Annotated in this window: 40 protein-coding genes, 1 tRNA gene and 1 pseudogene; 11 read left to right on the plus strand and 31 right to left on the minus strand. The window is 64.3% G+C overall.

What is annotated here, in order from left to right; translation table 11 throughout:
* Positions 1 to 212: 212 nt before the first annotated feature.
* The 25 genes from SO180_RS32300 to SO180_RS32420 form a co-directional block, all read right to left on the minus strand.
* A complete protein-coding gene (locus SO180_RS32300; protein WP_449382871.1) occupies positions 213 to 1,205 on the minus strand; it encodes an ABC transporter substrate-binding protein in 993 nt (330 codons plus the stop codon).
* 171 nt (positions 1,206 to 1,376) lie between these two features.
* Positions 1,377 to 1,652: a DUF1467 family protein gene (locus SO180_RS32305; protein ID WP_449382872.1), complete on the minus strand. Its 276-nt coding sequence runs from the start codon at positions 1,650 to 1,652 to the stop codon at positions 1,377 to 1,379.
* 9 nt (positions 1,653 to 1,661) lie between these two features.
* Positions 1,662 to 2,066, minus strand: coding sequence for a methylmalonyl-CoA epimerase (gene mce, locus SO180_RS32310; RefSeq protein ID WP_449382873.1), 405 nt, complete (start codon positions 2,064 to 2,066; stop codon positions 1,662 to 1,664).
* A gap of 94 nt (positions 2,067 to 2,160) precedes the next feature.
* Positions 2,161 to 3,831 carry a ribonuclease J gene (locus SO180_RS32315; RefSeq protein WP_449382874.1) on the minus strand — a complete coding sequence of 557 codons (1,671 nt, stop codon included), beginning with the start codon at positions 3,829 to 3,831 and terminating at the stop codon, positions 2,161 to 2,163.
* On the minus strand, positions 3,831 to 4,637 hold the full coding sequence (locus tag SO180_RS32320; protein WP_449382875.1) for a biotin--[acetyl-CoA-carboxylase] ligase: 807 nt from the start codon (positions 4,635 to 4,637) through the stop codon (positions 3,831 to 3,833). The genes SO180_RS32315 and SO180_RS32320 overlap by 1 nt, the downstream gene beginning before the upstream one ends.
* Before the next feature lie 2 nt (positions 4,638 to 4,639).
* Positions 4,640 to 6,076: an NADH-quinone oxidoreductase subunit NuoN gene (gene nuoN, locus SO180_RS32325; RefSeq protein ID WP_449382876.1), complete on the minus strand. Its 1,437-nt coding sequence runs from the start codon at positions 6,074 to 6,076 to the stop codon at positions 4,640 to 4,642.
* Positions 6,077 to 6,099: 23 nt separating this feature from the next.
* The gene (locus SO180_RS32330) at positions 6,100 to 7,608 is read right to left on the minus strand and encodes an NADH-quinone oxidoreductase subunit M (RefSeq protein ID WP_449382877.1); all 1,509 of its coding nucleotides are present in this window, start codon (positions 7,606 to 7,608) and stop codon (positions 6,100 to 6,102) included.
* Positions 7,609 to 9,684: an NADH-quinone oxidoreductase subunit L gene (nuoL, locus tag SO180_RS32335; protein WP_449382878.1), complete on the minus strand. Its 2,076-nt coding sequence runs from the start codon at positions 9,682 to 9,684 to the stop codon at positions 7,609 to 7,611.
* Positions 9,685 to 9,691: 7 nt separating this feature from the next.
* Positions 9,692 to 10,000 (minus strand): NADH-quinone oxidoreductase subunit NuoK, encoded by a 309-nt coding sequence (nuoK, locus tag SO180_RS32340; RefSeq protein ID WP_126257332.1) that lies wholly within the window; start codon positions 9,998 to 10,000, stop codon positions 9,692 to 9,694.
* A complete protein-coding gene (locus SO180_RS32345) occupies positions 9,997 to 10,635 on the minus strand; it encodes an NADH-quinone oxidoreductase subunit J (RefSeq protein ID WP_449382879.1) in 639 nt (212 codons plus the stop codon). Before SO180_RS32345 ends, nuoK begins: the two co-directional genes overlap by 4 nt.
* A gap of 9 nt (positions 10,636 to 10,644) precedes the next feature.
* Positions 10,645 to 11,133, minus strand: a complete 489-nt coding sequence (nuoI, locus tag SO180_RS32350) for an NADH-quinone oxidoreductase subunit NuoI (protein WP_449382906.1) — start codon at positions 11,131 to 11,133, stop codon at positions 10,645 to 10,647.
* 14 nt (positions 11,134 to 11,147) lie between these two features.
* The gene (gene nuoH / locus SO180_RS32355) at positions 11,148 to 12,215 is read right to left on the minus strand and encodes an NADH-quinone oxidoreductase subunit NuoH (protein WP_449382880.1); all 1,068 of its coding nucleotides are present in this window, start codon (positions 12,213 to 12,215) and stop codon (positions 11,148 to 11,150) included.
* A 10-nt stretch (positions 12,216 to 12,225) separates the two neighbouring features.
* On the minus strand, positions 12,226 to 14,301 hold the full coding sequence (gene nuoG, locus SO180_RS32360) for an NADH-quinone oxidoreductase subunit NuoG (RefSeq protein WP_449382881.1): 2,076 nt from the start codon (positions 14,299 to 14,301) through the stop codon (positions 12,226 to 12,228).
* Between the two features lie 5 nt (positions 14,302 to 14,306).
* Positions 14,307 to 15,632 carry an NADH-quinone oxidoreductase subunit NuoF gene (gene nuoF, locus SO180_RS32365; RefSeq protein WP_449382882.1) on the minus strand — a complete coding sequence of 442 codons (1,326 nt, stop codon included), beginning with the start codon at positions 15,630 to 15,632 and terminating at the stop codon, positions 14,307 to 14,309.
* A gap of 15 nt (positions 15,633 to 15,647) precedes the next feature.
* Entirely contained in the window at positions 15,648 to 15,854 is a 207-nt protein-coding gene (locus SO180_RS32370) for a hypothetical protein (RefSeq protein WP_449382883.1), read from the minus strand.
* Entirely contained in the window at positions 15,854 to 16,465 is a 612-nt protein-coding gene (nuoE, locus tag SO180_RS32375; protein WP_449382884.1) for an NADH-quinone oxidoreductase subunit NuoE, read from the minus strand. The genes SO180_RS32370 and nuoE overlap by 1 nt, the downstream gene beginning before the upstream one ends.
* 12 nt (positions 16,466 to 16,477) lie before the next feature.
* On the minus strand, positions 16,478 to 17,443 hold the full coding sequence (locus SO180_RS32380) for an FkbM family methyltransferase (protein WP_449382885.1): 966 nt from the start codon (positions 17,441 to 17,443) through the stop codon (positions 16,478 to 16,480).
* Positions 17,443 to 18,639, minus strand: a complete 1,197-nt coding sequence (locus SO180_RS32385) for an NADH-quinone oxidoreductase subunit D (protein WP_449382886.1) — start codon at positions 18,637 to 18,639, stop codon at positions 17,443 to 17,445. The genes SO180_RS32380 and SO180_RS32385 overlap by 1 nt, the downstream gene beginning before the upstream one ends.
* Positions 18,640 to 18,641: 2 nt before the next feature.
* Positions 18,642 to 19,253, minus strand: a complete 612-nt coding sequence (locus tag SO180_RS32390) for an NADH-quinone oxidoreductase subunit C (protein WP_449382887.1) — start codon at positions 19,251 to 19,253, stop codon at positions 18,642 to 18,644.
* A gap of 11 nt (positions 19,254 to 19,264) precedes the next feature.
* A complete protein-coding gene (locus tag SO180_RS32395; protein ID WP_283042884.1) occupies positions 19,265 to 19,849 on the minus strand; it encodes a NuoB/complex I 20 kDa subunit family protein in 585 nt (194 codons plus the stop codon).
* Positions 19,846 to 20,211 (minus strand): NADH-quinone oxidoreductase subunit A, encoded by a 366-nt coding sequence (locus SO180_RS32400; RefSeq protein WP_008136158.1) that lies wholly within the window; start codon positions 20,209 to 20,211, stop codon positions 19,846 to 19,848. The genes SO180_RS32395 and SO180_RS32400 overlap by 4 nt, the downstream gene beginning before the upstream one ends.
* A gap of 264 nt (positions 20,212 to 20,475) precedes the next feature.
* On the minus strand, positions 20,476 to 20,685 hold the full coding sequence (locus SO180_RS32405; protein ID WP_449382888.1) for a hypothetical protein: 210 nt from the start codon (positions 20,683 to 20,685) through the stop codon (positions 20,476 to 20,478).
* Positions 20,682 to 21,818 carry a PepSY-associated TM helix domain-containing protein gene (locus SO180_RS32410; protein ID WP_449382889.1) on the minus strand — a complete coding sequence of 379 codons (1,137 nt, stop codon included), beginning with the start codon at positions 21,816 to 21,818 and terminating at the stop codon, positions 20,682 to 20,684. The genes SO180_RS32405 and SO180_RS32410 overlap by 4 nt, the downstream gene beginning before the upstream one ends.
* A gap of 22 nt (positions 21,819 to 21,840) precedes the next feature.
* Positions 21,841 to 24,099 (minus strand): TonB-dependent siderophore receptor, encoded by a 2,259-nt coding sequence (locus tag SO180_RS32415; protein WP_449382907.1) that lies wholly within the window; start codon positions 24,097 to 24,099, stop codon positions 21,841 to 21,843.
* 190 nt (positions 24,100 to 24,289) lie between these two features.
* Entirely contained in the window at positions 24,290 to 24,799 is a 510-nt protein-coding gene (locus SO180_RS32420) for a MarR family winged helix-turn-helix transcriptional regulator (protein WP_449382890.1), read from the minus strand.
* A 50-nt stretch (positions 24,800 to 24,849) separates the two neighbouring features.
* Here SO180_RS32420 and SO180_RS32425 point away from each other — a divergent pair.
* Both SO180_RS32425 and SO180_RS32430 read left to right on the plus strand, forming a co-directional pair.
* Positions 24,850 to 25,149: pseudogene (locus tag SO180_RS32425) on the plus strand (spinster family MFS transporter); the annotation flags it as partial.
* Positions 25,150 to 25,279: 130 nt separating this feature from the next.
* Positions 25,280 to 25,483 carry a hypothetical protein gene (locus tag SO180_RS32430; protein ID WP_449382891.1) on the plus strand — a complete coding sequence of 68 codons (204 nt, stop codon included), beginning with the start codon at positions 25,280 to 25,282 and terminating at the stop codon, positions 25,481 to 25,483.
* A gap of 99 nt (positions 25,484 to 25,582) precedes the next feature.
* Here SO180_RS32430 and SO180_RS32435 read toward each other — a convergent pair.
* A tRNA-Asp gene (locus SO180_RS32435) sits at positions 25,583 to 25,659 on the minus strand.
* A gap of 346 nt (positions 25,660 to 26,005) precedes the next feature.
* On the opposite strand from SO180_RS32435, the gene pepT reads away from it, so the two are divergent.
* Complete coding sequence (gene pepT, locus SO180_RS32440; protein WP_449382892.1) at positions 26,006 to 27,253, plus strand: peptidase T; 1,248 nt, start codon at positions 26,006 to 26,008, stop codon at positions 27,251 to 27,253.
* 50 nt (positions 27,254 to 27,303) lie between these two features.
* Here pepT and SO180_RS32445 read toward each other — a convergent pair whose 3' ends face one another.
* Positions 27,304 to 28,197 (minus strand): hypothetical protein, encoded by an 894-nt coding sequence (locus SO180_RS32445; RefSeq protein WP_449382893.1) that lies wholly within the window; start codon positions 28,195 to 28,197, stop codon positions 27,304 to 27,306.
* A 360-nt stretch (positions 28,198 to 28,557) separates the two neighbouring features.
* Between SO180_RS32445 and SO180_RS32450 the strand changes: the two genes are divergently transcribed.
* The 6 genes from SO180_RS32450 (at position 28,558) to SO180_RS32475 (ending at position 35,793) form a co-directional block, all read left to right on the plus strand.
* Positions 28,558 to 28,860 (plus strand): hypothetical protein, encoded by a 303-nt coding sequence (locus tag SO180_RS32450; protein ID WP_449382894.1) that lies wholly within the window; start codon positions 28,558 to 28,560, stop codon positions 28,858 to 28,860.
* Positions 28,861 to 28,930: 70 nt separating this feature from the next.
* Complete coding sequence (locus SO180_RS32455; RefSeq protein WP_449382895.1) at positions 28,931 to 29,293, plus strand: hypothetical protein; 363 nt, start codon at positions 28,931 to 28,933, stop codon at positions 29,291 to 29,293.
* 57 nt (positions 29,294 to 29,350) lie between these two features.
* On the plus strand, positions 29,351 to 30,625 hold the full coding sequence (gene ihpA, locus SO180_RS32460) for a divalent metal ion exporter subunit IhpA (RefSeq protein ID WP_449382896.1): 1,275 nt from the start codon (positions 29,351 to 29,353) through the stop codon (positions 30,623 to 30,625).
* On the plus strand, positions 30,622 to 31,602 hold the full coding sequence (gene ihpB, locus SO180_RS32465) for a divalent metal ion exporter adaptor subunit IhpB (protein ID WP_449382897.1): 981 nt from the start codon (positions 30,622 to 30,624) through the stop codon (positions 31,600 to 31,602). The genes ihpA and ihpB overlap by 4 nt, the downstream gene beginning before the upstream one ends.
* Positions 31,595 to 34,825 carry an efflux RND transporter permease subunit gene (locus SO180_RS32470; protein WP_449382898.1) on the plus strand — a complete coding sequence of 1,077 codons (3,231 nt, stop codon included), beginning with the start codon at positions 31,595 to 31,597 and terminating at the stop codon, positions 34,823 to 34,825. The genes ihpB and SO180_RS32470 overlap by 8 nt, the downstream gene beginning before the upstream one ends.
* 2 nt (positions 34,826 to 34,827) lie before the next feature.
* Entirely contained in the window at positions 34,828 to 35,793 is a 966-nt protein-coding gene (locus SO180_RS32475) for a cation diffusion facilitator family transporter (protein ID WP_449382899.1), read from the plus strand.
* 6 nt (positions 35,794 to 35,799) lie between these two features.
* Here the strand turns inward: SO180_RS32475 and SO180_RS32480 are convergent, their stop codons facing one another.
* From SO180_RS32480 to SO180_RS32495, 4 genes are all read right to left on the minus strand, one after another.
* Complete coding sequence (locus SO180_RS32480) at positions 35,800 to 36,660, minus strand: class I SAM-dependent methyltransferase (RefSeq protein WP_449382900.1); 861 nt, start codon at positions 36,658 to 36,660, stop codon at positions 35,800 to 35,802.
* Positions 36,660 to 38,024, minus strand: coding sequence for a cytochrome P450 (locus SO180_RS32485; protein ID WP_449382901.1), 1,365 nt, complete (start codon positions 38,022 to 38,024; stop codon positions 36,660 to 36,662). Before SO180_RS32485 ends, SO180_RS32480 begins: the two co-directional genes overlap by 1 nt.
* A 257-nt stretch (positions 38,025 to 38,281) precedes the next feature.
* Positions 38,282 to 38,779 (minus strand): hypothetical protein, encoded by a 498-nt coding sequence (locus tag SO180_RS32490; RefSeq protein WP_449382902.1) that lies wholly within the window; start codon positions 38,777 to 38,779, stop codon positions 38,282 to 38,284.
* A gap of 290 nt (positions 38,780 to 39,069) precedes the next feature.
* The gene (locus SO180_RS32495; protein ID WP_449382903.1) at positions 39,070 to 39,261 is read right to left on the minus strand and encodes a hypothetical protein; all 192 of its coding nucleotides are present in this window, start codon (positions 39,259 to 39,261) and stop codon (positions 39,070 to 39,072) included.
* Positions 39,262 to 39,679: 418 nt separating this feature from the next.
* Between SO180_RS32495 and SO180_RS32500 the strand changes: the two genes are divergently transcribed.
* On the plus strand, positions 39,680 to 41,545 hold the full coding sequence (locus tag SO180_RS32500) for a caspase family protein (protein WP_449382904.1): 1,866 nt from the start codon (positions 39,680 to 39,682) through the stop codon (positions 41,543 to 41,545).
* Positions 41,546 to 41,750: 205 nt separating this feature from the next.
* Positions 41,751 to 43,601: a caspase family protein gene (locus SO180_RS32505; RefSeq protein WP_449382905.1), complete on the plus strand. Its 1,851-nt coding sequence runs from the start codon at positions 41,751 to 41,753 to the stop codon at positions 43,599 to 43,601.
* Positions 43,602 to 43,778 lie beyond the last annotated feature (177 nt).

Below are 43,778 nucleotides of genomic sequence, written 5' to 3' on the forward strand. Positions count from 1 at the left end.
TCAACGGTGTCCACACTGCCGAAAACGACTCCTTGAAAAACACTGGCGCAGACCGATTCTGCCAAAGTAGTGCTAGGCCGCGCACCCATAAAGCCGGCCGACGATGCGACGAGGGCCACGTCTGCTTTGCCCCTTTAGCGATCAAGTTCGTGCGGCGGCGCGATATGTCGCGATGGGCCATTTCCGGAGTCATGCACCGCAACAAGAAGGTTCTATTGGATCACTCCGGCGGCGCGAGCGAGCAGCTCAGGAGCTGGTGCAATGCCGAGCGCTTTCGCAGTCTTGAGATTGATGACTAACTCGTATTTCGTCGGCGCCTGCACTGGAAGGTCGGCCGGTCTTTCACCTCTGAGGACACGATCGACGTAGCCAGCCGAGCGTCGGACTATGTCGGCAGTATTCGGTCCATAGGAGATCAGTGCCCCTTCCGCAGCGAACTGCCGGAAGCCGTATATCGCAGGAAGCCGCTGTCGTTCCGTCAATGCAATGACCGCGCGGCGGTGATTATTGATGAATGCGTCCGGTGCGACGATCAGAGCACCGCCAGGCTCGCGTGCGAGCGCCGTGATGGCTGCCTCGACCTCCGCCTCGTCGCGCACGGGAGATGCGGAGAGCTCGAGGGCGAGCGATGTGCGGGCCGCTTCGAGTTCGCGCAGGAATGCCGGGTAAAAAGGCGTCGTGTCGGGATTGAAGATGAGCGCTACACGTCTGACCCCGGGAGCAATCTCCTTAATCATCTCCATCCATTTTCCGATCAATAGGAAATCGATGAAGGTGAAGCCGGTGATGTTGCCGCCCGGCCGCGACAGGCTGGCCACGAAACCCTGTCCGACCGGATCGTTAACGAGGTTGAATACGATCGGAATGGTGCTGGTCGCCTCTTTCAACGCTGCGGTGATTGGCGTCCCGCTTCCGACGATGAGGTCCGGCGCCGAATGCACCAACTCCGTCGCGTAGGCTCGGATTCGGCCCAGATCTCCGCCGGTATATCGATGTTCAATTCGAATATTGCGATTCTCGATCCACCCGAGCGCCTCGAGCCCCTCCCGAAACGCAATGACGCGGGTCAGCACTTCATTATCGTTCTCGAGGTATGGATGGAGGAACGCAACACGACGCATGCTCGTCGCCTGCTGCGTGCACGAGGCCAATGGCCAGCCAACGGCCGCGCCTAATGAAAGTGCAATGAACTTGCGTCGTCGCATTCCGTCGCCCTTCAGGCCGAGCGACGCGGTCTAGCATATGCGTCAAGTTCCAAGTGTAATGTGCATCACAGCAAATATCCGCGCTGATGTTGCAGATGGGTCATTCGCGACCGAGTCCGCTGATGTTGCCCACCATTTGACGTCCGCTCTCGCCCCAAAGCAGCGTTCGTCCTAGAACGGCATTCCCATCAATTTGGACAAGCGTTCGATCGAGAGATAGCCGGCATGATAGGCAGTCATGCCGATCGCAAAAACGATTCCCGAGATCAGCGTGGTCCAGATCAGCTTGGGGCCCATCTTGGTCAGGATCGGCGCGCCGGGATCGGTGCCGGGTGCTCCGACGCCGTCCTCATGCTGGCTGCGTACGCCGAACGGCAGGGTCACGAACAGCGTGACCCACCAGAGCACGAAGTAGATCGCGAGTGCGGTGGATATCTGGTAGGCCATGGTTCGGACTTACGCCTGCTCGATTTCGACCAGCGCGCCGGAAAAGTCCTTCGGGTGCAGGAACAGCACCGGCTTGCCGTGCGCGCCGATCTTCGGCACGCCGTCGCCGAGCACCCGCGCGCCCTCCTTCACCAGCACGTCGCGCGAAGTGATGATGTCGGCGACCTCGTAGCAGACGTGGTGGATACCGCCGTCGGCATTGCGCTCCAGGAATTTTGCGATCGGCGAGGCGTCGCCCAGGGGCTCGATGAACTCGATCTTGGTATTGGGGAGCGTCACGAACACGGTGGTCACGCCGTGCTCGGGCAGCGCCACGGCCTTCGAGATCTGCGCCCCGAACGCCGCGCCATAGATCTTCGCCGCCCTGGCGGCATCCTTGGTCGCGATCGCGACATGGTTGAGCCGACCCAGCATGGTTCTCTCCCTTCTTAGAGCATGATCCGGATCCGAAGGGCCGCGTTAGCGCAAAATGTGACGCGGCATTCCGGAGAGATGATGCTCAAAAGATTCAGACCGTCAGTACGTGTACCAGACAGGGGGGCTTTTTGCCCCAGTGTTCGTTGATCACGGCGCGCACGGCGCGTCGCACCGACTCGCCCAGCGCATCCGGATCGCGGCGGCGCGGTTTTGGCAGGCCTTCAATGGTCGAGACGACGGCGTCGAAGACCAGGTCGTCAAACGCCTCGCCCGCCTTGTTCTTCTCGGGGATACCGACGAGATCGACCTCGGGCTCGTCGGCAAGCTCTCCCTGCGCGGTCATGGCGATGGCGACGAAAGCACAACCGGAGAAGGCCATCCGCCGCCGCTCGACCACCGCGCGCGATTTGGAGTCCTCCAGGATCGTGCCGTCCTTGTAGAGACGTCCGGAAGGCACCTCGCCAACGATACCGGGATCGCCTGGGCCGAGCTTCACCAGATCGCCATTCCGGCACACCAGCACTCGCGGCACACCGGCGGCGCGCGCGAGCTTGGCGTGCTCGTGCAGATGCAGGGCCTCGCCATGCACGGGGATCAGGAGCTGCGGCCTGGTCCAGGCGATCATGTCGCGCAATTCGTCACGCCGGGGATGGCCGGAGACGTGGACCAAATGGTCGCGGTCAGTGATGACCTCGACGCCCTGGAGGACCAGATTGTTGATGATCGAACCGACGGCCTTCTCGTTGCCGGGGATGGTGCGCGAGGAGAAGATCACGCAGTCGCCGCGGTTGAGCGTGATCTCGGGATGGTCGTCATTGGCGATGCGCGCAAGCGCCGCGCGCGGCTCGCCCTGGCTGCCGGTGCACAGCGCCAGCACCTTGTTCTGCGGAAGATGGCCGTAGACCTCGGGCGAGCGGAAATTCTGCACGCCGTCGAGGTAGCCGGTCTCGCGCGCGACCTGCACGACCCGATCCATGGCGCGGCCGACGACGACGACCTCGCGGTCGGCGGCGCGAGCCGCGTCCGCCACCGCCTTGATGCGCGCGACGTTGGAGGCAAAGGTCGTCACCGCGACGCGGCCCTTGGCCTCCTTGACGAGCTCGATGATGGTCCGGGCGACCTCGGCTTCCGAGGGCGAGCGGCCCTCGCGCACCGCGTTGGTGGAATCGCCGATCAGGGCGAGCACACCCTCCTCGCCGAGCTGACGCAACCGCCGCTCGTCGGTGGGACGGCCGATAATGGGGGTCGGATCGATCTTCCAGTCGCCGGTGTGCAGCACCGTGCCGACCTCGGTGTGGATCGCCAGTGCATGGGATTCCGGAATCGAATGCGCGACCGGGATGAACTCGACGTTGAACGGCCCGATGTCGACGCGGCCGCCGGAGGGGATCACGGTGACCGGGATCTTTGGCGGATTGCGCTCGGCCGCGCATTTGGCCTCGAACAGCGCCGCGCTGAACTGCGTCGCATAGATCGGACATTGCAGCTTCGGCCAGAGATCGATGATCGCGCCGAAATGATCCTCATGGGCGTGCGTGAGCACGAGGCCCATCAGATTCCTGCGTTCCTTCTCCAGGAAGTTGATGTCGGGCATGATCAGGTCGATGCCCGGCAGGTGCTCCTCGTCGCCGAAGGAGACGCCGAGATCGATTGCGAGCCAGGCACGCTGGTGGCGGTTGCCGAGGCCATAGATCGACAGGTTCATGCCGATCTCGCCGACACCGCCGAGCGGAGCAAACACCAGTTCGTCGGGCCTTGCCATCATGCCGCTCCCACGGATGCGGCCGCGCCGAAGAAGACCTCGCCAGCGGCCACCGGCACGCGCCGGCCGTCGGCGGTGCGGACGATCAGGCAGCCGGCCTCGTCGATGGTGTCGAAGATGCCCTCGAGCGTTGCGTTCCCGGTCCGGATCGCGACCTTCTCGCCGAGGCCGGCGGCGCGCTCCAGCCAGAGGCGGCGGATCTCCGCAAAGCCGCGGCCATCGTCCCAGATGCCCTGGAATTCGACCCAGGCATCCGACAGCGCCGTGAACAGCTCCTCCGCGCTGATATGGACGCCCAGGGCGGCCAGCGACACCGCGGGCGTCGGCGTGCCCTCGGGGGCCGCGACGACGTTGGTGCCGATGCCAACCACGACGGCCAGGCGGTCGCCGATGGCCTCGGCTTCGAGGCCGATGCCGACGAGCTTCTTGCCGCCGGCAAGCACGTCATTCGGCCATTTCAGGGTGTATCGGGGCCGGTCGGGACCGAGGCGAAGCGCAGCCTCCACGCTGACCCGCTCCAGCGCCGCCTCCTCGGCCAGCCCCGCCGCAAAGCCGAGCGTGGCGGCGACGGCCGGCGCGACGTCCATCACCTCGAGGATGCTGGCCGCCAGATTGCCCCGCGGCGCGATCCAGGCACGCTGGCGGCGGCCGCGCCCCGCCGTCTGCTCCGATGTCACGAACCAGATCGGGCCGCGCTCGCCTTGGCGGGCGCGCTCCAGGCCTTCCGCATTCGTCGAGCCGATCTGGTCGAAGGCTGCGAGGCGGTAGCCCGCGCTGAGAGCTCGATGACCGAGCGCGAAGCCCATCCCTAGAACAGCGACTTTGCCGCTGCGCTGGCGACACTCACGACGGGTCCCGCAAACAGCGCAAACAGGATGGTGAACAGGCCTGCAACCGCCAGCACAGCCCGCACCTCGACGCGCACCGGATCGATCTGCCCGGCAGGCTCGTCGAAGTACATCGTCTTGACGATGGCGAGATAGTAGTAGGCGCCCACCACGCTCGTCAGCACGCCGATGACGGCGAGCGTGAACAGGTTGGCCTTGATCGCGGCGACGAAGACGTACCATTTGGCGAAGAAGCCGGCGAGCGGCGGAACGCCGGCAAGCGAGAACAGCAGCATCGCGAAGAAGAAGGCGAGCAGCGGGTTGGTGCGCGAGAGGCCTGCGAAATCGCTGATCTGCTCGACGGCCTGGCCGTTGCGCTTCATGGCGAGAATGACGGCGAATGAGCCGAGCGTCATCGCAATGTAGATCACGAGGTACATCAGCACGCCCTGCGCGCCCTCGACCGTGCCGGAGGCAAGGCCGACCAGCGCAAAGCCCATGTGGCCGATCGAGGAATAGGCCATCAGGCGCTTGATGTTGGTCTGGCCGATCGCGGCAAAGGAGCCGAGCGCCATCGAGGCGATCGCCACGAACACCAGGATCTGCTGCCATTGCGAGACGATGCCGGGGAATGCGGTCAGCGTCGCGCGCGTGAACACCGCCATGGCTGCCACCTTCGGCGCCGAGGCGAAGAAGGCGGTCACCGGCGTCGGCGCGCCCTCATAAACGTCGGGCGTCCACATGTGGAACGGCACCGCTGAGACCTTGAAGCAGAGGCCGGCGAGCAGGAAGACGAGACCGAAGACCAGGCCGACGCTGGCGGTCGTGGCAGAAGCCGCGATGCCGGCGAAGCTGACCGTGCCGGTGAAGCCATAGATCAGCGAGGCGCCGTAGAGCAGCATGCCGGACGACAGCGCGCCGAGCACGAAGTACTTCAGACCCGCTTCGTTGGACTTGGCGTTGTCCCGGTTTGATGCCGCCACGACGTAGAGCGCGAGCGACATCAACTCGAGGCCGAGATAGAGCGAGATCAGGTCGCCCGCCGAGATCAACACCATCATGCCGAGGGTGGAGAGCAGGACGAGGATCGAATACTCGAAGATGCGTCGCGACGGATCGGACAAGAATTCCGTCGACAGGAGCAGCGTGACCGCCGAGCCGATCAGGGCCAGAATCTTCAGGAAGCGCGCGAAGTCGTCGACGATGAAGCTGCCGCCGAACGTGACCTGCTTGCCCGCTGGCAGCAGCAACACCAATACGCCGGTCACGACGAGGAGAAGGATTGCGAGCGTAGTCACCGCCCTCGTCGTCCCCTGCCCGCGATACGCACCCAGCATCAGCAGCGCCATGCTGCCAACCGCGAGGACGAGCTCGGGCACCACCGGTGCCAATTGATAACCTGCAGTCTCAAAGCTCATGGCGATACCCTCACCTGCCGCAATTATTGCAGCAGTGCGGCGGCCTTCACGGCCGTCACTGCGGTGTTGTAATTGTTGACGAGTTGCTGGACCGAGGCCGCCGACATGTCGAGCACCGGCTTCGGATAAACGCCGAACAGGATGGTCAGCGCGACCAGCGGGAACAGCGTGATGCACTCGCGCAAGGTCATGTCCTTGATCGACATCAGCGTCGGCTTCACCAGAGCGCCGAACACGATCTTTCGATACAGCCACAGCGCATAACACGCCGAAAGGATCACGCCCGTGGTGGCGAGGAACGCCGTCGGGAGCGAGACCTTAAACGTGCCGAGCAGCGTCATGAACTCGCCGATGAACCCGGACGTGCCCGGCAGCCCGACATTCGCCATGGTGAAGACCATGAACACCAGCGCATAGAGCGGCATCCGGTTGACGAGGCCGCCATAGGCCGCGATCTCGCGGGTGTGCATGCGGTCGTAGACGATGCCGACGCAGAGGAACAGCGCGCCTGACACGATGCCGTGCGAGATCATCTGGAAAACGCCGCCGGCGACGCCCTGGATGGTGCCGGCGAAAATGCCCATGGTGACGAAGCCCATATGCGCCACCGAGGAATAGGCGATCAGCTTCTTCATGTCCTCCTGCATCATCGCCACCAGCGAGGTGTAGATGATGGCAATGACCGAGAGCGTGAAGATCAGCGGCGCGAAGTCGTGCGAAGCCAGCGGGAACATCGGCAGCGAGAAGCGCAGGAAGCCGTAGCCGCCCATCTTCAGCAGGATCGCGGCCAGGATCACCGAGCCCGCGGTCGGCGCCTCGACGTGCGCATCCGGCAGCCAGGTGTGCACCGGCCACATCGGCATCTTCACCGCGAAGGAGGCAAAGAAGGCCAGCCACGCCCAGGTCTGCAATGACCGCGGCACGGCAGTGTGCATCAAAGTCGGGATGTCGGTCGTGTTGCCGTTCCAGTACAGCGCCATGATGGCGAGCAGCATCAGCACCGAGCCGAGCAGCGTGTAGAGGAAGAACTTGAACGAGGCATAGACCCGGCGCGGGCCGCCCCAGACGCCGATGATCAGGAACATCGGGATCAGGCCGCCCTCGAAGAACAAATAGAACAGCACGAGATCGAGCGCCGAGAAGGTGCCGATCATCAGCGTTTCCAGGATCAGGAATGCCATCATGTATTCGCGCACGCGGCTCTGGATCGCCTTCCAGCTCGCGATGATGCAGAACGGCATCAACGCGGTGGTCAGGATCACGAAGGGCAGCGAGATGCCATCCACACCCATGTGATAGGTGATGCCGGCGGCGAGCCAGTTGGCCTTCTCGACGAACTGGAAGTCGGCGATCGAGGAATCGAAGCGCGCGACCAGGAGCAACGAGACCGCAAAGGTGATCAGCGTGGTCCAGAGCGCTATCCAGCGCGCATTGCGCCGCGCCGCCTCGTCGTCGCCGCGAACGGCGTAGACGAGCAGCGCTCCGACGAGCGGCAGGAAGGTGGTGACGGAGAGGATGGGCCAGGTTGTCATTTACTGGCCTCCAAAGCCGAACATGAACCAGGTGATCAGGCCGGCGACACCGATCAGCATGGCGAATGCATAGTGGTAGAGATAGCCGGTCTGGATCTTCACGACGTTGCGGGTGATGTCCAGCACACGCGCCGAGACGCCGTCCGGCCCCAAGCCGTCGATGATGAAGCCGTCGCCCTTCTTCCAGAGCTGGTAGCCGACCCACTTCGCCGGACGGACGAAGATGATGTCATAGAGCTCGTCGAAGTACCACTTGTTGAGCAGGAACTGATACAGCATCGGCTGGGTGTTCGCGAGCTCGACCGGCAGGTACGGCCGGCGGATGTAGAACAGGTACGAGATCAGGAAGCCCACGATCATCATCACGGTCGGCAGGAAGCCGATGGTCTCCGGGATGTGGTGCATCTCCTCGATGATGTGCGGGTTCATCTTCACGGACTCGCGGAAGAACTCCTCGATGCCATGACCGGCGAACAACTCCTTGAACGGGAAGCCGGCCAGGATCGAGCCAGCGGCAAGAACCCCGATCGGGACTAGCATCCACATCGGGCTCTCATGCGCAGCCGCGTAATGATGCTCGTCATGCGGCTCGCCGTGGAAGGTCTTGAAGATCAGGCGCCACGAATAGAATGAGGTCAGGCCGGCGGCGACGACCGTCATCAGGAAGCCGTACACCGCGAACGGGTTGTGCGAGGCGTAGGCTGACTCGATGATCGCGTCCTTGGAGAAGTAGCCGGCGGTGAGCGGGAAGCCGGTCAGCGCGAGCGTGCCGACCACCATCACCGCATAGGTGTAGGGGATCTTGCGCCACAGGCCGCCCATGTTGCGGATGTCCTGCTCGTGATGCATCGCGTAGATCACCGAGCCGCTCCCCAAGAACAACAGCGCCTTGAAGAAGGCGTGCGTGAACAGGTGGAACATGCCGACCGAATAGGCTCCCGCCCCCATCGCCACGAACATGTAGCCGAGCTGCGAACAGGTCGAGTAGGCGACGATGCGCTTGATGTCGTTCTGCACGAGGCCAACGGTCGCGGCGAAGAACGCCGTGGTCGCGCCGAAGAACATCACGACGGCCTGCGCGTTCGGCGCGAGCTCGAACAGCGGCGACAGCCGCGCCACCATGAAGACGCCCGCCGTCACCATGGTCGCGGCGTGGATCAGCGCCGAGACCGGGGTCGGGCCTTCCATCGCGTCCGGCAACCAGGTGTGCAGCAGGAACTGGGCCGACTTGCCCATCGCGCCCATGAACAGCAGGCAGCAGGTCAGCGTCAGCGCGTCCACCTGCCAGCCGAAGAAGTTGATGGTCTTGCCGGTGAGGCCGGGAGCCGCATGGAAGATCGTCTCGAAATCGGTCGAACCGACCAGCGCGAAAACCGCAAAGATGCCGAGCGCAAAGCCGAAGTCGCCGACGCGGTTGACGACGAAGGCCTTGATTGCGGCCGCGTTCGCCGACGGCTTCTGGTACCAGAAACCGATCAGCAGATAGCTCGCCAGACCCACGCCTTCCCAGCCGAAGAACAGCTGCACGAGGTTATCGGCCGTCACCAGCATCAGCATGGCGAACGTGAACAGCGAGAGATAGCCGAAGAAGCGCGGCCGGTACGGATCCTCGTCCATGTAACCGATGGAATAGAGGTGCACGAGCGAGGACACGGTGTTGACCACCACCAGCATGACGGCGGTGAGCGTGTCCACCCGAAGCGCCCAGTAGACCTGGAGGTCGCCCGAGAGGATCCACGGCAGAATCGGAATCCGCGCGTCGTGGTGCAGGAAGCCGACGTCGACCAGCGTGAACCACGACAGGGCCGCCGAGACGAACAGCAGCCCGGTCGTGATCAGCTCGGCCGCGCGCGAGCCCTGAGCCGGCGGTTCGGAGACGTGGTGGTCGTCGTGGCCGTGATCGTCGTGGGCATGGTCATCATGAGCTGCCGACGCATGACCATGGGCATCGCCATGCGCGTCGTCGTGATGCTCGACCGTATCGCCGCTGGGGTTGCGGGCATGCGCGCCGAAAATGGCGATCAGGCCGGCGAGAATGGCGCCCAGCAGAGGCAGAAAGACAATTGCCTGGACCATAGCTGGGTTAACCCTTCATCAGATTGACGTCCTCAACCGCGATCGAGCCGCGGTTGCGGAAATAGACCACCAGGATGGCGAGACCGATCGCGGCTTCCGCAGCCGCGACCGTCAGCACCAGCAGCGCGAAGACCTGGCCGACGATATCGCCGAGGAAGGTCGAGAACGCCACCAGGTTGATGTTGACTGAGAGCAGGATCAGCTCGATCGACATCAGAATGATGATGATATTCTTGCGGTTCAGGAAGATGCCGAGGATGCCGAGCGTGAACAGGATCGCGCCGACGGCAAGATAGTGTCCGAGCCCGACCGTCATTTCACCCACTCCGCCGCATCGGCATCCTGGAGCCCCTGCCCCGACGCCACCTTGCGCAGCGCCATCGCCATGTCGGGCGTTCGCGCGTTCTGAACGTTGATGTCCTGCCGCTTGACGCTGGCCTTGTGGCGCAGCGTCAGCACGATGGCGCCGATCATCGCGACCAGCAGCACCATGCCGGCGAGCTGGAAGTAATGGATGTACTTCGTATAGAGCACGAGCCCGAGCGCCTCGGTGTTGGAGACGTTGGCCGGGATCGCCGCCGTGATCGTCTTGGACACGGTCGGGTTGATCACCCAGGCGCCGACGACCAGCAACAGCTCGAACATGAAGATGCCACCGATCACGAGGCCAACCGGCAGGTATTCGATGAAGCCCTCCCGCAACTCGAGGAAGTCGACGTCGAGCATCATGATCACGAACAGGAACAACACCGCGACCGCGCCGACATAGACGACGATCAGGATCATCGCCAGGAACTCGGCGCCCATCAGCACGAACAGGCCGGAGGCGTTGACGAAGGCCAGGATCAGATACAGCACCGAGTGCACGGGATTGCGCGAGACAATCACCATCACCGCCGAGGCGACGCAGATGCCGGCGAACAGATAGAAGAACAGCGCGGGAAGGATCATGCCCTCACCTCACCGGTACGGCGCGTCGAGCTCGATCGCTTGCGCGATCTCGCGTTCCCAGCGATCGCCGTTGGCGAGCAGCTTGGCCTTGTCATAGAACAGTTCCTCGCGGGTCTCGGTCGCGAACTCGAAGTTTGGACCTTCGACGATGGCGTCAACCGGGCAGGCCTCCTGGCAGAGGCCGCAATAGATGCACTTCACCATGTCGATGTCGTAGCGCACGGTGCGGCGCGTGCCGTCGTTGCGGCGCGGCCCGGCCTCGATGGTGATGGCCTGCGCCGGGCAGACCGCCTCGCACAGCTTGCAGGCGATGCAGCGCTCTTCACCGTTCGGATAGCGGCGCAGCGCATGCTCGCCGCGGAAGCGCGGCGAGATCGGCCCCTTCTCGAAGGGATAGTTCAGCGTCGGCTTCGGCTGGAAGAAGTAGCGCATGGCGAGGAAGAACGCCGAGACGAATTCCGACAGCAGAAGCGAGCGCGCGGTAGCGTTGATGTTGATACCCATGGCGGACCTCACTTCGGCGCGATGCCGGCGAAATGCAGCACGCCAGCCACCACGATCACCATCGCCAGCGACAGCGGCAGGAAGACCTTCCAGCCGAGACGCATCAGTTGATCGTAGCGGTAGCGCGGCACGATCGCCTTCGCCATCGCGAACAGGAAGAACATGAAGAACAGTTTGAGCGAGAACCAGATGATCCCCGGCACCCAGTTGAACGGCGGCAGATCGACCGGCGGCAGCCAGCCCCCCAGGAACAGGATCGTCGCCAACGCGCACATGGTGACGATGGCGACATACTCGCCGAGCATGAACAACAGATACGGCGTCGAGCCGTATTCGACCATGAATCCGGCCACGAGCTCGGACTCGGCCTCGACGAGGTCGAACGGCGGACGATTGGTTTCCGCCAGTGCAGAGACGTAGAACACCACGAACATCGGGAACAGCGGCCACACATACCAGTTCAGGATGGTGAGCTGCGGCAGGCCGATCAGGCTGGCAAGGCCACGCGCATGCTGCGCCTCGACGACCGCCGACAGGTTCAGCGTGCCGGCGCAGAGCAGCACGGTGATGATGACGAAGCCGATCGAGACCTCATAGGACACCATCTGCGCGGCCGAGCGCAAGGCGGCCAGGAACGGGTACTTCGAGTTCGACGACCAGCCGGCCATGATGATGCCGTAGATCGACAGCGACGAGATCGCGAAGATAAAGAGAACGCCGACATTGATGTCGGAGATCACCCAGCCGAGATTGGTCGGGATCACCGCCCAGGCCGCGAGTGCGAGCACGCACGACACCAGCGGAGCAAGCAGGAAGACGCCCTTGTTGGCGCCGGAGGGAATGATCGGCTCCTTCAGCACGAACTTCAGGAGGTCGGCGAACGACTGGAATAGGCCCCAGGGACCGACCACGTTCGGGCCGCGGCGGATCTGCACCGCCGCCCAGATCTTGCGGTCGGCGAGCAGGATGTAGGCGATCGCGACCAGCAGCACGACGAGCAGCAGGACGCTCTCCGCGACCATGATGATCAGCGGCCAGAGGAATCCGGTCCAGAATGCGCTTTCAAAGAATTCCATCAGATCACGCTTACTCCGCTGCGGTCAGCATCTGCCCGGAGGCAAGCCGCGAGCATTCCGCCATCACGGCGGACGCACGCGAGATTGGGTTGGTCAGGTAGAAGTCCTCAATCAGGGCCTTGAACGGCGCCTTCTCCGGCGTGCCGCCCTTGCCCGCAAGTGTCTTGACCTGGTCCGCGGTGCCCGCCTCGATCTGGTCCAGGCGGATCAGATGCGGCACCGCCTTGAAAATCGCCTGGCGCAGGGCCGCGAGCGAGTCGTAGCCGAGCTTCTTGCCGAGCGCTTCCGACAGCGCGCGGACGATCGCCCAGTCCTCGCGGGCCTCGCCCGGCGGGAACGCGGCGCGGCCCGTCATCTGCGCGCGGCCCTCGGTGTTGACGTAGATCGCCGACTTCTCGGTGTAGGCCGCCGCTGGCAGGATGACGTCGGCGCGGTGCGCGCCGCGGTCACCATGGGTGCCGATATAGACGACGAAGGTGCCGTCCGGCGCCTTGATCTCGTCGGCCCCGAGCAGGAACAAGACGTCCAGCGTGCCGAAGGTCGTCATCTGCGCGGCGTTCAGGCCGCCGGCGCCTGCCGCAAAGCCGATATCCAGCGCGCCGACGCGCGAGGCGGTCTCGTGCAGCACGCCAAAGCCGTTCCAGCCGTCCTTCACCGCGCCGATATCGAGCGCCAGCTTGGCCGCCTGCGCGAGGATCGCCGCGCCGTCGTGACGCGAGGTCGCGCCCGCGCCGACCAGGATGACCGGGTGCTTGGCGTTCTTCAGGACGTCAGCGAAGGAGTGCTTGCCGGCCACGAGGTCGGCGAGCGTCTCCGTACCCGCGCCGAGATGATCGTAGTCGTAGGTCAGATCAGCCTTGGCACCGACCGAGCCGATCTTGAGGCCGCCCGCGCGCCAGCGCTTGCGGATACGGGCATTGAACACTGCCGCGTCCTTGCGCGGATTGGCGCCGATGATCAGCAGCGCATCGGCCTGTTCGATGCCGACCAGCGACGGATTGAAGATGTAGGAGCCGCGGCCCAGCGCGGGATCGAAGGCGTCGCCGCCCTGCACTGCCAGATTGGCCGAGCCGAACTTGGCGAGCAGATCCTTCAGCGCAAACATCTCCTCGACGCCGGCGAGATCACCGGCAATCGCGCCGATCCGCTTGCCGTCGCTACGGCCCGCCTTGGTGGCGATCGCGGCGAAGGCTTCGGTCCACGAAGCTGCACGCAGCTTGCCGGCCTCGCGGATATAGGGCCGGTCGAGCCGTTGGGTGCGCAGGCCGTCGACGACGTGACGAGTCTTGTCCGAAATCCACTCCTCGTTCACGGCCTCGTTGACGCGCGGCAGGATGCGCATCACCTCGCGACCACGGGTGTCGACCCGGATCGCCGAGCCGATGCCGTCCATGACGTCGACCGACTGGGTCTTGCCGAGCTCCCAGGGGCGCGCGGCGAAGGCGTATGGCTTCGAGGTCAGCGCACCGACCGGGCAGATGTCGACGAGGTTGCCCTGAAGCTCGGACGTCAGCGCGTGCTCGAGATAGGTCGTGATCTCCATGTCCTCGCCGCGGCCCGTCGCGCCCATCTCGGGCGCGCCGGCGACTTCCGCCGAAAAGCGGACGCAGCGCGTGCACTGGATGCAGCGATTCATCGAGGTCTTGACCAGCGCGCCGAGATACTTGTCCTCGACGGCGCGCTTGTTCTCGGCGAAGCGGCTGGTGTCGACGCCATAGCCCATCGCCTGGTCCTGGAGATCGCACTCGCCGCCCTGGTCGCAGATCGGGCAGTCCAGCGGATGGTTGATCAGAAGGAACTCCATCACGCCTTCGCGGGCCTTCTTCACCATCGGCGACCGCGTCGAGATCTCCGGCGGCTCGCCCTTCGGACCCGGACGGCAATCGCGCACACCCCAGGCGCAACTCGCGACCGGCTTCGGGCCGCCCTTCACTTCGACGAGGCACATCCGGCAATTTCCGGCGATCGACAGCCGCTCGTGATAGCAGAAGCGCGGAATCTCGGCGCCGGCGGCCTCGCACGCCTGGAGTAGCGTGTACTCCGGCGGGACATCGATCTCTTTGCCGTCGATGATGAGCTTTGTCATTCTTCCTACTCCGCCGCGACCATGTTCACGGGATCGCGGACGCCGGCATCGTCGATGTCGGCCTTGTGCGAATACTGGTCGATCCGCGCTTCGATCTCATGACGGAAGTGCGCGATCAGGCCCTGGATCGGCCAGGCGGCTGCGTCGCCGAGCGCGCAGATGGTGTGGCCTTCGACCTGCTTGGTGACCTCGAGCAGCATGTCGATCTCGCGCTTGTGGGCGCGGCCCTCCGCCATGCGGGTCAAGACGCGCCACATCCAGCCGGTGCCCTCGCGGCACGGCGTGCACTGGCCGCAGCTCTCGTGCTTGTAGAAATAGGAAATGCGGGCGATCGCACGGATCAGGTCGGTCGACTTGTCCATCACGATCACGGCCGCGGTGCCGAGGCCCGAGCGCAGCTTGCTCAGGCTGTCGAAATCCATCGGAGTATCGATGATCTGCTCTGCCGGCACCATGCGCACCGAGGAGCCACCGGGGATCACGGCCTTGAGGTTGTCCCAGCCGCCGCGGATGCCGCCGCAATGCTTCTCGATCAGCTCACGGAACGGAATGCCCATGGCTTCTTCGACGTTGCACGGCCGCTCGACATGGCCGGAGATGCAGAACAGTTTCGTGCCGACGTTGTTCGGACGGCCGATGCCGGCGAACCACGCCGCGCCGCGGCGCAGGATGTCGGGCGCAACCGCGATCGACTCGACGTTGTTGACGGTGGTCGGGCAGCCGAACAGGCCGACGTTGGCCGGGAACGGCGGCTTCAGGCGCGGCTGGCCCTTCTTGCCCTCGAGGCTCTCGAGCAGCGCGGTCTCCTCGCCGCAGATATAGGCGCCGGCGCCGTGCGCGACGTAGAGATCGAACGGCCAGCCGTTGACATTGTCCTTGCCGATCAGCTTGGCCTCGTAGGCCTGGTCGATCGCGGCCTGGAGGTGCTCGCGCTCGCGGATGAACTCGCCACGGACATAGATGTAGCAGGCGTGCGCATTCATCGCGCAGCTCGCGATCAGGCAGCCCTCGATCAGGAGATGCGGATCATGACGCATGATCTCGCGGTCCTTGCAGGTGCCGGGCTCGGACTCGTCGGCGTTGACGACGAGATAGCTCGGCCGGCCGTCGGTCGATTCCTTCGGCATGAACGACCATTTCAGGCCGGTCGGGAAGCCGGCGCCGCCACGGCCGCGCAGGCCTGACGCCTTCATCTCGTTGATGATCCAGTCGCGGCCCCTGTCGATGATGGCCTTGGTGCCATCCCAAGCGCCGCGGCGCCGCGCGCCCTCGAGCCCCCAATCGTGGAGGCCGTAGAGGTTTTTGAAGATGCGGTCCTTGTCCTCGAGCATTTCAGTGCTTTCCGATCAACGGTTGGCTTGCTTGTAGGCAAGCCCGGCGGCGCAGACGGCAAAGGTCAGCGCCCAGAGCAGACTGGTTTCCAGCGACGCATTCAGGGTGAAGCGCTGCAGCATGAAGATGAAGGCAGCCGCCACCGCGGCATGCATGGCGATGAAGCCCCATTTCTTCACGGCGCCGCCCCTTCCCGCTGCTGATATCGCGAGATCACGCATCAGGTGATCTCCTTCAGCGTGGTCGGTCCGGTGACGGGAGCCGAGAACTGACGGCCGTTCTGCGGGCCGGGCTTGGGCGGATTGCCGGAGGCAAAGCCGTCGAGCACCTTGCCGAAGCTTTCCTTGGTCAGATCCTCATAGGTGTCCTTGCCGATCAACACCATCGGCGCGTTCACGCAGGCGCCCAGGCACTCCACCTCTTCCCAGCTGAAATTGCCGTCCTTGGAGAGGTGGAAGGGCTCGTGATGGATCCGGCTCTCGCAGACGTGGATCAGGTCTTCGGCGCCGCGCAGCCGGCACGGCGTGGTGCCGCAGACCTGGACGTGGGCCTTCTTGCCGACGGGAGCGAGCTGGAACATCGTGTAGAAGGTCGCGACTTCGAGCACGCGGATGTAGGGCATATCGAGCAGGTCGGCGATGACGCGGATCGCGGCTTCCGACACCCAGCCATCGTTCTGCTCCTGCGCCCGCCACATGATCGCGATCACGGCCGAGGCCTGGCGACCGGCCGGATATTTGGCGATCTGCTGCTTCGCAAACGCGAGGTTCTCCTCCGTGAACGTAAAGCTCGCGGGCTGGACTTCCTTGGGCGCTAGGCGGCGAACGGACATCTCTTCAATCTCTCACTGGATACGGCGCCGCGCAGCCTTCGCATTCAGGGCATCAATCCTGTCCTGCCAGAATGCGCTTGCGGTGCCGAAAACATTGTAGCCAACGTGGGTGGAGACCTTGATGCGATCGAGGATCGAGAGCTCGGTCACCGTCTCCATGCGACTGGTGGTGGGATCGTAGACGATCAGCTTCAGCGGGGTTTGTTCGAGGATATAGCGCGACACCGCGTGGCTGCGGTCGCTGCCGTGCTCCTCGCACATGATCACGCTGTCGCCTTCAAGAAGCCGCTTGCCACCCTTGATGGCGTCGATCTCGACGCCTTCGACGTCGAGCTTGATCAAATACTTGCCGTTTGCTTCGACCTTGCCGTCATCGAGCAGATTGTCGAGTGCAATCACAGGCACGTCCTCACCGCCCGCCGAGGGAGCGCCCGCGATGCTGAAAGCCTCGTGCTTGGTGCCGGAGAGCCGTGCGGTGCCGCGCTCGGCACCGATCGCACATTTCATGGTCTCGAAGCGGTTACCATTGATACGCGCGTTGTTCGCAAGCTTCGGGTGGTTCTGTCCCGACGGCTCGATCGCGATCGCCCTGTGCGAGCCGAACGGCTTGCTCGACACCAGCACCGACCAGTAGCCATAGTTCGCGCCGCAATCGAGCAGCGTGTAATCGACGTCGACGGAGTCAGCGAACAACAGTTCCAACTCGTCCTCGTAATTGTAGGAGCGGTTGAGCAGCTTGCTCCAGTAGCCGTCGCCGTAAGGGAATTCGAACACGGCGTCCGGGTTGAGCTTGATCGCGATGTTCCGCTCGGGCAGCGTTTTGCGCAGCAGATTGGCGCAGGCGATGTAGCCCATGTGCGAGAAGTGCGAGGAGATCTTCGATCCCGTCACCAGCGCCAAGGCAGCCGTCCGCTCCCACAGGTTGGCCCCTTCGAGGGCCCCCGAGGCGCGGTCAAACTGGATTGGCGCCGGCGCCATCACCGATCGACCTCTCCGAACACGATGTCGAGCGAGCCGAGGATGGCCGAGACGTCGGCGAGCAGATGGCCCCTGCAGATGTGGTCCATGGCCTGCAGATGGGCGAAGCCCGGCGCGCGGATCTTGCACTTGTAGGGCTTGTTGGTGCCGTCGGAGACGAGATAGACGCCGAACTCGCCCTTCGGCGCCTCGACCGAGGCATAGACCTCGCCGGCCGGCACGTGGACGCCTTCGGTGTAGAGCTTGAAGTGATGGATGAGCGCTTCCATCGAGCGCTTCATCTCGCCGCGGCGCGGCGGGAAGACCTTGTTGTCCTCGACAGCGACCGGCCCCCGCCCGTCCGGCGCCTTCAGCTTCTCGATGCACTGCTTCATGATGCGCACCGACTGGCGCATCTCTTCCATGCGGATCAGGTAACGGTCGTAGCAGTCGCCGTTCTTGCCGATCGGAATGTCGAATTCCATCTCGGCATAGCATTCATAGGGCTGCGCCTTGCGCAGGTCCCAGGCCGCACCGGAGCCGCGCACCATCACGCCGGAAAAACCCCACTCCCAGGCCTCCTTCAGCGGCACCACGCCGATGTCGACGTTGCGCTGCTTGAAGATGCGGTTGGCGGTGAGCAGGCGGTCGAGGTCGTCGACAACTTTGAGGAACGGATCGCACCAGGCCTCGATGTCGTTGATCAGCTTGGGCGGCAGGTCCTGGTGTACGCCGCCGACGCGGAAGAAGGCTGCGTGCATACGGCTGCCCGAAGCGCGCTCGTAGAACACCATCAGCTTCTCGCGCTCCTCGAAGCCCCACAGCGGCGGGGTCAGCGCGCCGACGTCCATCGCCTGCGTGGTGACGTTGAGAAGATGCGAGAGGATGCGGCCGATCTCGCAATACAGCACGCGGATCAACTGGCCGCGGCGCGGCACCTCGATGCCGAGCAGCTTTTCGGCAGCCAAGCAGAAAGCGTGCTCCTGGTTCATCGGCGCGACGTAGTCCAGGCGATCGAAATAAGGGATCGCCTGGAGATAGGTCTTCTGCTCGATCAGCTTCTCGGTGCCGCGGTGAAGCAGGCCGATATGCGGATCGACACGCGCAACGACCTCGCCGTCAAGCTCCAGCACCAGGCGCAACACGCCGTGCGCCGCGGGATGTTGCGGGCCGAAATTGATCGTAAAGTTGCGAAGCTGTTCGGGTTGCTCGTTCATGATCAGGCCTTCGGTCCCGCCTTCTCGTCACCGGGAAGCGGATAGTCCGCCCCTTCCCATGGCGAGAGGAAATCGAACTTGCGGAATTCCTGGTTGAGCCGGACCGGCTCGTACACCACCCGCTTCTCCTGGTCGTCGTAGCGGACCTCGACGAAGCCGGTCAGCGGGAAGTCCTTGCGCAGCGGATGCCCCTCGAAACCGTAATCGGTGAGGATGCGGCGCATGTCGGGATGTCCGACGAAGATCACGCCATAGAGGTCGTAGGTCTCGCGCTCGAACCAGTCGGCGCCGGGAAACACCTCGATCAGCGACGGCACCTGGGTGGTCTCGTCGGCCTGAGCCTTCAGCCTGATCCGGGTGTTCAGCGTCGGCGACATCAGATGATAGACGACGTCGAAGCGCTTCTCGCGCGACGGATAATCCACCGCGGTCACGTCGGTGAAGTTGACGAAGCGGCAACTTGGATCGTCGCGGAGGTACTTGACCACCTCGACGATCTTGGCGGCCTCGACCTCCACCGTGAGCTGGTTGAAGGCCACCGCGTGACCGGTGGCGGCGCCCGGAAGCGCGCTAACGATCGTTTGCCCAAGGGCGTCGAGCTTGCCGTCGTCCATGACGTAAAACCTTAGCGTTCGATGGTGCCGGTGCGCCGGATCTTCTTTTGCAGCAGCAGCACGCCGTAGAGCAGCGCTTCCGCCGTGGGCGGGCAGCCCGGCACGTAGATGTCGATCGGCACGATGCGGTCGCAGCCGCGCACGACCGAGTAGGAATAGTGGTAATAGCCTCCGCCATTGGCGCAGGAGCCCATCGAGATGACGTATCGCGGCTCAGGCATCTGGTCGTAGACCTTGCGCAGCGCCGGAGCCATCTTGTTGGTCAGGGTGCCTGCGACGATCATCACATCGGACTGGCGCGGCGAGGCACGCGGCGCAAAGCCGAAGCGCTCGACGTCGTAGCGCGGCATCGAGACCTGCATCATCTCGACCGCGCAGCAGGCGAGACCGAAGGTCATCCACATCAACGACCCGGTGCGCGCCCAGGTGATGAGGTCATCGGCCGCGGCGACGAAGAAGCCCTTGTCGGACAGCTCGTGATTGACCTCGAGAAAGAACGGATCATTGGCCCCGACCGGCTTGCCGGTCGACGGATCCAGAATGCCCTTCGGGGCCGGCGCGAGAACCGGACCGGCGGACGACGTGGCAGGGTTCAATCCCATTCGAGTGCCCCTTTCTTCCATTCATAGGCAAACCCCACCGTCAGCACGGCGAGGAAGACCACCATGGACCAGAAGCCGGTCGCACCAAGCTTTCCGAACGCTACTGCCCAGGGGAACAGGAACGCCACCTCAAGGTCGAAGATGATGAAGAGGATGGCGACCAGGTAGAAGCGGACGTCGAACTTCATCCGGGCGTCGTCGAAGGCGTTGAAACCGCACTCATACGCCGACAGCTTTTCCGGATCCGGCTGCTGGAAGGCCACGATGAAGGGGGCGATCAGCAGCACGAGGCCAATCAGGCCCGCTACCCCTATAAAGACCACAAGTGGAAGATAGTTCTGCAGAATGCCGCTCATTGGCGAGCCCTTTTTCCCGCAAGCCTCGGGTGGCTCGCGGATTCGTCCCGATTTGGAATTATTCTGAGCCTTAGCGCAGTGCACCAATGGGTGCAAGACACGCTGTTTTTAGGCCCTTTGCCGCCCCCAGAACAGTGGAAATCCCGGAATCGCCCCGCGGCTGGTATGGAGCAGAACCGCGGCCCCAGCAAGAGCATCCATGTCGGTCCTCCCGCCGTCGGCAGATGCTCCGCGCGGAGCATGTCGGACCGCCTCTCCGGGTGTCTAGGACGGCTTTGCTGTCCTACCGCGACGCAGCCAGGCCCAGGGAATGACGGCCATGGGAGAGCCGACCGTCACCCAGGCGACATATTTGCCGATCTCTCCCCAGAGCAGCGCCGCGAGCAGGCCGATCGAGGTCGCCATAGCGATCAGAATCGGCGCACCGAAGACCCGAATCCACGGGCGCGAGCGGCTGGGCGAGCCATGCATCATGACGGGACCGGGGCTCGTTTCGCGAATGCATCGGCACGGGCGGGCCTCCGCTTCCGCCGCCGTGCCAGCCAAAGGTAGAGACCGCTGCCGATCACGATCATCGTGAACACGTCGAGCGCAGCCCAGATCACCTTCAGCGGCATACCGCCATAGTTGCCGAAATGAAGCGGTTGCGAAATCAAGAGCGCCTGGAGGTAGACCGGCAGCGCCCGGCTGTCGGCGACCTCCCCGGTTTCCCCGTCCAGCAGCACAGGCTTCAGCAGGCGCGCCGTGAGAGCGGTCTCGCCGCGCATGAACGCCGCGAAATGGTGTGATGACGTGAACGGGGCGCCCGGGAAAGCGATGAACGCGATGTCCATGCTGGGCGCGGCCGCCTTGGCGCGGGCGACGACGCCGTCGAGCGAGGCCAGATGCACCGGCGGCGGCTTGCCGGCATAGGGTGCAACCATGCTGGCGAGCTCGGTCGCCTTCCACTGATCGAGCATCAGTTCGGCCCAGGTGTTGATCACGCCGGTCAGCCCGACCACCAGCGCCCAGACCACCGTGATCACGCCGATCAGATTGTGCCAGTCGAGCCAGACCACACGGCGCGCGGCGGGGTAGCGGATGGTCGCAAAGCGCAGGCGGCGCGTGAATGGCCAGTACAGCACCACGCCGGAGATGATGGCGAGCGCGAACAACAGTCCCATCGCACCGAGAAACAGTTTTCCGGCCTGGCCGGCGAACATGTCCGTGTGCAGCTTGAGCACGATCAGCATCGGCCCGACGCCGACAGGTCCGAGCAGCCTGGCCGAGACCGCATCGAAGGCGCGCACGGTGGCATTGTCCGGGGGACCGTCCGGCGCATTGTTGGTGAATGCAAACACGATCCCGGGTTCGTCCTTGTCCCAGGAGATGTATTGCAGTACCCGCCCCGGATCGGCCGCGAGCGCGGCGTCGGCGACCTCTTGGGTGGTCGCACGCGCCGCGCCCGCGTGAGCTTCGGGCTGGGGGGCATAGCCGAGAAGCTCGTCGATCTCGTGATGAAAGATCAGCGGCAGACCGGTCAGGCAGAGCAGGAGCAGGAACACGGTCGAGATCAGGCTGGTCCAGGTGTGGACCAGGGACCAGAGCCTGACGGTGCGCGCCTTCACGACGCGATCCCCTCGCCCGCCCTCACCATTTGTACGAGACGCTGGCGGTGACGCGCCGGCGATCGCCGTAGAAGCAGGACGTCACCGAGGCGCAGCTTGCGACATAAGTCTTGTCAGTCACGTTGATCACGTTCAGTGCTGTGCGCCAGTTCTGCCATTCATAGTGGAGCGCGAGATCGCCGAGCACGACGGCGGGAACCTCGAGCGTGTTGGCGGAGTCTGCCCAGGACGAGCCGACGTAGCGCACGCCCCCGCCAAAGCCGAAGCCTGCCAGTGGACCCTCCTTGAAGGTGTAGTCGGCCCAACCTGAGGCCAGGAGCTCGGGCGTGTTGGTTGGCGTCTTGCCGATCAGCGATGAATCGAGATCCTCGCTGGTGAAGAGATGATAGCTGGTGAAGGCGCCGATCAGCTTCAGCTCCTTCGTGACATTGGCCACCGCCTCGAGCTCGATGCCGCGCGAGGTGACCTCGCCGGTCTGGTTCTGCAACAACACATTCGACGGATCGGTGGTCAGCGCGTTCTGACGCTTCAGGTCGAAGGCCGAGACCGTGAAGTAACCGTCGAACCATTTCGGCTGCACCTTCAGGCCGACCTCGACCTGCTTGCCGGTTTCCGGCAGGAGCAACTGGTTGTTGGCATTAAGGCCAATGACCGGATTGTAGCTCGTCGCATAGGAGACATAGGGCGCAAGGCCGTTGTCGAAATTGTAGATCAGGCCCACGCGCCCGCTGAACCTGCTGTCATCGCGGCTGGCCACCGTCGCTCCGGTGTCGCGCGCGGCCTGAGTGGTCTCGACCCAATCGTTGCGGCCGCTCACCACCAGCGTGAAGTTGCCGAGCTTGACCTGGTCCTGAAGATAGGTGCCGGCCTGCTTCTGGGTGATCAGGTAGTTGCGGAACGGCCCGGTCGTAAATGGCACATTGAGACCGTAGACCGGATTGAAGACGTTGATCGACGGCGTCGTGCCAAACTGGAACTGCTGATAGTCGTCGATCTGGTAGCCCCGCAGATCGACGCCGAACAGCATCGTGTGCTTCACCAGGCCGGTGTCGAAACGATACTCCAACTGGTTGTCGAGATTGGCCTGATTGGCCGTGTCCTTCGCGTACCAATTGTAGCGCGCGATGTCGCCCGTGTTGGCGTTGGAATAGCCGTTGGCGACGAGGCCGCGATACGTCACGTCGACATGCGCGAAACGCGCATTCTGCCGGAACGTCAGGCTGTCGGTGAGATTGCGCTCGAACTGATAGCCGAGCATCTCCTGCTCGCGCGTGAACTTGTCGATGCTGGGATCGCCGAGGAACATACTCGTGGGGATACGACCGAATGGTGCGTTGGTCACCGTGCCCTGATAGGGCAGGAAGTTGATGCCGCGGGTATCCTGCTTCGATGCCGACGCAAGGACGGTGAACGTCGTGTCGGCATCCGGCTTCCAGGTTACCGACGGTGCGATGAAGTAGTTGTTGTCGGGCGTGAAGTCGACCTGCGTGCCACCGTTCTGGACCTGCCCGACGACGCGATAGAGCAGCTTGCCGTTCTCGGGACTCGTCGCGACGGGACCACCGACATCGAAGCCGACATAGGCATTGCCGAAATTGTTGACGCCGGTCTCGATGTAGCGGATCGGCTCGCCAGGTGGCATCTTGCTGATGACGTTGACGATGCCGCTCGGGCTCGAGCCGCCATAGAGCACCGCAGACGGGCCGCGCAGCACCTCGACGCGCTCCATGTTCGGCGATTGCAGCTTCCAGCTCGCATAGGACGTGTAGAAGAGCTGCATGCCATCGAGGAACAGGCCGACGTCGTCCGATTTGAAGCCGCGGATCAGCCACCAGTCGTTACGGGTGTCGGCACCGAAGGTTCCGGCGCGCACGCCCGCCGAATAGCGCAGCACCTCGTCCAGCTTGTTCGGCTTCTGGTCGCGGATCTGCTCGGCGCCGATGACCGACACCGATTGCGGCGTCTCCATGATCGGCGTGTTGGTCTTGGTGCCGGAGGAGCTGCGGCCAGCGACATAGCCGTGGACCGGGCCGCGCGGCGTCTCGACGAATCCGACATTGCGCTCAGGCTGCAGCTTTCTCTCGCTCACGCTCTGCGCTGCCCGCGGCGTTCGGCGTGGCGCGGAGGCCGCTGCGCGGCGGCGGGGCTCGGGCGAGGCCACGGTAACCGGTGGCAAGGCTTGCGCCCCGCTTTGCGACGAGGATCCCGAGGATTGACCGACCGAAGCTTGCGGCAACAGCACCAGAGCGGACGCGGTCGCAAGTCCCGCCGACCGCAGCATTCCAAGACAGTTCAACGCACCACCCCAACCTGCAACGTTTGTAGTTCCATGCCGTCAGTGCGAATGACGACATGCGTTGCATGGACGCTTAAGCGAGCACGCGCGGAAGACCTAATTGAATGCCTCTTAGAACAGCTCTTAGAGATCTTCCAAGAACGCTTCAAAAATGGACGCTACGTCGGCGGAACGATCAGTCCGGATCCTTTTCCGCCTCGAGCATCTCTTCGGCGGCCGCGGTCAGGCGATCGATCTGCACCAGCAGCGCGTCGAGCTCGTCCTTGCTCAACTGTTGCAGCAGGCGCCGATTGCGCTCCTGCGCGCTGGCAACGATCGCGTCATGTGCGGCGAGCCCTGCCTTGGTCAGCGAGATCAGCACTTCGCGACTGTCGTTCGGATTGGGCGTTTTCGCGATCAGCTTGCGTGACGACAGCCCCGCAAGCGCGCGGCTGATCTGTCCCTTGTCCTGACCGACGGCTTCGGCGAGCCGCGCCACGCTCATCGGCGGACGCCGGCCGAGCGAGGCGACGAGGCCGAACTCCACCGAGTTCAGTCCGACGACACGCTTGTAGCGCAGGATGGCGCCGCGCTTGAGCAGATTGGCAAGCACCATCAGCCGCGACGACAGCATCACGGTGATCGGCGCCGCATCGTCCCCAACGTCGGGCGACATACGCCCGCCTCTGCTCGGCTTCTGGCTCATGCGCCACCTCTGCCAACAAACAAACGGCCTGCCAAGGGGCGCAAGGACTGCTGACCTCGTTCCTGGTCGGCTTCCATCTCGGGCCGATCTTTGCGATCGCGCAGACGGTGGCAAAGCCCAGCATGCGGGCGCTGGCCTCCGCGCTCATCGCCCTGACCGCAACCCGCTTCGGCCAGGGACTGGGACCCCTCATCGTCGGCATGATCAACGACGCGCTGAAGGCCGGCTTCGGCGCGGACGCCGTCCGCTACTCCCTGCTGTCGGCGGCGGTCACGACCACAGTGGGCGCCCTGCTCTTCGTCCGGGCTGCCCGGACGATCCGGACCGATATCGCCCGAGCGGCGGCCTGAAACGACCCTCCAGCCAAAACCACGCCGCCCAGATGAAACCATTTTGCCGACGGCGCGAAACCATCCGGAAACAGATCGTCCTTAGAAGGTGAGCCAACAGACGGGCGGGAAAGCCCGTCGGGAGGCTCTGATGAACCACTCCATTCACTCTGCTGATCGTGCGACACACCTGAAGATCGTGGTGGTGGCGCTGGTGGCCGGTATCGCGGTGGCAGCCTTCGGAATCGCGGCGCGGACCGGCATCGACCTCAGCCAGACCGCCCAGACGACCCACACGATCAAGGCTGGTAAGCCGGTGGTGGTGACGAGTTCGGGCACCTCGGAGATCCGCTAAGGCCGAAACGGACCATTTCGGACAGACACCAAGGCCGCCTTCGGGCGGCTTATCGTTTGTGGCGTTCCAGGAGAATTCCGCGCTAAGCCATTGATTCAATGGCGCGAGAGACGGGGCTCGAACCCGCGACCTCCGGCGTGACAGGCCGGCGCTCTAACCAACTGAGCTACTCCCGCGTGCTGGGCAAAGCCATGCGGAACGAGGGGGGACTTAAAGGTGCGACCTGGTGAAGTCAAGGACGTTGCGCCTCTCCCGTAAACATCGGGTGTTTCTGCGAGACTTCACCGAAATTCGCGCCGGGGTAACCGGACCGTCAGGTCCCGAATCGTCTGGTGCCAGGCGGCTGCAAATTCCAGCGCCGGAAGCCGCCGTCCGCCCCGTTCAGGGAACTGGCCGAAGCGAGCTGAGACTTACGGTTCATTAAGCCTGTTCACGCCGCGTTGCGGCGGCGACACGCAGTCCCCGGAATGACGCTTTTCTGGTATACCGCCCCTCATCCGACCCCGGCGGCTATGAGAAGAAATGTCCCTCACCTTTACCCACACCGTGACCGAGCGCTTCCTGCGCTACGTCACCATCGACACCCAGTCCGATCCCGAATCCCCGACCTCGCCCTCGACTGAGAAGCAGAAGGATCTCGGTCGCGTGCTCGTGACCGAACTCAAGGCCATGGGCGTCGAGGACGCCCATCTCGACGACTACGGCTATGTCTACGCGACGATCCCGTCCAACACCGACAAGAAGGTGCCGGTGATCTGCTTCTGCTCGCACATGGACACCTCGCCCGACTGCTCGGGCAAGGACGTCAAGCCGCAGGTCGTGAAGAATTATCGCGGCGGCGACATCACGCTGTCAGCCGACCCCACCCAGGTGATCCGCTTCGCCGAGCATCCCGCGCTCAAGAACCAGATCGGCAACGACATCGTCACCACCGATGGCACGACGCTGCTCGGCGCCGACAACAAGGCCGGCGTCGCCGAGATCATGGATGCCGCGCATTTCTTCATCAACAATCCCGATGTGAAGCACGGCACCATCAAGATCCTGTTCACGCCCGATGAAGAGATCGGCCGCGGCGTCGACAATGTCGACCTGAAGAAGCTCGGCGCCGATTTCGGCTACACCATGGACGGCGAGAGCGCCGGCAGCGTCGAGGACGAGACGTTCTCGGCTGACGGCGCCACCATCACCATCCAGGGCGTCTCTGCCCATCCCGGCTATGCCAAGGGCAAGATGGAGCACGCGATCAAGATCGCAGCCGCCATCGTCGAGCGCCTGCCCAAGGAAGGCTGCTCGCCCGAGACCACCTCGGGCAAGCAGGGCTTTCTGCATCCGATCGGCATCTCCGGCGCGCTCGAGCAGGCGACGCTGTCCTTCATCGTGCGCGACTTCACCGAGGAAGGCCTGAAGGAAAAGGAGACGCTGCTCGAGGGCATCGTCAAGGACGTGATGAAGGAGTATCCGCGCTCGACCTACAAGTTCGAGGTGCGCGAGCAGTACCGCAACATGAAGCAGGTGATCGACCGTCACCCCCACATCCTCGAATACGCCATCGAAGCGATCCGCCGCGCCGGGCTGCGCCCGATGCGCACCGCGATCCGCGGCGGCACCGACGGCTCGCGCCTGTCCTTCATGGGACTGCCCTGCCCCAACATCTTTGCCGGCGAGCACGCGTTTCACTCGCGCCTGGAATGGGTCAGCCGGCAGGACATGGAAAAGGCCGTCCAGACTATCGTGCATCTCGCGATGATCTGGGAAGAGCGGGCGTAGGATTCCCAAACGAAGCCATGGCCGGTCTCGTCCCGGCCATGGCCCTGAATTTACGGCATCGGCATCGCGCGACGGCCGCGATGGAACCGGTTCGAGCTCGCCATCCATTGCGGCAAGGGTTCGCCATCGCGGTGGCGTCCACCGGCGACTGCCGCCGCCCAGGCGACGACGGCTCCTATCAGGGCTGCCGCGGCGACCGAGAACGCGACGATGATCGAACTGCGCCGCGCGTGGTTGATCGCCGTCTGGGCCTCCGCGATCACGGCATCGACGCGCCGCTCGGAATCCGCGGTTGCCAGCCCCGTCAGCGCGGCCGTCTGTTGCACGAGATAGGTGCGATCATCGCTGCTGACGCCACTGTGGCTCGACGATGTCATGAGGATCCGTCCGGCTTCGGCGCGGGCCTCCCTCATGTCTGCGTTGGGAGGGCGACGTGACGCGCGGAACAGCTTGTCGAGCTCATAGCTCAACAAGGGTTCGGCGGCGCTCACGTTGCTGGCCGAGCTGCGTATCGGCGAACGCTCGATCGCGGACGCGCCGAGGATCGCGAGCAATGCCGCACCGATCAACACCGCCAGAGCCCATGATGTCAGTCCGTGCAGCCCGTCCCGCCGCTCGCCGTCATCCTCGATCGTTGCGAGCGCAGGCGCAGGCCGCGCGATCCGCCCGGCGATGTAGCCGCCAAAGCCGAAGCTGACGATCGCCTGGAGGATCAGATACAGTCCCGACAACAGCGCCAGCGCCGATGATGCATCGCGCCATGTCGGCGACGTCGAGCTGACGCCGAGGCCGATGGCGACGCCAAAGCCGACCAGGATGAACGACATTGCACCGGCGGCGAACGCGCCTGCCAGCACCGAGCTCCATTGGATGACCCGGCGCCCTTCGGCGGCGGGCACGCTGCCTTCCATGACTTCCTCCTGCACGAGAGCTTCGATAGTCATCGCGGCGCTCTCAGCGCAGGCCGAAGAACGACAGGATCGCCATGATCACGACGATCAAGCCGATGAGATAGATCAATCCGTCCATAAGCCCGTCCTCCTCAAATGCTCCGTGGCGCTAATGAAGCGGCGCAAGGAATGTTCCTAAGCGGATCTTCCAGACGGGAACGAATCATCGAGATGCGGGTTATCTGCACAAGTCCAAGGGAAACATAGATTGTGAGCACAAAGGCCCCAGCCGGTCCGCGCCGGATCTGGGGCCTTTTCGTTTTTGCGCTGCATTAGCTGTCGTATGTTAACGACGCCAATCCCGGGATCATCAAAGATGCGGTCGGGGCGCCCCCAAAGGAGCGGGAGAGCCGCGTGGATCGCAGAACGGCATGCCTGAACCAGGCAAACGCATTTCGAGAAAAGGCGATCGCAGATCCCGAGCACCACGACCAATGGATCGACGAAGCCATCAAATGGCTGGAACGGGCGATGGAAGAGGGCTACCACGTCGCGGTGACGGTTGAAGCCGGCGATGGCCGCACCATTCCGAAACCAACGGCAGCAGCCGATACGATCTTGTCGCATCGCCACGACGTACAGGTCCTGATCGCACCCGCACGCGAGAACCAATCGCGACAGCCTGTCGCCGCTGCGGCGTTTATTCTCGGGACGTAACAATGTTGCGGGTCGACACTGTTCCCGCGGGCGTGCTAGGCGGGACACGAACCGCAACGAGAGTGAGCACGTGTCCGCGATCCGCCGGCCATTCGAAATGTTTCGCACGCGCGATCTGCGCGGGCTGCTGGCCGTGCTCGTCGCAACCATCTACCTGCTGTCGGGCCTGCTGCACGGCGCGCACGATCTCGATGTGACGAACCCTACCGGCAAGGCGGAGATCGCCTTAGCGCTCGATGGGGCCGCCGGCCATACCGATCACAAGGCGTTCGCCGGCCATCATTGCCATGGCTGCTTCTCGGTAACGGTCACGCAGCCGGCACAGGCCGGGACGCTGAACGCCCTCGTCGCCGCTCCGCAGCCACCTCGCCTGCCCGCCGTCGCCGGGGTGGTCCCCGACACGGACTCCCCGCCTCCCAAACATATTGCCTGAACGGATTGGTCGGGGCGCTCGCGCGCCTCTTAGCTTCATCCTCCACAGGTCGTTTCCATGTTTTGCAGGCGAACTGCCGCGCGCTTGGCGTGCGCGTCGGCTTTCTTGATCAACGCGCTGCTCGCGCAGTCCGCAGACGCGCAGACCCTGACCATGCGCACCGCGCTGACGCGCGCGCTGGCCGCGAGCCCGCGGCTGTCGGCAGCCGAACGCGACGTCGGCATCGCGGCAGGACAGCGCATTCAGGCGGGTGCGCTGCTCAACCCGGAGCTTACTTACGAGCAGGACAATTCCTTCGGCTCCGGCATCTACCGCGGCACGAAGTCGGCCGAGACCACGCTCCAGATCAGCCAGGCGTTCGAGCTGTTCGGCAAGCGCGAGGCACGAATAGCCGCGGGTAGCGCCGGTGTCGAAGTCGCCGCAATCCAGCGCAAGGCTGTCAGGCTCGAGGTGCTGTCGGAGACCGCCATCGCCTTCCTCGGCGTGCTCGGCGCCCAGCGCCGCATCCAGATCCTCGACGAGCAGGTCGCCGCGATCGATCGCCTGACGCCCCTGCTCCGCCGCCGTGTCGAGGCCGGCGCCTCTTCGCCCGCCGAGACCGGCCGCGCCGAGGTCGCCTCCGCGCTGGTGAAGGCCGACCGCGAGCGCTTCAAGGCGACGCTTGCCAGCGCTCGGCGCGAGCTCGCCGTGTTGATGGGCGATCCCACGCCGAAATTCGCTGATGTCTCCGGACGGCTTGACGCCACCGGCCGTCCGCCCTCGTTCCAGTCGGTTGTCGCCGCCATCGATGCCAATCCGCAACTGGTGCGCTGGACCGCCGTCTTTGCGCAGCGCAACGCCGAGCTGCTGCTGGCGCGCCTGAAACCGTATCCGGACGTGCGGATCGCCGCCGGCTGGCGCCATTTCAACGAGACCAATGACGACGCGGTGCGCCTCACCGTCTCGGTGCCGATTCCCGTGTTCGACCAGAACCAGGGCAACATCCTCTCGGCACAGGAAAGTCTCGCCAAGACGAAGGCCGAGCGCGAAGCCAATCGCAACGCGCTGATCGTGATTGCCGGTCGCGCCTATGACTCGCTCCAGGGCTCGCTGCGCGAGCTGGCCGTGCTGCGTGAGACCGCGATCCCCAAGGCGCAGGAAGCGGCGGAAGCCATTTCCCAGGGCTACGGCCAGGGCCGCTTCACGCTGCTCGAAGTGCTCGACGCGCAAGCCAGCGTCGTCCAGGCGCGCCTGCGCGAGCAGGAAGCGCAGCAGAACTTCCATGCCGCGGTCGCCACCATCGAAGGCCTCGTCGGCAATCCCCTCACGCTTGCCCGGGAGAGCGCCAGATGAAGACATCCTCGACCATCCTCGTGGCTCTCGTCACCGCCGCACTCGGCGCCTATGGCTACGCCATGCTGGCGCCGGCCAAGGTCGAAACCGCGAGCCAAGCCCAGGACAAGACGCCGGAGAAGCCGGCGAACGCGCATGTCGAGCAGGACGAGCACGGCGCCGATCGCATCAGGATCTCCGACGTCAAGCTTGCCGCAGCGGGCGTGACGCTCGCGGAAGCCGCAAGCGCGACGCTGACCGATACGCTCTCCTTCAACGGCGTGCTGCGCGCCAACCAGGAGGCCGTGGTGCAGGTGACGCCGCGCTTCCCCGGCATTGCCAAATCGATACGCAAGCGGATCGGCGACACCGTCGCCAAGGACGAGCTGCTAGCGTCGATCGAAAGCAATCAGAGCCTGACGGCCTACGACCTCAAGGCGCCGATCGGCGGCACGCTCATCGACCGGCAGATCTCGCTCGGCGAATATGCCTCCGAGCAGAAGCCAGCCTTCGTCGTCGCCGATCTCTCTACGATCTGGGTCGACCTCTCGATCTATCGCCAGGACATCAAGCGCGTGCACCTCGGCGACGAAGTCCTGATCAATCCTGACGATGGCCGCGGCGAGATCAAGGGCACGATCTCCTACCTGGCCCCCGTCGGCGTCAGCGAGACCCAGACCGCGCTGGCGCGCGTCGTGCTGGGGAACGCCGACGGACGCCTGCGGCCGGGCCTGTTCGTCACCGCACGGCTGATCCTCGCCGCGCGCAACGTCGCTGTGGCGGTCCGGGCCAGCGCCATCCAGACACTGGAAAACCGGACCATCGTCTTCGTCCGCGAGGATGGCGACAAGATCGAGGCACGCCCGGTCGAGCTCGGCGAGTCCGATCCGCGCTATGTCGAGATCAAGGCAGGGCTATCGGCCGGCGAGCGTTACGTCGCCGAGAACAGCTTCGTCGTGAAGGCGGAGATGGGCAAGGGAGACGCCGATCATGATTGAGCGCATCCTCGCCTTTTCGATCCGTCAGCGGTGGCTCATCATGCTGCTCGCGATCGGCGCACTGACCTACGGCGCGTGGGATTTCCAGCGTCTGCCGATTGACGCGGTCCCCGACATCACCAACGTGCAGGTGCAGATCAACACCCGCGCGCCCGGCTATTCGCCGCTGGAGACCGAGCAACGCATCACCTTTCCGGTCGAAACCGCGATGGCCGGCCTGCCAAGCCTCGACTACACGCGCTCGCTGTCGCGCTATGGCCTGAGCCAGGTCACCGTGGTCTTCAAGGACGGCACGGACATCTACTTCGCGCGCCAGGTCGTCGGCGAGCGCATCCAGCAGGTGAAGGACCAACTCCCCGCCGGCGTCGAAGTGGCGATGGGTCCTGTCTCGACCGGACTGGGCGAAATCTTCATGTACACGGTTGAGGCGAAACCGGGCGCCAAGATCCAAGTTGATAAGGCGCAAGGCGGCGAGGACTATTCGCTGACCGACCTGCGCACCGTGCAGGACTGGATCATCAAGCCGCAGCTTCGCAACGTGCCCGGCGTGATCGAGATCAACACCATCGGCGGCTTCGAACGGCAATTCCACGTGCTGCCCGATCCCGGCAAGCTGATGGCCTACCGGCTCGGCTTCCGCGATGTCATGACGGCGCTCGCCGCCAACAACGCCAATGTCGGCGCCGGCTATATCGAGCGCAACGGCGAGCAATATCTGGTGCGCTCGCCCGGCCAGGTCGGCAACGTCAGTGAAATCCAGGACATCGTGATCGGCGCGCGCGGCAGCAATCCGGTCCGGGTCAGGGACGTCGCCGAGGTGATCGAGGGGCGCGACCTGCGCACCGGCGCGGCAACCCTGAACGGCGAGGAGACTGTCCTCGGCACCGCCATGCTGCTGATCGGCGAGAACAGCCGCACCGTCGCACGCCGCGTCGCGGCCCGGCTCGAGGAGATCGCCAAATCGCTGCCCGAAGGCGTCGTCACGCGCACGGTCTATGACCGCACCCATCTGGTCGAGGCCACCATCCGCACCGTCCAGAACAATCTGCTGGAAGGCGCCGCCCTGGTCATCGCCGTTCTGTTCCTGATCCTCGGCAACATCCGCGCCGCCCTCGTCACGGCCTGCGTGATCCCGCTCTCGATGGCGCTGACGATCACCGGCATGGTCGGGACCAAAATGAGCGCCAATTTGATGAGTCTCGGCGCGATCGATTTCGGTATCATCGTCGACGGCGCGGTGATCATCGTCGAAAATTGTCTCAGGATGCTCGGCAAGGCGCAGCAGGCGAAAGGCGGCCTGCTCACCACGCCTGAGCGCCTGCGCACCATCCTGCGCGGCTCGCGCGAGGTCATCAAGCCGAGCCTGTTCGGGACGCTGATCATCGCCGTGGTCTATCTGCCGGTGCTGACGTTGACCGGCGTCGAAGGAAAAATGTTCACCCCGATGGCGCTCACCGTTCTGATGGCACTGGCCGCGGCCGTGCTGTGCTCCATCACCTTCGTGCCGGCGGCGGTTGCGATCCTCGTCACCGGCAAGGTGTCGGAGATCGACAACCTGTTCATGCGCGGCGCCAAACGCATGTATCTTCCCCTGCTCCGCCTCGCCATCGACAATCGCCGTGCCGTCGCCTCTGCTGCTGCCGCCATCGTGATCGCCAGCGGCGTTGCGGCATCAAGGATGGGCGGCGAGTTCATCCCGAGCCTGGACGAGGGCGACGTCGCGCTGGCTGCGATCCGCATTCCCGGCACCAGCCTCACCCAGTCGCTGGATCTTCAGAAGGCCCTGGAGAAACGCATCCGGCAGATTCCGGAGGTGAAGGAATTCTTCACCCGCATCGGCACCGCCGAGATCGCGACCGATCCGATGTCGCCGGCCCAAACCGACGGCTACATCATGCTGAAGCCGCGCGCCGAATGGCCGGACCCCGGCAAGCCGAAATCGGAGGTCATCGAGGCGATCGACAAGGCCGCCGACGAAATCCCCGGCAGCAACTACGAGATCTCGCAACCGATCCAGTTGCGCGTCAACGAGCTGATCTCCGGTGTGCGCAGCGACATCGGCATCAAGATCTTTGGCGACGATCTCGACATCCTCCAGGGCGCCGCGAAGCAGGTCGAGGCGGCGATCCGGACCATTCGCGGCGCGACCGATATCAAGACCGAGCAGGTTTCCGGCCTGCCGATCCTGACCGTCAGGCTCGACCGCCAGGCCCTCTCCCGCTACGGCCTCAGCGTCAGCGAGGTGCAGGGCATCATCGAGATCGCGGTGGGCGGCAAGTCGGCCGGCAAGCTATTCGAGGGCGACCGGCGCTTCGACATCGTGGTGAGGCTACCGGAACGCCTGCGCGGCAATCTCGATTCGATCCGCGCGATCCCGATTCCGCTGCCGCCCAGCGAGGAGACGGCGCCGCTGCGGACCGCGTTCGCCGCCTCGCCGCTGACGCAGATGCGTTACGTGCCGCTGTCCTCCGTCGCCACCGTCGAGGCGACGCCAGGGCCGAACCAGATCAGCCGCGAGAACGGCAAGCGGCGGATCGTCGTCACCGCCAACGTCCGCGAGCGCGATCTCGGCTCGTTCGTCGCCGAGGCGCAGGATGCCGTTGCGCAGAAGGTCAAGCTGCCACCCGGCTACTGGATCGGCTGGGGCGGCCAGTTCGAGCAACTGGTTTCGGCGACCAAGCGGCTGACCATTGTCGTGCCTGTGGCGCTGCTTTTGGTTTTCCTCCTGCTGTTCATGAGCATGGGGTCGGCGGCCGATGCGCTGCTGGTGTTCAGCGGCGTGCCGCTGGCGCTCACCGGCGGAATCGCGGCGCTGCTGCTGCGCGGCATCCCGCTGTCGATCAGCGCCGGCGTCGGCTTCATCGCGCTTTCGGGTGTGGCCGTGCTCAACGGCCTCGTCATCATCGCCTTCATCGAACGGCTGCGGAGCGAGGGCACGCCGCTCGTCGAGGCCGTTCGCGAAGGCGCCCTGACGCGTCTGCGCCCGGTGCTCATGACCGCGCTGGTCGCTTCCCTCGGCTTCGTGCCGATGGCACTTGCGACCGGCGCCGGCGCCGAGGTGCAGCGGCCGCTCGCGACCGTCGTAATCGGCGGCATCATCTCCTCGACCGTGCTGACGCTTCTGATCCTGCCGGCGCTCTACGTGCTGTTCCGTCGTGACGACGCCCGCGAAACGCCTAAAATGGGTTTTGATTTGGCGCACGCCGATTTCGGGGAGCGGTAGACGTGGACAAGGACGACCACCATGCCGGCCATCATCACCACCGTGACCACCACGACCATGCCGGGCACGGCCACGGTGCGCATGTCCACGCGCCGGCAAGCTTCGGCAAGGCGTTTGCGATCGGCATTTCGCTGAACACCGCGCTCGTCGTCGCGCAAGGCGTTTACGGCTACATCGCCAATTCGACCGCACTCCTTGCCGATGCGGGCCATAACCTGAGCGACGTGCTCGGCCTCGTCATGGCCTGGGGTGCATCGGTCGCCGCCAGGCGCGCGCCCACTGGCCGCTTCACCTACGGCTTCCGCGCCTCGACCATCCTTGCGGCCCTCGCGAACGCCGTCTTCCTCCTGGTCGCAACCGGTGCGATCGGCTGGGAGGCGATCCTGCGCCTGCGCGAGCCCGAGCCGATCGCCGGGGTCACGGTGATGATCGTCGGCGGCATCGGCATCCTCATCAACGGCGCGACCGCAATGCTGTTCGCAAGCGGCCGCAAGGACGATATCAACATCCAGGGCGCGTTCCTGCACATGGCCGGAGACGCGGCGGTCTCGCTCGGCGTGGTCATCTCGGCGGCGCTGATCATGTGGACCGGCTGGCTCTGGCTCGATCCGCTGGCGAGCCTCCTGATCTGTGCCGTCATCCTCTGGAGCACGACGGGCCTGCTCCGCAGCTCCATCGACATGTCGATGGCCGCCGCACCACGAGGCACCGACCTCGACGCCATCAAAGGCTTTCTGATGCAGCGGCCCGGTGTCTCAGACATCCACGATCTGCACGTCTGGCCGATCTCGACCACGGAAACGGCGCTAACGTGTCACCTCGTCATGCTGGGCGGCCACCCCGGCGACGCCTTCCTGATGGAGACGGCGCAGCTCCTGAAAACCTCACACCGGATCGGTCACACGACGATCCAGATCGAGACCAGCCAGGACAACAGCTGCGCGCTGGCGCCCGACAACGTGGTGTGACGACGCCTACGCCGCCTTCGCCGTCACGATCCAGATCGCGCCTTGCAGCGCCACCGACTGCCCCTCGACGAACGGCGCCAGCGCTTCGCGGATCGAGCCTTTGGCGGCCTCAACGGTCTCCGGCGGATGGCCTTGCAGCGCGCGGCTGGCGGGGCCGATCTGAACAGAGCCGTCGACAGCCGCGTCGAGCCCGCCGCCGATCGCGATATCCATCGCAAGGTTATGCGGCTCCATCGCCACGTCCACAAAGCCCGCACCATTCAGGATGCGCCTTACGCGTTCTTCCGAGGCGAAGGCGAACGGGCCGGGATCCTCCGGCCCGACCGGCGGCATCTTGGGCACATGCTTGTAGACCGTCATCAGCGGCGTCATCATCCAGGGGTTTTCGCGCGGCTCGCGCCAGCAGATGAAAGCCAGCCGCCCCGAAGGTTTCAACGCGCGGCGCAGGTTGGTGAACGAGACAATCGGATCGGCAAAGAACATCACGCCGAAGCGCGATGCGAGCAGGTCGAAGCTCGCCGGCTCGAACGGATAGACCGTCGCATCCGCCAGAACAAAATCGAGCGGCAGGTTCTTTGGCGAAAACGCGCGGGCCTGCGAGAGCATGGGACCTGAGACGTCGAGGCCGAGCGCAACGCCATTCGGCGCCACCGCCTTCGCAAACGCGACGGTGGTCGCACCGGAGCCGCAGCCGATATCCAGCACGCGCTCGCCCGGCGTCGGCTTCGCGCGATCGATTAGAATCCCGGCGATCGGCCCGAGCAGAACCTCCTGCGTCGCGTGGCGATCGGCCCAGCGCTGCCCGCCGGGTCCGTTCCAATAGGCGATCTGGTCCGCATTCTGCTCATGTCCGCTTGGCTGTTCCATCACGCCCTCTGTGTCTCGCATCCGCAAGCCGCCCGAGCCTCGCAATTGCGCGTACTCACGTGCATGGGCAGCCCGTTTGCCGGCCGCAACGTAATTTTCTGCGACGGCCAAACTTTGGCGGCCGGCAACAGCTCCATGTCGAAGCGATGCATGAGCGCCGCGAGCACGATGGTCGCTTCCTGCAGTGCGAAGGACGCGCCGATGCAAATGCGCGGCCCGCTGCCGAACGGCAGATAAGCAAAGCGCGGGATCGCCCCGCGCGCCTCGGGCAGGAAACGCGACGGATCGAAGGCGTCGGGCCTTTGCCACAACAGCAGGTGCCGGTGCAGCACGTAAGGCGCGATCACGATCAGCGAGCGCGGCTTGATCTTGAGGCCTCCGAGCGTATCCGCCCCCTCGGCCATCCGGCTCAACGCAGCGATGGGCGGATAGAGCCGCAGCGCCTGCTCGACCACGGCACGGGTTACGACCAGCCGATCCGCAAGTCCCTCGACCGGTCCTGCCAGTTCGCGCCCGGCCTCCGCCTGCACCCGCGCCCGCCAATCCGGCGCCTGTGACAGGAGGAAGATCGACCAGGCAAGCGTATTGGCCGTCGTTTCATGTCCCGCCGACAGGAAGGTCAGGATGTTCGATCTGACCTCGGCGAGCGACATCGCGCGCCCGGTCGCGGGATCGAGCGCGCGGAGCAGCAGCGTCAGGAGATCGGAGGGCCCCCCGCCCGCAGAGAGGCCGGCAAGCCGCCGTTGCCGCGTTGCGATGATCTGGTCGATGATCCCTTCGAAATAGGCCATCGTCCGGCGCAGACGGCCGCGGCCAGGCCGCGGCACCGATTGCGGCAGTCCGAGCAGATCGAAGGCGCCGATGCGGCCGATCACGGTAAAATAGGCGCTCATCGCGGCGCGAAATTCGTCGTAGTCGCCACCAATGCCGTCCGAGAAGATGGTCAAGGCGAGCACGTTCAGCGTGATCAGCGTCATCTCCGCCGCGATGTCGACGGTTGCCCGCGGCCCCAGGGTACGCCATCTCTCCGCGAGCTGGTCGGCCGCCGTCAGCATCGCGGAGGTGAAGGACGTGACCGTGCGCCGCGCAAACAGAGGAGCCAATGTTCGCCGCTGCATCTCCCAACGCTGCCCCTCGACGCTCAACAGCCCATCGGCGAGACCGCTGGCGAGAATGCGGCGCTGGATCGGGTCCTTGCGGTAGTTGCCGGCATTGTCGACCAGCACATGCTTGATGGCTGCCGGGTCGTGCACGAGGATGGCATCGGTGAAGGGGAGCCTGACTTTCGCGATCGGCTCGCGAAAGAATTCTGCACTCCAGCATTCCAGCGGATTTCGTTTGAGCGCCGCGAGCAGCGGAAGCAACCGCAGCCGCTGTTCAGGCGGATGCGGAGCTGGCGGGCAAAAACTTTCCGAAACTCCCAAAACGGAAACGGGCATCGAACCGGCAAAAGTCGGAAATAATATGTAGTAAAGCTTGAGTCTCGCCGGTTCCTAGCCGCCTCCAGCGGCAACGAGGAAGACAAAGGGGACTACAGGAAAATAGGTGGACTGCGAACGGCACAGCTTCGTGCGCCGCAGCCCGGATGCCAACCCCGTCGCGAGGTACCCCGACTATTCAGTCAGCTGGATCGAGCAGTGCGACCGATATTCCAGCGAATGGTGTCCAGCGGGATGTGGGTGAAAGCCTCGGCCAGCCGTCGCCTCAAAGGTGGCTTCGCTGTCGACAGCCTCCCCTCCAGATGCGCGGCCTTCTCGCGGGCGACCGCAGTTTCGACGTTGGCCTTGAGCAATTCGGCCAGCAGCTTGTTGGTGCGGTCGCACTCTCTCTCGAAGTCGGACCGATGACTGCCGGCTATGGCCTTCATCTCCAGGAGATCGGCCTGCAACGTGGCAATGTGCTCCCTGAGGGCGGTGACCACCTGGTGACCGGCCGGAGCTTGGGGGGGACGTGTGATGGGCGAATGGCTGATTTCGGTGAGATCGACATGAACCAGGGTCTTCCCATCGTTCGAACGAGAACGGGGAAACCGGTGTCGCTTCACGAGCGATCTGGCTGCCTCAGGCGATATCCTGAGTCGCTCGCCTAGCTCGGCATAAGTCAGCATCTCGACGGGCATGATGGCTACTCCCGGCCAGCCGGGCGGTCACCACCCGAACACGACGCACGATACCACCCCCGAGTTAACGGGCGGTTTACTATGCCGGCCCGTGATGTCCGCTTGGCCGACGGAGTATCTCTGGCAACTTGGTCGGAATGGCCCAGTGCCGAAATGACAAGAGTCAACCAGTTGAGGCAGCCCCTTCGGTCACCTCCGCGAGAAGTCTTCTGAATGTCGCGCGCGCGGCGGGGGCGTCAGACGATGGTAAGCGGTGAGAGGATCGAACCGTTGACCCGCACCAGCCAGGGTCATTCCGCTGCCAGCGAGGCTCCGGTCCGTTTCGCAAGGACGCGCCGAAAATCCGCTGCCAGCTCGTCGTAGTAGTGAGCGAGCTCCTCATAAAAAGCCTTTCCGGCCTCGTCGCTCGCTTCTTGAGCTGCTTTCATGCAGTGGGCGGCTTTGGACTCGTACCTTTCCAGCTTGATGCGAAGATCACTCATCACGGCGATACTCCACGCTGATGACAGGAGCCGGAACGGTGGTTCGGGCGGGAATCGAAAAGATGACCGAACGGAGGCAATTTTGGACCCGTCGGGGGCCCTTTCAGGGCGCCCGGTGTGCGCAGGGCCCTGAGCCAAAGCGCTCTTGCCGCCATGCGGGAGTCTTAGGAAATGGCGTAAATGAACCAGCAGCTAGAGGTGATCACGGCAGATTCGAGAGGCCCCGAACAAGCGAGCCCGGCGACAATATCGCCGATAAACCAGCTCCAGCAGCGCCAACATTAGCACGATCCTCTTTTTACCCTGACGGCGAGATTAGCCGTCCAGCGCACTGATTTATGTGACGTCAATCACAATTGGGGCTTTGCGCGAATGCCATGCTCCAACTACTCTGTTCGCATTGCGATTTGAGGCTGCAATGGGCGCGCTAAGGCTTTTTGTTTTGTTCGTTTGTGCGATCTGGCTTGGTTCTGGCTCAGCTCAGGCCGAGAAGCGCGTTGCGCTGGTGATCGGCAATTCCGCCTACAAGAGCGCACCGAGGCTGACCAACCCGGTGAACGATGCCACCCTGGTCGGCGGCATGTTCAAGAAGGCCGGGTTCGAGCTGGTCGATATCAAGCTCGATCTCAATGCCGCCGAGATGCGCAGGGCGCTGCGCGACTTTGGCGGCAAGGCTCGCGAGGCCGAGGTGGCAGTCGTCTACTACGCCGGTCACGGCATCGAGCTGGACGGAACGAATTACCTGATCCCAACGGATGCGACCCTCGAGACGGACAGCGACGTCCTCGACGAGACGCTGCCGCTGGACCGTGCCCTGTTCGCGGTCGAACCGGCCAAGCAGCTCCGCCTCGTCATTTTGGATGCCTGCCGCGACAATCCCTTCGCCAAGACTATGAAGCGGACGATCGCCGCGCGCGCCGTCGGGCGCGGCCTTGCCAAGGTCGAGCCCACGAGCGCGAATACCATGATCGCTTTCGCCGCGAAGGCGGGCTCGACCGCCTCGGACGGTGACTCCAAAAACAGCCCGTTTGCCGCGGCCCTCGTCGAGCGTCTCCCCACGCCGGGCCTCGATCTGCGCAAGGCCTTCGGTTTCGTGCGCGACGACGTACTCAAGAACACCGGCTACAAGCAGGAGCCTTATGTCTACGGCTCGCTCGGCGGCGATGACGTGCCGCTGGTCCCCGCAAAGCCGGTCGCAACAGGCCCACAGGCGAACCCTCAGGACGCAGTGCGCCGGGACTATGAGCTGGCGCTTCAGCTCGGCACCCGCGACGGCTGGACTGCGTTCCTCGGCCAATATCCGGACGGCTTCTATTCCAACCTGGCCAAGGGCCAATTGAACAAGATCGCGGCCGAAGAAACGCGCGCCGGCGCTGCGGAAAAGGCGCGGCAGGCCGAAGACGAGAAGGCGCGGCTCATCGCCGACCGGGCCAAGAACGCCGAGCAGGAGAAGGCGGCTGCAGCGGCAAAGGCCGCCGAGGATGCTAAGCTCGCCGCAGAGAAGGCCAAACAAATCGAAGAAGCCAAGGCGACTGCCGCCGAGCAGCGACGGAAAGAGGCCGAGGCCGCCGTCGCCAAGGCGCTTGCTGACAAGCAGGCCGCTGAAAAGGCGCTCGCTGAAAAAACCGCAAATGACAAGGCTGCTGCCGAGCTCGCCGCCAAGCAAGCAGCCGAGAAGGCTGCCGCCGAGGAGCAGCAAGTTGCCGACACCGCAAAGGTTGCGGCTGTCGCACCAACCTCATCGCAGCCGAGCCTGTCTCCGCGAGAGACTGCGAAGCTGGTGCAGTCCGAATTGCGCCGTGTCGGCTGTCTGGCAGCCGCTGCCGATGGCGAATGGAATGCGTCATTGCAACGCTCGCTGACGCTGTTCAACAAGTATGCGGGAACGAAGTTCGACGCCAAGCTTGCGAGCTTCGATGCACTGGACGCGATCAAAGCCAGGCAGGGACGGGTCTGCCCTCTCGTTTGCGACCACGGCTTCAAGGCGGATGGCGACGCCTGTGTGAAAATCACTTGCCGCGCGGGCTATCGTGTCAATGACGACAACGCGTGCGAGAAGGTTCAGGACAAGAAGCCGGTTGCGATCCGTGAGGATGACAAGAAGCGCGATGCGGAACGGAAGCAGATCGAAGCTGCACCCGCGAAGCCGTCTGCATCTGGTCAAATGATTTGTAACAATGCAGGCTGTCGGCCGCTAAGGCCCGGCTGTCGGGTTGCTACCCGGCCGTATGGACCTGGAGGCCAGGCCAATCCGGGAGGGGGACAAACGGAAGTGTGCAACTGAGCCACGGTCGAGGCGCGAGCAATTCTCTTGCAGAGCCGGGCACCGTAGCTCGCTTCGCGTCAATGATGTTCGAAGGCTGGCCTGCCCAGCCGTAGCTCGCGAACGATCTTAAGGCTTACTTCAAATTGTGACCCTTGTCACAGACCGGCGGCTTGCCCTCCGGAAAGCTCGTATTACTCTGATCGCATTGTGATTTGGGGCTGTAATGGGCGCGTTTCGGTTTTTCTTGATCATTTTTGCTGTGTGTCTCGGCTGCGGATCGGCACACGCGGAAAAGCGCGTCGCTCTGGTGATCGGCAACTCCGCCTACAAGAGCGTAGCCAAGCTGACCAATCCGGTGAACGATGCCACCCTCATCGGGGGCATGTTCAAGAAGGCCGGGTTCGATGCCGTCGATGTCAGGCTTGACGTGAACGCGTCGGACATGCGCAGGGCGCTGCGCGACTTCGCTGGCAGAACCCGCGATGCGGAAGTCGCCGTCATCTATTATGCCGGGCACGGCATCGAATTGGACGGGGCCAACTACTTGATCCCCACCGACGCGATGCTGGAAACCGACGGCGATGTGCTCGATGAGACGGTCGCGCTCGATCGGGCGCTGTTCGCAGTGGAGCCCGCAAAGCAACTCCGCCTCGTCATTCTGGATGCCTGCCGCGACAATCCGTTTGCCAAGACCATGAAGCGCACGGTGGCCGCGCGCGCGATCGGACGCGGGCTTGCAAAGGTCGAGCCGACCAGCCCGAACACCATGATCGCCTTCGCGGCAAAGGCCGGATCGACGGCGTCGGACGGTGACTCCAAAAACAGCCCGTTTGCGGCGGCGCTCGTCGAGCGGCTGCCGATGCCTGGGCTCGATCTGCGCAAAGCGTTCGGCTTCGTGCGCGATGACGTCCTCAAGAACACCGGCTACAAGCAGGAGCCCTATGTCTACGGCTCGCTCGGCGGCGATGACGTTTCGCTGGTGCCGGCCAGGCCGGCAGCAGCGCCGGGCCCGCAGGCCAATCCCCAGGACAGCGTCCGCCGCGACTATGAGCTGGCGCTCCAGGCGGGAAACCGAGACGCATGGGAAGCATTCCTGCAGGCCTATCCGGACGGCTTCTATGCCGGCCTCGCACGAGCCCAACTAAAGAACGTCGCCGCCGAAGAGGCGCGCGCGGCTGCGGCCGCGAAGGCACGCCAGGCTGAAGACGACAAGGCGAGGCTCGCAGCCGAGCGTGCGAACAAGGCCGAGCAGGATAAGGCGGCTGCCGCCGCCAAGGCCGCCGAGGACGCAAGGCACGCGGCCGAAAAGGCCAAGCAGATCGAGGAAACAAAGGCAGCCGCGGCGGAGCAACGCCGGAAGGACGCCGAAGCCGCGGCGGCAAAGGCGCAGGCCGACAAGCAAGCCGCCGAGAAGGCGCTGACCGAGAAGCTCGCGAGTGACAAGGCCGCTGCCGAGCTGGCCGCCAAGCAGGCGGCCGAAAAGCAGGCTACTGAGAAGCAGCAAGCTGCCGACGCCGCACAGAAGGTTGCGGCTGTCACACCAACGTCATCGCAGCCAAGCCTGTCTCCGCAGGACACTGCGAAGCTGGTGCAGTCCGAACTGCGCCGCGTTGGCTGTCTGGCAGCCGCTGCCGATGGTGACTGGAACGCTTCGTCACAACGCTCGCTGACCCTGTTCAACAAGTATGCCGGCACGAAGTTCGAAGCCAAGCTCGCAAGCTTCGAGGCACTGGACGCGATCAAGGCCAAGTCGGGCCGCGTCTGCCCGCTGGTCTGCGACCACGGCTTCAAGGCCGACGGCGACGCTTGCGTGAAGATCTCCTGCCGCGCCGGCTATCGTGTCAATGACGACAATGAATGCGAGAAGGTACAGGACAAGAAGCCGGTTGCGACACGCGAGGATGCCAAGAAGCGAGACGCGGATCGGAAGCAGGTCGAAGCTGCACCCGCGAAGCCGTCTGCATCCGGTCAAATGGTTTGTAACAGGGCCGGCTGTCGGCCGGTCGGGTCAGGGTGCCGGTTGATCTATAGAAATACGGGTCATAACACGGTTGCAGAGGAAGAGTGCCATTGATGAGCTATCACCAGCCGATGGCTTCGCCACCGCGGGCTTAGCTCGCTTCGCGTCAATGATGTTCGGAGGCTGGCCTGCCCAGCCGTAGCTCGCGAAGTGAGTGAGCAGCCTGAGACATAGGTGACGGTACGTACCGGACACATGGGTTACACTTTCCGCTTTTGTTCTGCGGGAGGT

The sequence above is a fragment of the Bradyrhizobium sp. UFLA05-112 genome (assembly GCF_053572325.1).

Excerpts from the sequence above, each read along its gene's own strand:
- SO180_RS32495 (WP_449382903.1), bottom strand. The coding sequence starts at position 39,261 with ATGAGTGATCTTCGCATCAAGCTGGAAAGGTACGAGTCCAAAGCCGCC.
- SO180_RS32505 (WP_449382905.1), top strand. The coding sequence starts at position 41,751 with ATGGGCGCGTTTCGGTTTTTCTTGATCATTTTTGCTGTGTGTCTCGGC.
- SO180_RS32300 (WP_449382871.1), bottom strand. The coding sequence starts at position 1,205 with ATGCGACGACGCAAGTTCATTGCACTTTCATTAGGCGCGGCCGTTGGC.
- SO180_RS32400 (WP_008136158.1), bottom strand. The coding sequence starts at position 20,211 with ATGAGCGGCATTCTGCAGAACTATCTTCCACTTGTGGTCTTTATAGGG.
- SO180_RS32500 (WP_449382904.1), top strand. The coding sequence starts at position 39,680 with ATGGGCGCGCTAAGGCTTTTTGTTTTGTTCGTTTGTGCGATCTGGCTT.
- nuoN (WP_449382876.1), bottom strand. The coding sequence starts at position 6,076 with ATGAGCTTTGAGACTGCAGGTTATCAATTGGCACCGGTGGTGCCCGAG.
- SO180_RS32305 (WP_449382872.1), bottom strand. The coding sequence starts at position 1,652 with ATGGCCTACCAGATATCCACCGCACTCGCGATCTACTTCGTGCTCTGG.
- SO180_RS32415 (WP_449382907.1), bottom strand. The coding sequence starts at position 24,099 with ATGCTGCGGTCGGCGGGACTTGCGACCGCGTCCGCTCTGGTGCTGTTG.
- nuoE (WP_449382884.1), bottom strand. The coding sequence starts at position 16,465 with ATGTCCGTTCGCCGCCTAGCGCCCAAGGAAGTCCAGCCCGCGAGCTTT.
- nuoG (WP_449382881.1), bottom strand. The coding sequence starts at position 14,301 with ATGACAAAGCTCATCATCGACGGCAAAGAGATCGATGTCCCGCCGGAG.
- SO180_RS32380 (WP_449382885.1), bottom strand. The coding sequence starts at position 17,443 with ATGGCGCCGGCGCCAATCCAGTTTGACCGCGCCTCGGGGGCCCTCGAA.
- SO180_RS32420 (WP_449382890.1), bottom strand. The coding sequence starts at position 24,799 with ATGAGCCAGAAGCCGAGCAGAGGCGGGCGTATGTCGCCCGACGTTGGG.
- SO180_RS32480 (WP_449382900.1), bottom strand. The coding sequence starts at position 36,660 with ATGGAACAGCCAAGCGGACATGAGCAGAATGCGGACCAGATCGCCTAT.
- SO180_RS32430 (WP_449382891.1), top strand. The coding sequence starts at position 25,280 with ATGAACCACTCCATTCACTCTGCTGATCGTGCGACACACCTGAAGATC.
- SO180_RS32315 (WP_449382874.1), bottom strand. The coding sequence starts at position 3,831 with ATGGCAAGGCCCGACGAACTGGTGTTTGCTCCGCTCGGCGGTGTCGGC.
- SO180_RS32385 (WP_449382886.1), bottom strand. The coding sequence starts at position 18,639 with ATGAACGAGCAACCCGAACAGCTTCGCAACTTTACGATCAATTTCGGC.
- SO180_RS32405 (WP_449382888.1), bottom strand. The coding sequence starts at position 20,685 with ATGATGCATGGCTCGCCCAGCCGCTCGCGCCCGTGGATTCGGGTCTTC.
- ihpB (WP_449382897.1), top strand. The coding sequence starts at position 30,622 with ATGAAGACATCCTCGACCATCCTCGTGGCTCTCGTCACCGCCGCACTC.
- SO180_RS32345 (WP_449382879.1), bottom strand. The coding sequence starts at position 10,635 with ATGATCCTTCCCGCGCTGTTCTTCTATCTGTTCGCCGGCATCTGCGTC.
- pepT (WP_449382892.1), top strand. The coding sequence starts at position 26,006 with ATGTCCCTCACCTTTACCCACACCGTGACCGAGCGCTTCCTGCGCTAC.
- nuoH (WP_449382880.1), bottom strand. The coding sequence starts at position 12,215 with ATGGAATTCTTTGAAAGCGCATTCTGGACCGGATTCCTCTGGCCGCTG.
- SO180_RS32470 (WP_449382898.1), top strand. The coding sequence starts at position 31,595 with ATGATTGAGCGCATCCTCGCCTTTTCGATCCGTCAGCGGTGGCTCATC.
- SO180_RS32330 (WP_449382877.1), bottom strand. The coding sequence starts at position 7,608 with ATGACAACCTGGCCCATCCTCTCCGTCACCACCTTCCTGCCGCTCGTC.
- SO180_RS32490 (WP_449382902.1), bottom strand. The coding sequence starts at position 38,779 with ATGCCCGTCGAGATGCTGACTTATGCCGAGCTAGGCGAGCGACTCAGG.
- SO180_RS32370 (WP_449382883.1), bottom strand. The coding sequence starts at position 15,854 with ATGCGTGATCTCGCGATATCAGCAGCGGGAAGGGGCGGCGCCGTGAAG.
- SO180_RS32445 (WP_449382893.1), bottom strand. The coding sequence starts at position 28,197 with ATGACTATCGAAGCTCTCGTGCAGGAGGAAGTCATGGAAGGCAGCGTG.
- nuoK (WP_126257332.1), bottom strand. The coding sequence starts at position 10,000 with ATGACGGTCGGGCTCGGACACTATCTTGCCGTCGGCGCGATCCTGTTC.
- SO180_RS32320 (WP_449382875.1), bottom strand. The coding sequence starts at position 4,637 with ATGGGCTTCGCGCTCGGTCATCGAGCTCTCAGCGCGGGCTACCGCCTC.
- mce (WP_449382873.1), bottom strand. The coding sequence starts at position 2,066 with ATGCTGGGTCGGCTCAACCATGTCGCGATCGCGACCAAGGATGCCGCC.
- nuoL (WP_449382878.1), bottom strand. The coding sequence starts at position 9,684 with ATGGTCCAGGCAATTGTCTTTCTGCCTCTGCTGGGCGCCATTCTCGCC.
- ihpA (WP_449382896.1), top strand. The coding sequence starts at position 29,351 with ATGTTTTGCAGGCGAACTGCCGCGCGCTTGGCGTGCGCGTCGGCTTTC.
- nuoF (WP_449382882.1), bottom strand. The coding sequence starts at position 15,632 with ATGCTCGAGGACAAGGACCGCATCTTCAAAAACCTCTACGGCCTCCAC.
- SO180_RS32390 (WP_449382887.1), bottom strand. The coding sequence starts at position 19,253 with ATGGACGACGGCAAGCTCGACGCCCTTGGGCAAACGATCGTTAGCGCG.